Annotated in this window: 53 protein-coding genes (1 of these 53 cut by a window edge); 7 read left to right on the top strand and 46 right to left on the bottom strand. The window is 33.8% G+C overall.

Annotated elements, in window-relative coordinates; genetic code table 11:
• Positions 1-287 precede the first annotated feature (287 nt).
• The 17 genes from C8J95_RS15040 to C8J95_RS14960 all read right to left on the bottom strand — a co-directional run bounded on the left by C8J95_RS15040 (position 288) and on the right by C8J95_RS14960 (position 21,894).
• On the bottom strand, positions 288-530 hold the full coding sequence (locus C8J95_RS15040) for a hypothetical protein (RefSeq protein WP_107809567.1): 243 nt from the start codon (positions 528-530) through the stop codon (positions 288-290).
• A gap of 143 nt (positions 531-673) precedes the next feature.
• Positions 674-1,618, bottom strand: coding sequence for a diguanylate cyclase (locus tag C8J95_RS15035; protein ID WP_107809566.1), 945 nt, complete (start codon positions 1,616-1,618; stop codon positions 674-676).
• A gap of 648 nt (positions 1,619-2,266) precedes the next feature.
• Positions 2,267-3,778, bottom strand: a complete 1,512-nt coding sequence (locus C8J95_RS15030; protein WP_107809565.1) for a TSUP family transporter — start codon at positions 3,776-3,778, stop codon at positions 2,267-2,269.
• A gap of 2 nt (positions 3,779-3,780) precedes the next feature.
• Positions 3,781-6,669, bottom strand: a complete 2,889-nt coding sequence (locus C8J95_RS15025) for a TonB-dependent receptor domain-containing protein (protein ID WP_107809564.1) — start codon at positions 6,667-6,669, stop codon at positions 3,781-3,783.
• Between the two features lie 178 nt (positions 6,670-6,847).
• Positions 6,848-8,596: an NADPH-dependent assimilatory sulfite reductase hemoprotein subunit gene (locus C8J95_RS15020; protein WP_255412830.1), complete on the bottom strand. Its 1,749-nt coding sequence runs from the start codon at positions 8,594-8,596 to the stop codon at positions 6,848-6,850.
• Between the two features lie 189 nt (positions 8,597-8,785).
• Complete coding sequence (locus tag C8J95_RS15015; protein WP_107809562.1) at positions 8,786-10,492, bottom strand: sulfite reductase flavoprotein subunit alpha; 1,707 nt, start codon at positions 10,490-10,492, stop codon at positions 8,786-8,788.
• Positions 10,482-11,327 carry a uroporphyrinogen-III C-methyltransferase gene (cobA, locus tag C8J95_RS15010; protein ID WP_107809561.1) on the bottom strand — a complete coding sequence of 282 codons (846 nt, stop codon included), beginning with the start codon at positions 11,325-11,327 and terminating at the stop codon, positions 10,482-10,484. Before cobA ends, C8J95_RS15015 begins: the two co-directional genes overlap by 11 nt.
• 25 nt (positions 11,328-11,352) lie before the next feature.
• Positions 11,353-12,264: a cysteine synthase A gene (gene cysK / locus C8J95_RS15005; protein ID WP_107809560.1), complete on the bottom strand. Its 912-nt coding sequence runs from the start codon at positions 12,262-12,264 to the stop codon at positions 11,353-11,355.
• A gap of 48 nt (positions 12,265-12,312) precedes the next feature.
• Positions 12,313-13,146 carry a serine O-acetyltransferase EpsC gene (gene epsC / locus C8J95_RS15000; RefSeq protein WP_107809559.1) on the bottom strand — a complete coding sequence of 278 codons (834 nt, stop codon included), beginning with the start codon at positions 13,144-13,146 and terminating at the stop codon, positions 12,313-12,315.
• A gap of 2 nt (positions 13,147-13,148) precedes the next feature.
• Positions 13,149-14,387: a sulfate adenylyltransferase subunit 1 gene (locus C8J95_RS14995; protein WP_107809558.1), complete on the bottom strand. Its 1,239-nt coding sequence runs from the start codon at positions 14,385-14,387 to the stop codon at positions 13,149-13,151.
• Positions 14,388-14,452: 65 nt separating this feature from the next.
• Positions 14,453-15,364: a sulfate adenylyltransferase subunit CysD gene (gene cysD / locus C8J95_RS14990; protein ID WP_078722700.1), complete on the bottom strand. Its 912-nt coding sequence runs from the start codon at positions 15,362-15,364 to the stop codon at positions 14,453-14,455.
• Between the two features lie 12 nt (positions 15,365-15,376).
• Entirely contained in the window at positions 15,377-16,090 is a 714-nt protein-coding gene (locus C8J95_RS14985; RefSeq protein ID WP_107809557.1) for a phosphoadenylyl-sulfate reductase, read from the bottom strand.
• 81 nt (positions 16,091-16,171) lie between these two features.
• Positions 16,172-16,588: an Rrf2 family transcriptional regulator gene (locus C8J95_RS14980; protein WP_078779108.1), complete on the bottom strand. Its 417-nt coding sequence runs from the start codon at positions 16,586-16,588 to the stop codon at positions 16,172-16,174.
• 12 nt (positions 16,589-16,600) lie between these two features.
• Positions 16,601-17,650: an FAD-binding oxidoreductase gene (locus C8J95_RS14975; protein WP_107809556.1), complete on the bottom strand. Its 1,050-nt coding sequence runs from the start codon at positions 17,648-17,650 to the stop codon at positions 16,601-16,603.
• Positions 17,651-17,704: 54 nt separating this feature from the next.
• Positions 17,705-19,555 (bottom strand): glutamine--fructose-6-phosphate transaminase (isomerizing), encoded by a 1,851-nt coding sequence (glmS, locus tag C8J95_RS14970; RefSeq protein ID WP_059325309.1) that lies wholly within the window; start codon positions 19,553-19,555, stop codon positions 17,705-17,707.
• A gap of 19 nt (positions 19,556-19,574) precedes the next feature.
• The gene (locus C8J95_RS14965; RefSeq protein ID WP_107809555.1) at positions 19,575-21,095 is read right to left on the bottom strand and encodes a DUF4270 domain-containing protein; all 1,521 of its coding nucleotides are present in this window, start codon (positions 21,093-21,095) and stop codon (positions 19,575-19,577) included.
• Positions 21,096-21,123: 28 nt separating this feature from the next.
• Positions 21,124-21,894 carry a glycogen/starch synthase gene (locus C8J95_RS14960; RefSeq protein WP_107809554.1) on the bottom strand — a complete coding sequence of 257 codons (771 nt, stop codon included), beginning with the start codon at positions 21,892-21,894 and terminating at the stop codon, positions 21,124-21,126.
• 111 nt (positions 21,895-22,005) lie between these two features.
• Between C8J95_RS14960 and panC the strand changes: the two genes are divergently transcribed.
• Together panC and C8J95_RS14950 are read left to right on the top strand one after the other, a co-directional pair.
• On the top strand, positions 22,006-22,848 hold the full coding sequence (gene panC / locus C8J95_RS14955; RefSeq protein ID WP_107809553.1) for a pantoate--beta-alanine ligase: 843 nt from the start codon (positions 22,006-22,008) through the stop codon (positions 22,846-22,848).
• 2 nt (positions 22,849-22,850) lie between these two features.
• Positions 22,851-23,291, top strand: a complete 441-nt coding sequence (locus tag C8J95_RS14950; RefSeq protein ID WP_107809552.1) for a GNAT family N-acetyltransferase — start codon at positions 22,851-22,853, stop codon at positions 23,289-23,291.
• A gap of 262 nt (positions 23,292-23,553) precedes the next feature.
• Here C8J95_RS14950 and C8J95_RS14945 read toward each other — a convergent pair whose 3' ends face one another.
• The 4 genes from C8J95_RS14945 to speB form a co-directional block, all read right to left on the bottom strand.
• The gene (locus C8J95_RS14945; RefSeq protein ID WP_107809551.1) at positions 23,554-26,316 is read right to left on the bottom strand and encodes a TonB-dependent receptor; all 2,763 of its coding nucleotides are present in this window, start codon (positions 26,314-26,316) and stop codon (positions 23,554-23,556) included.
• A gap of 103 nt (positions 26,317-26,419) precedes the next feature.
• Positions 26,420-26,839 carry an SH3 domain-containing protein gene (locus C8J95_RS14940; RefSeq protein WP_034868550.1) on the bottom strand — a complete coding sequence of 140 codons (420 nt, stop codon included), beginning with the start codon at positions 26,837-26,839 and terminating at the stop codon, positions 26,420-26,422.
• A 6-nt stretch (positions 26,840-26,845) separates the two neighbouring features.
• The gene (locus C8J95_RS14935) at positions 26,846-27,325 is read right to left on the bottom strand and encodes a BON domain-containing protein (protein ID WP_107809550.1); all 480 of its coding nucleotides are present in this window, start codon (positions 27,323-27,325) and stop codon (positions 26,846-26,848) included.
• A 103-nt stretch (positions 27,326-27,428) separates the two neighbouring features.
• Entirely contained in the window at positions 27,429-28,283 is an 855-nt protein-coding gene (gene speB, locus C8J95_RS14930) for an agmatinase (protein ID WP_107809549.1), read from the bottom strand.
• A gap of 148 nt (positions 28,284-28,431) precedes the next feature.
• On the opposite strand from speB, the gene C8J95_RS14925 reads away from it, so the two are divergent.
• From C8J95_RS14925 to C8J95_RS14905, 5 genes are all read left to right on the top strand, one after another.
• Positions 28,432-28,707 carry a DUF2089 family protein gene (locus tag C8J95_RS14925; RefSeq protein ID WP_107809548.1) on the top strand — a complete coding sequence of 92 codons (276 nt, stop codon included), beginning with the start codon at positions 28,432-28,434 and terminating at the stop codon, positions 28,705-28,707.
• A 62-nt stretch (positions 28,708-28,769) separates the two neighbouring features.
• Positions 28,770-29,168 carry a PH domain-containing protein gene (locus tag C8J95_RS14920; protein ID WP_107809547.1) on the top strand — a complete coding sequence of 133 codons (399 nt, stop codon included), beginning with the start codon at positions 28,770-28,772 and terminating at the stop codon, positions 29,166-29,168.
• Positions 29,169-29,171: 3 nt separating this feature from the next.
• Positions 29,172-29,750, top strand: a complete 579-nt coding sequence (locus C8J95_RS18865; RefSeq protein WP_221407245.1) for a YIP1 family protein — start codon at positions 29,172-29,174, stop codon at positions 29,748-29,750.
• A 27-nt stretch (positions 29,751-29,777) separates the two neighbouring features.
• Complete coding sequence (locus C8J95_RS14910) at positions 29,778-31,154, top strand: alpha/beta fold hydrolase (protein WP_255412828.1); 1,377 nt, start codon at positions 29,778-29,780, stop codon at positions 31,152-31,154.
• Between the two features lie 95 nt (positions 31,155-31,249).
• Entirely contained in the window at positions 31,250-31,912 is a 663-nt protein-coding gene (locus C8J95_RS14905) for an HAD family phosphatase (protein ID WP_107809545.1), read from the top strand.
• A 30-nt stretch (positions 31,913-31,942) separates the two neighbouring features.
• On the opposite strand, the gene C8J95_RS14900 is transcribed toward C8J95_RS14905, so the two are convergent.
• The 25 genes from C8J95_RS14900 to C8J95_RS14780 form a co-directional block, all read right to left on the bottom strand.
• Entirely contained in the window at positions 31,943-33,334 is a 1,392-nt protein-coding gene (locus C8J95_RS14900; RefSeq protein ID WP_107809544.1) for an arginine decarboxylase, read from the bottom strand.
• Between the two features lie 185 nt (positions 33,335-33,519).
• Positions 33,520-34,131: a thiamine diphosphokinase gene (locus C8J95_RS14895; protein ID WP_107809543.1), complete on the bottom strand. Its 612-nt coding sequence runs from the start codon at positions 34,129-34,131 to the stop codon at positions 33,520-33,522.
• 61 nt (positions 34,132-34,192) lie between these two features.
• On the bottom strand, positions 34,193-34,768 hold the full coding sequence (locus tag C8J95_RS14890) for a cob(I)yrinic acid a,c-diamide adenosyltransferase (protein ID WP_107809542.1): 576 nt from the start codon (positions 34,766-34,768) through the stop codon (positions 34,193-34,195).
• Positions 34,769-34,783: 15 nt separating this feature from the next.
• Positions 34,784-35,215, bottom strand: coding sequence for a DUF1493 family protein (locus C8J95_RS14885; protein ID WP_107809541.1), 432 nt, complete (start codon positions 35,213-35,215; stop codon positions 34,784-34,786).
• Between the two features lie 54 nt (positions 35,216-35,269).
• Positions 35,270-36,994, bottom strand: coding sequence for an ABC transporter ATP-binding protein (locus tag C8J95_RS14880; RefSeq protein WP_107809540.1), 1,725 nt, complete (start codon positions 36,992-36,994; stop codon positions 35,270-35,272).
• Between the two features lie 111 nt (positions 36,995-37,105).
• Positions 37,106-37,834 (bottom strand): LPS export ABC transporter ATP-binding protein, encoded by a 729-nt coding sequence (gene lptB / locus C8J95_RS14875; protein WP_107809539.1) that lies wholly within the window; start codon positions 37,832-37,834, stop codon positions 37,106-37,108.
• Between the two features lie 145 nt (positions 37,835-37,979).
• The gene (rfbA, locus tag C8J95_RS14870) at positions 37,980-38,846 is read right to left on the bottom strand and encodes a glucose-1-phosphate thymidylyltransferase RfbA (RefSeq protein WP_107809538.1); all 867 of its coding nucleotides are present in this window, start codon (positions 38,844-38,846) and stop codon (positions 37,980-37,982) included.
• Positions 38,847-38,884: 38 nt separating this feature from the next.
• The gene (rfbB, locus tag C8J95_RS14865) at positions 38,885-39,964 is read right to left on the bottom strand and encodes a dTDP-glucose 4,6-dehydratase (protein ID WP_107809537.1); all 1,080 of its coding nucleotides are present in this window, start codon (positions 39,962-39,964) and stop codon (positions 38,885-38,887) included.
• Between the two features lie 7 nt (positions 39,965-39,971).
• Positions 39,972-40,517 (bottom strand): dTDP-4-dehydrorhamnose 3,5-epimerase, encoded by a 546-nt coding sequence (rfbC, locus tag C8J95_RS14860; protein ID WP_107809536.1) that lies wholly within the window; start codon positions 40,515-40,517, stop codon positions 39,972-39,974.
• A 2-nt stretch (positions 40,518-40,519) separates the two neighbouring features.
• Positions 40,520-40,963: an adenylyltransferase/cytidyltransferase family protein gene (locus C8J95_RS14855; RefSeq protein ID WP_107809535.1), complete on the bottom strand. Its 444-nt coding sequence runs from the start codon at positions 40,961-40,963 to the stop codon at positions 40,520-40,522.
• Positions 40,964-41,333: 370 nt separating this feature from the next.
• A complete protein-coding gene (locus C8J95_RS14850; protein WP_107809534.1) occupies positions 41,334-42,290 on the bottom strand; it encodes a glycosyltransferase family 4 protein in 957 nt (318 codons plus the stop codon).
• An 8-nt stretch (positions 42,291-42,298) separates the two neighbouring features.
• Positions 42,299-43,183, bottom strand: coding sequence for an NAD(P)-dependent oxidoreductase (locus C8J95_RS14845; protein ID WP_107809533.1), 885 nt, complete (start codon positions 43,181-43,183; stop codon positions 42,299-42,301).
• A complete protein-coding gene (locus C8J95_RS14840; RefSeq protein WP_107809532.1) occupies positions 43,183-44,385 on the bottom strand; it encodes a glycosyltransferase family 4 protein in 1,203 nt (400 codons plus the stop codon). Before C8J95_RS14840 ends, C8J95_RS14845 begins: the two co-directional genes overlap by 1 nt.
• The gene (gene wecB / locus C8J95_RS14835; RefSeq protein WP_107809531.1) at positions 44,385-45,524 is read right to left on the bottom strand and encodes a non-hydrolyzing UDP-N-acetylglucosamine 2-epimerase; all 1,140 of its coding nucleotides are present in this window, start codon (positions 45,522-45,524) and stop codon (positions 44,385-44,387) included. Before wecB ends, C8J95_RS14840 begins: the two co-directional genes overlap by 1 nt.
• Before the next feature lie 15 nt (positions 45,525-45,539).
• The gene (locus tag C8J95_RS14830; RefSeq protein ID WP_107809530.1) at positions 45,540-46,658 is read right to left on the bottom strand and encodes an NAD-dependent epimerase/dehydratase family protein; all 1,119 of its coding nucleotides are present in this window, start codon (positions 46,656-46,658) and stop codon (positions 45,540-45,542) included.
• A complete protein-coding gene (locus tag C8J95_RS14825; protein ID WP_107809529.1) occupies positions 46,655-47,068 on the bottom strand; it encodes a WxcM-like domain-containing protein in 414 nt (137 codons plus the stop codon). Before C8J95_RS14825 ends, C8J95_RS14830 begins: the two co-directional genes overlap by 4 nt.
• A 27-nt stretch (positions 47,069-47,095) precedes the next feature.
• Complete coding sequence (locus C8J95_RS14820) at positions 47,096-48,130, bottom strand: polysaccharide biosynthesis protein (RefSeq protein WP_107809528.1); 1,035 nt, start codon at positions 48,128-48,130, stop codon at positions 47,096-47,098.
• A 120-nt stretch (positions 48,131-48,250) separates the two neighbouring features.
• Positions 48,251-49,408, bottom strand: a complete 1,158-nt coding sequence (locus C8J95_RS14815) for a hypothetical protein (protein WP_107809527.1) — start codon at positions 49,406-49,408, stop codon at positions 48,251-48,253.
• Complete coding sequence (locus C8J95_RS14810) at positions 49,405-50,619, bottom strand: glycosyltransferase (RefSeq protein WP_107809526.1); 1,215 nt, start codon at positions 50,617-50,619, stop codon at positions 49,405-49,407. Before C8J95_RS14810 ends, C8J95_RS14815 begins: the two co-directional genes overlap by 4 nt.
• Complete coding sequence (locus C8J95_RS14805) at positions 50,616-52,046, bottom strand: right-handed parallel beta-helix repeat-containing protein (protein WP_107809525.1); 1,431 nt, start codon at positions 52,044-52,046, stop codon at positions 50,616-50,618. Before C8J95_RS14805 ends, C8J95_RS14810 begins: the two co-directional genes overlap by 4 nt.
• A 587-nt stretch (positions 52,047-52,633) precedes the next feature.
• Entirely contained in the window at positions 52,634-53,776 is a 1,143-nt protein-coding gene (locus tag C8J95_RS14800; RefSeq protein WP_107809524.1) for a glycosyltransferase family 4 protein, read from the bottom strand.
• Complete coding sequence (locus C8J95_RS14795) at positions 53,773-55,029, bottom strand: hypothetical protein (protein WP_107809523.1); 1,257 nt, start codon at positions 55,027-55,029, stop codon at positions 53,773-53,775. The genes C8J95_RS14800 and C8J95_RS14795 overlap by 4 nt, the downstream gene beginning before the upstream one ends.
• Positions 55,026-56,222 (bottom strand): oligosaccharide flippase family protein, encoded by a 1,197-nt coding sequence (locus C8J95_RS14790; protein WP_107809522.1) that lies wholly within the window; start codon positions 56,220-56,222, stop codon positions 55,026-55,028. The genes C8J95_RS14795 and C8J95_RS14790 overlap by 4 nt, the downstream gene beginning before the upstream one ends.
• Entirely contained in the window at positions 56,212-56,817 is a 606-nt protein-coding gene (locus C8J95_RS19130; protein WP_107809577.1) for a CatB-related O-acetyltransferase, read from the bottom strand. Before C8J95_RS19130 ends, C8J95_RS14790 begins: the two co-directional genes overlap by 11 nt.
• A 118-nt stretch (positions 56,818-56,935) precedes the next feature.
• On the bottom strand, positions 56,936-57,671 hold the 3' portion of the coding sequence (locus tag C8J95_RS14780) for a nucleotide sugar dehydrogenase (RefSeq protein WP_107809521.1). It continues 551 nt past the right edge of the window; 736 of the gene's 1,287 nt are visible here — the last part of the coding sequence; its start codon lies beyond the right edge, outside the window; it ends in the stop codon at positions 56,936-56,938.

Below are 57,671 nucleotides of genomic sequence, written 5' to 3'. Positions count from 1 at the left end.
ACTAACTGAATAGCAACATCAAAAACATCTTATTAGATTTAATAAAAAACGGGTAGTAAAAATTTTACTACCCGCTGAAACATTGCTAACAAACAAAATGATGGTACCCTGTATATCCGGTTACCCAGGAAAATAGCTAACAGATTTTACAAACAAATGATGATAATTCTATTTAATTAAGGATTCTTTACACAACGATAGGAACTCTATCATATGTGCACCAGTTTACAAGGATCCTGAATTGGAAGTGCTGTCTGGTTTAACATAAGCATTGTCCCAAGTTTCATTTATTGGTGCATTGTTTTTTCCGGGAGTGCAAAGCCTGAATTTGCCGCTAAGCAATTTTCCATCTCAACCCAAGTGACTTCTATGATTGGAGGAATATATTCCCACAGGAAACTTCTATCGGGCTGTATAATGTTATTTCCATTTGTAGGAGAAGTTGTATCAATATCCGGAATTATTTTTGATACTTTAATTGTATCCAGCTTACAGCCTCTATCTGTTTTGTTTTTATTGTATACCTTCATGATTTGATGATTGAAAAGTTTAATACAATAGTAAACAGATTAAAGAAAAATTGCTATTAAAGGGCTACTGTATGAATACATCAGGTATTACAGCACAGATACAACAGCTATTACAACATACCTACAGCATAAGGCAAAACCTGTTAAAAACTATCTATCCATGTATACAAATCCATTTCTGAAGAAATATTAAATGACTTTCGAAGTCTGTTCTTTTTTGTCTGAACGGTGCGAACAGTAAAATGACAATATTCAGCAATATCTTTAGTCTGGAATCCTAATTTAAGTAATGCACAAAATTTAAACTCATCATTCGTCATTTGGGGATTTTCAGATACAAGATTATTATAGAAATAAGGGAAAGCTTCCTTGAATAAAGGAATAAAAGTGACATCATTATTCATAGCCGACTTTACGACATCACCTATATCGACTTTCATACCCTCATTTAACTTTTTATTCAACTCCGATATTATAAATTCACTCCTTAGTACCTGCTGGTACAATCCGGTGAGCTGATTATGTTTTAGGACAATAAAATAACCTGCTACTGACAGAAGAATAAATGCCTGTACAAAAGTGATAATTCTAACATTATCTTCAAGGGATTTATGAACCAGTAATGTACTGTCGAAGAAGTAAAAGTCATAGATATAACCAATATAAAAGAAACTAAAAATAATGGTATAGAATACAATGATCAGTCTAACACCTATTTTTCCATTTAGTACTAGTAACACAATTGTGAGTAATGAAAAGTAGTAATAGGTAATCCCATTATCGAATCCGTCTTTGGATGCATAATAAAAAACCATAAGCCCTATTAGTAAAAAAATAGCGAATATATTATATGGATTGAAGCGAGCTTTACCAAAAAAGAAGGAAGAGAGCAGCAAACATCCCATTACAAATAAAACATAAGAGCTTGTGATAAGTCCGAATACCTGGTCTCTTATAGCATCTATAATAAAAAAAATTCCTTTAAGAAATATAATCTGGTTAATTATTCTGGCTTGTATAATTTCCAGCTTATTCATATCTCTCGTTATATCTTTATTTGCGATATAACTCCAATATTTCTTTAGCATGATATTCTTTTTAATTCATTCGCAATCTATTAAGTATATACCTGTCTATAAGGGAACAGTAATTTTTATTATAATACCGGGGATTTTTGTTTAACTATTTCTTTTCCGGTTATTATTTCAAGCATTTCAGAAAACGAATACACATATTGTAAAAACCATCCTACACACATGTATATCATCATTTGAATTTAAACTAAAATCATTATTTAAATTCATTATATAAAATGTAAAAATATAAATAAAACATTAAAAATCAACCAATTAACATACAAACAATAAATAAAATGAGGAAACTTCTATAGAAATCTCTCACCAAAAAACATATTATGAAAACAAAAAATGATAAAAAGGAAGTGTTTTCAATAAGTAGCAAAACTATCTTTTATAACTGCCCTTTCAAAAATCAATATTCTGTTTCCTTATTAATCTATAAAAAAGCGGTCATAAAAATTTCCGGAGTATAGAAATACGTAAAGGACCGGATATTTCTTCCGGTCCTTATTAAAAAAATTGAGCAAAACCAAAGCAATGTTTATTTTACATCACAATATATTTTAAGGCATTATATAATCAAATATATTCCTGATTATCCCTTTGTAATTTTATATTTTAGTGTAATTTTTCATTATGGTAATATAAATCCTGATATCAAAACAGGGATTTGATAATTGTTGTAAGGCTCATAATAATAACAACACTACCAACTACGATAAACATTTTTTTAGTGGGAAGTTTGGCAGTAAGCATTGCTGAGAATGGTGCCGTAAAAATACCGCCTAACAAAAGTCCCAATACAATATTCCAATGGTGAATACCAATGGTAAAAATAAAAGTAATGGCACTGGTTACGGTAAGCAGGAATTTAGCTACTGTAGAGCTCCCCACTACATAACGTGGTGTTCTTCCGTCTTTCATCAGTGTTCCGGTTACCAAAGGTCCCCAGCCCCCACCGGCAAAAGAATCTATAAAACCACCTACTAGTCCCAGTACTCTCAGATTCGTTTTTCTTTTGGTCTTTACTGCTGTCCCCTTTTTCTTAAAAGCATTTTTCAGAATATTTAGTCCTAGATATAGTGTATAGCAGGCAATTATAGGCTTTACGATATGTGCATAACGCTCTCCGAAATGAGATAAAGTGAATGCACCGATAATAGCCCCCACAACAGCTACAGGAACCAACACCCACACCATTTTTTTGTTTACATTTCCCAGTTTATAGTGGCTGAAACTACCAGCTGCGGTCGTAAATGATTCAGCTGAGTGAATACTGGCACTCACTACCGGTGGTGGCACATTTAATAAGAGTAAAACCGTTGTACAGATCACTCCGTAACCCATTCCCATGGATCCGGCAACAATTTCTGCCAGAAAGCCGACAAATAACATCCAGTAGAATATATGCCCATCCTGATTAAGAAAAACCTGAATATCTCCCCACAAGTTAAACTGATAAACAATAATTCCGAGTATTCCGATAAGAAGCATTACTCCAATAATCCCCAGATATATATTTGCTCTCCGCTGTACGACCTTAGTAATACGGGTCAGATTTTCTATTTCCAGTGTTTGCTTATCTTTTCCTTTATCTTTAGACAAATATTCAGTAGTAAGCCTGTTAAGCTCCTGAACCTTATAATCAAAATCACCTTTCAGTTGCTGTCTTATATTCTGCATATTATCCAGTACCTCGTCCACCTCATCCGGAATAGCCTCTGTAAGAATTTCACGAAGTCTTTTTGCAATAGTAGGTGATTTTCCGTTGGTAGAAATTGCGATTTTCAGCTCGCCTTTACGTACAATGGATCCCAGATAAAAATCACATAGCTCAGGTTTATCTGCGATATTAACAAGTACCCCTTTCACGTGAGCATCATTACGAATTTGTTCTGCTACAACAAGATCATTAACCGCTGCAATAACAAGGTCTGCAGTATCAAAATCTGCATATGTATAAGCTCTCTGCTCCAAAATAAGATTCTTATATTCCTGTTGTAATGCCCTGACCTCAGGAATAATTTCTTTAGCTACTAATTTCACAGGTGTTTTAGGAGCATTTGCTAATACGGAATGTAATTTTTCCAAGGCAATTTTTCCGCCACCAATAACAAGCAACGAAAGACTTTCCAGCTTTACAAATATGGGATATAAAGAGTTACTCATTTTTATTTAAATTTTAAATCATAGGTATAAGCAAGGTAATACAACCCACCGATTTCGGGACCTGCTGCATACTGAAAATAACGACGGTTTAGCAGATTAGTTGCACCAATTTTCAGGCTGGAATTAATCTCCGGCAATTTCCATGTCACCTGTGCATCGATTGTATAGAATGCAGGAATTTCTCCTGATGCTAGCGGACTTTCCCATAAAAATTTACTTTGCCATCTGGCCACCACTGTGAACCCCACATTTTTAATAATCTCACGATTACCAAAACTTACATTTGTGGACCATTTAGGTGTATTGAAAGCAGTAATGAACAGATCAGAGCTATTATTGGAAGAAGCCAGATCATTATAAGAAATATTAGCATTTATATTATAATTCTTCAGGAAGTTGTAACGAATTCCCAGCGATGTCCCATAACTTTTGTATGTTGTATTACTGTTGGTATACACCCTATATCTGTCTTGTTTACTACGGTTTAGCATGTCCAGAACAGCATTATTACTTCCTACATTTCCACTTTTAGGCACAGCAACTTCTACCTGCCCAAGGAAGCCATCGTAAACATTATAATAAAAATCCCAGTCTATAGCTAGTCTATTGTTAAATAACAATGATTTGTAACCAACCTCGAAAGAGTTAATTCTTTCTGGTTGCAATTTTTGCAAGCTGGCAACGACTAGAAGATTTTTATTATCTAATGCTGCCTGGTTTTGATTTTTCCCGGCATCTGTCTCAGCATTAACTGCTGATGTAAATCTGTCTATGGATGACAATGTATAAGAGTTATCTAAATAACCAAGACCTTCATTAACCATCGGCAATCCGCCTACCCTTCTTACATTTCCGTTATTGACAAAAGACAGCGCTTCAAACAAAGACGGGAAACGGAATCCATTCTGGAAAGAGACTCTGAAGTTGTGCTGATTTACAGGAGAGTAAACAACACTAACTCTTGGATTGAACTTGGTTTTAAATTCAGGGTTCCGATCAACACGCAAAGCTACATTTAGTTTTAGCTTCTCATCCCAGAAGAGTTTTGTAATCTGAGCAAACGCACCATATTTCTGGTAAGTAACGTCTTTACCAAATGTACCATCTGATAACGGAACATTTCGTTGATCTACAGGTCTGCTGAAATCCACAAAGTTATTACCATCCGGAGTTATACTATATAAACGGTAATCTACTCCAACAAGAAGATTAAATATTTTCACAAAACGGCTAAAGTCATAAGTGGCTTCGCCCTGATAGAATCTGGATTTTTGTTCCAGTTTAGCTCCTCCTGTCAATGGAGCACCTGCAACACCTCCATTAGCAGAATCCCAATTGTTGATTCCGATAATTGTACTTTTCAATTGCTCAAAAGCATTGGTACCCGGCACTACTCTGTTTTTATCAGCTTCTCTGCGGGCCAAAGCAAAAGCATCATTCAGATTTACGCCTGTATTCAGGCTATTTTGTAAAGCCGATTGAAAGGCATTTTTCCAGTTATTATTAGACAGATTGGTAAGATCCAGATTATCTGCAAGTGGTTTCAGGTTATAGGAATCTCCTGTATTTTCTATAGAAACATAAGCTCTTACTGTAAGCTCTTTTCCGGTAAGCTCTACTTTATGATTTTGTACAGTAGCATTCTGTAAGCGGATTTTATTTCCACGTTGAAAAGTTCCATCCAGCAAGCCGTAACGGTAGACATAAGAAGCTTTCCAATTGTCTCCGAAACGATAATATAATCCAGCATCAAATTTTATATTCTTTACTTCCGGACTTACCAGATCTTTTTCATAGTATCCGGTTCTGGATACATTAAAAGTCGTTGGTTTTCCATTGTAATCAACTTTTACAGCTACACGATTATTTCTCTCATCTCCATATTTATTCCATAGATCTTCCGCAGGATTATTGTTATTTAGTTCTGAAAACTTAGGATTTGCTGTAATCAATGAATTAGGATTCTGATCGGTACGGTTATCCGAAATCCAGTCGACACCGCTAAAGTAAGAGGCATTAACCTTTACCGCGAGATTTTTAGTAATCGTTTTGGCAAATCTGATGGCGCTTTCACCTAATGCTGATATTTTATGATTGACATTATCCACATGATTCAGTCCACCTCGAAAATAAAAACTTAGTCCCTGAGATGTAAATGGATCTTTGGTCTGAAGACTGGCAAGCCCATTAATTGCATTCATTCCGTACAACGCCGATGCTGCTCCCGGTGTAACCTCCATAGACTGAATATCTAGTTCAGTAGGACCAATTGCATTTCCTAAAGGAACACCTAAAGTTGCAGACTGAACATCTACACCATCTACCAGCTGCATAAACCGGAAGTTATTGGGTGAATTAAAACCCCTGGAATTAGGAACTTTGAGCGTAAGGCTGGATGTTAGTAACTGCAGACCTTTCACGTTTTCCAAAGTTTCGTAAAAAGATGCTGCCGGGCTTTCTCTTATTGTACGAATATCTATCTTTTCTATAGCAATAGGTGATTTCAGTACTTTTTCCGGAACACGGGATGCGGAGATAACAACCTCGTTGATAATAGTGTTCTGTGGGTTTAGCTCTACTGTTATTTTATTAGATAACGAAAGTATCTCAACAGTCTGGCTGGTAAACCCTTCTTTTTTAATAACAATTCTAAAAGGAATTTTCACTCGGGTACGAAGGCTAAAATTTCCTTCTTGATTTGTCAGGGCTATATCCTGAGTATTTTCAACCTGAATTTGTGCTCCTGAGACTCCTTTATGATTGTCTGTATCTTTAATAATTCCGCTCAGTTCTATTAATTGCTGCTGAGCCTGAAAAAGGTTAAAAAATAAAAATGTAAATAATATAAGATGTGTTCTTTGCAGAAAACTCCTCTGTATGGGTAGTTTCATTATAATCGTTTTTAGGTTACGTTGTATGTTTATGTTTGGTAATGGATGGAATAGTTCAATACGAACTATCCACATCCATACCTGTTGGTATTAGCAACACATACACATTCGTATACCCAAAAGATGATGGTAATGTTTCTGAGATTTTTTCTGTCGGTAAAGAAGATCTATCATATATTTATTTTGTGATTTGTAAGTAGCGGTATGAGAAATCTCCGAAAGTTTCTTCAGCTTCTCTTTTCTGTACATATATTCCGAGAAGTTCATCCAGTGTTTTCAGGATTTCATCTTCACCAATGTTGTCTTTGTATTTAGTATTTAGACGGGTACCTAATCTGTCTCCGCCAATATGCAGATTGTATTTTCCATAAGCGGTACCTACAAAACCTATTTCTGCATTTGGAGATCTGCCACATCCATTAGGACAGCCAGTCATTCTGATGGTGATGTCTTCTTCAAAAAGACCATACTTTTCCAATAGAGGTTCTATCCTTGTTACTAAAGTCGGTAAATAACGCTGGCCTTCTGCTAATGCAAGAGAGCAGGTATTGAAGGCAACACAGGCTACAGAGTTTTTACGTAATGCACTGGCCTTTTCTGTATAATCAGAAATTCCATATTCTTTAAGGATTTGTTCTATTTCTGCTTTGTCATTTTCATGAACATCGGAAACAATAAGATTCTGGTTACAAGTGAAACGGAAATTGGCTTTTCCGGTTTCGGCAATCTTTAATAATCCTGATTTTAGTGGATAGTAATTCTGGCTCACCTCATCTGTCTGGATAGCTGAATCTACACTATCGTTTTCAACAAGTATCTGCGAACCTACAGCTTCGTCCAATACTCTTCCATGCTCTACAAATATTGTATAAAACCATTTACCTTCATGGTTTTTCACCCAGCCATAGCGGTCTTTTCGCTGTTCAAAGTGGTATTCTCTGGCAGGTTCAAAGCTAAAGCCACATCTTTTTTCAACTTCCGCACGGTATTGCTCTATTCCCAGTTTGTCTATTGTATATTTCAGTCTCGATAGCTTACGATCGCTTCTGTTTCCAAAGTCACGCTGTACTGTAATAATTTCATATACAGCTTTCAGTACTTTTTCTTCCGTATCTACAAATCCCAGAACTGAAGCCAATCTTGCATAAGTAGCTTCGTTTCCATGCGTAGAGCCCAAACCACCACCTGCAGCAATATTATAGCCTACAATTTGGTCATTCTCGATAATAGCAATCAGTGCAATATCATTAATAAAAACATCTACATCATTATTGGGCGGAACGGCGATTCCTATTTTTAACTTACGGGGTAAGTATCTGTCCTGATATAATGGATCTTCCTCCGCTTTGCGGTCTACTACCAATTCATCATCAATCCAAATATCATAATATGCTTTTGTTTTAGGCAAGCACAATTCACTGATCTTACCCGCCAGCTCATAGGCTTCCTGATGCAATGGTGATTCGGAAGGATTAGAAGTACAGGTCACATTCCTGTTAACATCTCCACAAGCTGCAATAGAATCCAGATGCTGAAGATTGAATGACTGTATAGTTGGTTTGATATGCGACTTCAGAATACCATGTAACTGAATCGTCTGTCTGGTTGTTATTTTAATTGTTCCTGTAGAATAATTTCCTGCAATTTCATTTAATCCAATCCATTGCTCTGAAGTAAGAAATCCACCCGGAAGGCGCAAACGGATCATAAAGGAATACAGCCATTCTAATTTTTTAGACACTCGTTCTTCTCGGCGATCGCGGTCGTCCTGCTGATACATTCCATGAAATTTTATCAGATTCTGGTCATCTTCCCGAATTGCACCAGTGAAATTATCCAGAAGACTTTCTTTCAAAGTCCCCCTAAGTCCGTTACTACTGGTTTTTATCTTTTCTACTGGTGAAAGATTATCTTTAGCACTCATGATTGTTGTTTTATTTTTAGCTATAGGATTTCATCCTATCTTATATTAATATGTCTCTTCGGGACTTATCTCAAATTATTTAATATTTTATACCATTAAGAAATTTAGAATATTGAGATTTTCAACCCACTTTATTTTCTTAATTTCTGTAAGATCCAGAATACGGTTTAACGATTTTACAATCAAACTGTTTTAGTATACATCTTTAGCATATCTGCCACTAAGCTCCAGTTCTTCTAAATAGTTTTTAGCCTCATCTTCGTTTCGCTTTCCTTCATGCTGAATAATATGAAGAAGTGTTTCTTCCACATCTTTACTCATCGGCTCTTTAGCTCCACATACATATACCGATGCTCCACCTTCAAGCCACTGAAATACTTCCGAAGATTTTTGCTGCAATCTATGCTGTACGTATACTTTTTCTGCTGTATCTCTGGAAAATGCAAGATCCAGATTTGTTAGGGCGCCTGTTTTCATAAAATCCTGAAACTCGGACTGGTAAAGAAAATCTGACACAAAATTCCGGTCTCCGAAGAATAGCCAGTTTCGCCCTTCAGCGCCTGTAGCATCGCGCTCCCAAAGGAACGAACGGAATGGTGCTATTCCGGTTCCGGGACCAATCATAATTACATCTTTTGCCGTCTCCGGAAGTTTAAAATGTTTAGCCTCCTGGATATAAAACTCTACAGCTCCATCTTCTTCAAATTCACTGAGAAAGCCACTGCATAAACCATTTTGTTTTTTATCATTGATAAAGAACTCCGATCTGGCTACCGTAATATGAATTTCAGAATCTCCATGTGCTTCCGGCGAGGATGAAACTGAATATAAACGTGGAGCCTGAACAGTCAGTGCTTTTATAACTTCTTCGAATTCCCCTGCGTTTTTCACTGGATAAATTCTAAGTAAATCCAGAAGACTTAAACGGGTTTCCGGAATATCCTGCCTGGTAATTTGCGCATACTGTGCAACTGTAGTCTTTAGCAGGTAACTGATATTAAGATGCTGGTGAAGAAGCTCTTCCGCACTTGCAGTAATTCTGGCTGTCTGAATTTGTTTTTCAGGATCTATACCGGTTAAACCAATAATCTCTTCTACTACAGACCTTGGGTTAAAAGGAATAACGCCTAACGCATCTCCCGGACGATAAGTAATTGGCTCTTCTGTTTCAATCTCAATATGATACGTCTCTTTATCAGAAGTAATATCATTCAGGTTAATAATAGCGGATACTTTTCCCTGGTATTTTTTTCTGCCAGAGGATGCCTTGGGTGCCGCTGTTGCCTGTGAAGGACTTGCTGCTTTATTTTGTACAACTTCAAAAATATGATCGAGCCATCTGTGAGCATCTTCTTCATAATCGATATCACATCTCTTCAGCGGAATAATACGTTCTGCTCCGAGAACTTCGAAACGGGTATCCACATCTTCACCTGTTTTACAAAATTGTGGATAAGTGCTGTCTCCTAATGCTAAAACTCCAAACTTAATATTGGAAAGATTTAGTTCGTTCTCATGAATATAATCGTAGAATTTCTTCGCCAGAATTGGCGGTTCTCCTTCTCCCTGAGTACTTATTACTACAAATAAATATTCTTCCTTGGCCAGATCTTTAGGTTTGTACTGGGATAAATCGCCCAACTTTACCTGAATGCCTTTTTTCTTAGCAACTCCGGCAAGTTCTGTTGCAAGTTTCTTACTATTACCGGTTTCTGTACCGTATACCAGTGTTATTTTCTTTACAGCTGTTGTATGCGTGGCTTGCTGCGGCGGTAAGTCAACCACTGCGGCAGATGTTCCTGCAAGGCCTGCCAGGTAACCGCTTGCCCAAATGGCTTCATCTCTGGAAAAGCCACTGGATATTTCTTTCAGTACTTGTAGTTTAGTTTCAGACAGCATATTCAAAAAAGTTTTGAGTTTTTGGAAGCAGAGTTCCGTTGGTTATTGATTTGAAATACAATCCTTCTCCGCCTGTATCTTGTAACCAGGAGAATTCTTCATGCAGGTTTACTATTTTGCCGATAACCACCAGCGATGGTGATGCAAATAGTTTATGCCCCAACTTTTGAGCAAAATCTTCAAAAGAAGAAGTATATACTTTCTGAAAAGGTGTGGTTGCCTGTTCTATTACGGCAATTTTCTTTTCCGAAGAGACTCCATATTCTTTAAATTTATCTACCAGATTGGTAAGATTTCCTACAGACATATAAAACACCAGCGTATCATTGGTTTCTGCTATTTCTTCCCAGTAATCTTCAGTCAATATTTCGGACTTATAATAAGTAAGAAATCTTACCGATGTAGCATATCCTCTTGCTGTTAAAGGCATTCCTGCATAGGCTGCTGCTCCAAGAGCAGCTGTTACTCCCGGAATAATCTCATACCTGATCTTATTCTCTTTCAGTACCTGTAATTCATCCAAAATATTGGAAAATATAGATACATCCCCACCCTTTAGTCTTGCAACAGTTTTATTCTGAAGTGCATATTCTACCATTAGTTCATTAATAGAAGACTGTGGCGTGGATGCTTTTTTGCTGCATTCTTTACCTACATAAACGATCTCTGTCTCTTTGCTCACATAGTTATCCACAATCTCAGGACTAACCAGTCTGTCGCATAAGATTACATCTGCTTCTGTAATGGCACGAATAGCTTTTACTGTGATCAGATCAGGATCGCCAGGCCCCGCACCGATAAGATATACCTTTGGTGTTTTATTAGTTGTTTTCATTTAAAGTCTGGTGTATAGACCGGTTTTAGAACAATCCTTCTATAGAAAGATATCTTTCTCCCGTGTCGTAGTTAATCGTTAATATTTTAGAACCTGCCGGTATTTCGGAAAGTTTTTTTGCAACAGCAGCTAATGCCGCTCCGGTGGAAATCCCTACAAAAAGCCCTTCTTTTTTCGCGGCTTCGATGGCAAAAGCAAAAGCTTCATCTTTGCCAATCTGAGTAATACCATCCAAAACAGAGGTATCCAGAATAGACGGAACAAAACCTGCTCCTAAGCCCTGTAACGGATGTGGCCCCGGTGCACCACCGCTTAGTACTGGTGATAATTCCGGTTCTACAGCGATTACTTTTACATTAGGATATTTTTGTTTTACTACTTGTGCAATTCCTGTGATATGCCCGCCGGTTCCTACACCTGTAATAATATAATCTAGTCCGTCCGGAAAATCCTGCAGAATTTCCTGTGCTGTTGTTTCTGTATGAACTTTCACATTTGCAGGATTATCAAACTGTCTCGGAATCCACGAATTTGGCGTTACTTCTGCCAGTTCATTAGCTTTTTCTATAGCCCCCTTCATACCCTTTTCTCTTGGTGTCAGTACGAATTCTGCTCCATAAGCCTCCATAATCTTTCTCCGTTCCACACTCATGCTCTCGGGCATGACCAGAATAAGCTTATATCCTTTCACAGCAGCTACCAAAGAAAGTCCAATTCCGGTATTACCACTTGTAGGTTCTATAATTATACTATCTTTATTCAACAGACCTTTAGCTTCGGCATCTTCAATCATCGAAAGAGCAATTCTGTCTTTAATGCTTCCACCTGGGTTACTCTTCTCTAATTTTATCCAAACTTCACTATTTGAATTAAAAAGTTTATTAATTTTTACGACTGGTGTATTTCCTATAGTTTCTAATATATTCTGAAATTTCATAATGTTTTTCTTTAGCTGTTGTTTACTGTATATATGGTTATTAGTACTTTAAATGACAAAGGTTAATGACTCCGGAAGCGGATTATTGTCTTTTATTCTGATTTCGCTTTTGTTATAGACCAGGGAATTTGAAGGAACATCCTGGGTAATCCATACATTACCTCCTATAATACTGTCCCGGCCAATGGTTGTTTCTCCACCTAGAATAGTAGCACCAGAATAAATAATGACGTTGTCCTCTATATTAGGATGTCTTTTCTGATTGGCTTTATCCTTGGAAACGTTTAATGCGCCTAATGTTACCCCTTGATAGATCTTCACATTATTCCCAATCACCGAGGTTTCTCCAATCACGATACCTGTTCCGTGATCTATAAAAAAGTGTTCTCCTATAACCGCCCCGGGATGAATATCAATTCCGGTTTTGCTATGTCCGTATTCCGAAAGAATGCGGGGAAGAGTCCTTATTTTCTGTTTCCACAACTGGTGGGAAACTCTATAAACATAAGTGGCGAAAAATCCGGGATATGCCAGCAGAATTTCTTCCAGAGATTCTGTTGCAGGATCGAATTCTAAAATAGATTCGGCATCCAGTATCAGACGATCATATATTTCCGGCAATGCATCAAACAGCACTTCCACTTGTCGTTCTGCAAAAAGTTTGTCATCGGTCGTATTTTTAATTAATTCAAAAAGTTTATTCTGTAATTCGTCAAAATTATTTCTCAGTGTTTCCTCCATATTGATATGCTGAGGAAGAAAAAGCAACTGGTATAATTCCTCCATAAAAGCTTCCGCTTTATTCTTGTCGAAGAAACCATATGATGCGCTTTTTTTTCTCTGAAAAATCTGCTCAATAAAAGAATCGGACACTTTACTCATATTTACTGAATTATACAGGCTGCAACTGTCGAGTTAGAGGTTTCGTCTACCAGAATTGCAGAACCTGTTGCTTTATTTTTTCTGAAACTATCGAAAACCAGAGGCTGTGCTGTTTTTAGCGTTACTTTCACAATTTCATTCAGCTTTATATCACCATCTGCTTTTTCGTGTTCCAGTGTATTTACATTTACTTTATATTCCACATCTTTCACCAATGCTTTTATCTGCCTGCTGTGGTGTTGTAATATGTATTTATTACCAGACTGTAATGCTTTTTGATCTAACCAGCATAGCAATACTTCTACTTCTTTTTCTACTTGTGGCAATTGCTCTGCTGCTACAAAAAAGTCACCTCTGCTTACATCTATATCATCTTCAATATGCAATACTACCGACTGCCCTTCAAAAGCTTCTTCAACTTCAGATCCGTTAATTTCAATTCTGTCTATTTTTGTCGAAATCTCTGCAGGCAAAATATAGATGCGGTCTCCCTTGCGAAAATCTCCACTTAGGATTTTCCCGGCATAACCTCGATAATCATGTAACTCATCTACCTGAGGGCGGATTACATACTGTACCTGAAAGCGACTGTTGGTATCTGTGTCGATATTTACTTGTACTTCTTCCAGATATTCTAAAAGAGAAACACCACTATACCAATCTGTATCAGCAGATCTGGTTACAATATTATCTCCTCTTAGTGCTGATATCGGAAAATAAGTAACTTGAGTCAGTCCTAGACTCTCTGCAATTTTTGCATAATCAGCTTTTATATTTTCATAGACTTCCTGTGAATAATCTACCAAATCCATTTTGTTGATGGCTACAGCAATCTTTTTCAGATTAAGTAATGATGCTATGATGGAATGCCTTCTGGTTTGTTCTATAACCCCCTGGCGGGCATCGATAAGGATAACCATCAGATCTGAGTTGGATGCGCCGGTGATCATATTCCGGGTATACTGTACATGTCCGGGAGCATCGGCTATAATAAATTTTCTCTTGGCTGTTGAAAAATATCTGTAGGCTACGTCTATTGTAATTCCCTGCTCTCTTTCTGCACGCAGTCCGTCAGTAAGAAGTGCAAGATCTACTCCTTCATCATTTTTGTTTTTAGAATGCTTTTCCAGAACCTCCAGTTGATCCTGTAAAATGCTTTTGCTATCGTAAAGCAGTCTGCCGATAAGGGTACTTTTACCATCGTCTACACTTCCTGCTGTTATAAATCTTAATATGTCCATATCCTTTGTTTTTATGAGCAATAAATAATGAATAATTACTCATTGCTTATTACCAATTAATGATGTTAAAAGTATCCTCCTTTTTTACGGTCTTCCATTGCGGCCTCTGTTACCCGATCATCGATTCGTGTTTCGCCTCTTTCCGAAATCCTGGTAGCTATAATTTCATCTATCACTTCATCTATTGTTTCAGCATTAGATTCTACAGCAGCTGTACAGGTCATATCTCCCACAGTACGATAACGCACTCTTTTTGTAGCTATCAGGTCATCGGCATCCAGAGATGCATGTTCGGAATTGGCAATCCATTGTCCGTTCAGGTCCACTACTTCTCTATCATGAGAGAAATAAATAGATGGTAATCCTATTTTCTCTTTTCGGATATAGTTCCACACATCCAACTCAGTCCAGTTACTAATCGGGAAAACTCTTACATTTTCTCCTTTATGAATCTTGCCATTGAAAATATTCCACAATTCCGGACGCTGGAGTTTTGGATCCCACTGTCCAAATTCATCGCGTACAGAAAAGATTCTCTCTTTTGCCCGTGCTTTTTCCTCATCCCTTCTTGCTCCACCGATACAGGCATCGAATTCAAATTCTTCAATCGTATCCAGCAGCGTGAAAGTCTGCAGCCAGTTTCTGCTCGGGAATTTCCCTTTTGGTTCTGTAAGATTTTTTTTCTTTATTGTATCTTCCACTTTGCGTACCACAAGATCTACTCCTAACTCTTTTACCAGAGCATCTCTGAAGTCTAATGCTTCCGGGAAATTGTGTCCTGTATCTACATGAACGAAGGTGAACGGAATTTTACCGGGTCTAAAAGCTTTAAAAGCCAGATGCGCCAGTGTAATACTATCTTTCCCTCCGCTAAAAAGCAACGCAGGACGTTCAAACTGTCCGGCTACTTCACGCAGAATATAAATAGATTCGGATTCTAACTGTTCTAAATAATTGGCTTGTTCTATTGTTGACATTTGTTTTCTTTTTTATTGGTGAATATGCAGACCACACTCTTTTTTATTAGCATCTTCCCACCACCAGCGGCCGGCTCTAAAATCTTCTCCTTCCTGAATAGCTCTGGTACACGGTGCACATCCGATGCTTACAAAACCTTTTTCATGAAGATAATTATAAGGTAGTCTGCTTTCTTTTACATAGTCCTTTACTTCCTGAGTTGTCCAGTTTAGCAATGGATGGTATTTTATAATCTGATTATCTGCGTCCCACTCCAATGGGGACATACTGTGTCTGTTCGCAGAATGTTCCGCTCTTAACCCGGTAACCCAAACTTTATAACCCTGCAATGCCTTTTTCAAAGGCTGAACTTTGCGGATATTACAACAGGTTTTTCTGTTTTCCACAGAACGATAGAATGAATCTGGTCCGTTTTCAGTTACAAATTTTCCTAATACTTCTGCGTCCGGATAAAAAGCTTTGATGTCTTTTTTGAAAAAAGCTTTTGTTGCTGACCACGTTTCATAAGTCTGCTCAAAAAGCCTTCCTGTATCCAATGTAAAAATATCCACATCCAGGTCTTTTACCAGATGTGTTACAACCTGATCCTCGTAACTAAAACTGGTAGAAAAGATTACCTCTTTCGGAAATCTGTCTACCAGTAACTGCAAAACTTCTGTATTGGTAAGGGTTTCCGATATCCCTTCCAGTAATTCGTTCAGTTGTATTTTCAGACTATTTTCCATTTCAGTTTCAAAATTGATTTTGCAAAGATATATTAATTCTATTAAATCTACCAAATTAGTAGTATTTAGATTTAAAAAAAATTACTTCTTATTCATAAAGGCTGTTAGTGTAGCCTCCATCATACTTTTACGAGTCTTCTCACGAACGTTGATTAATTCATGTCTAAGATAGCAAGCTTCCTCGTCAACACAATCGTCGCAAGCCTCGTAATAATTAAGGGAAATACAGGGCGTTAAAGAAATTGGCCCTTCGAAAATACGATATAAATCTGCTAAAGAAACTTCATCCGGAGATTTTATCAGATAATAACCTCCACCTATTCCCTGCTTGCTGTTTACAAGCTTGGCTCTTTTTAGTTCCAGTAGAATTTGTTCCAAAAATTTTTTGGGAATGTTCTCGTCTTGTGCAATAATGGCTGTCGACAAGAATCCATTTTTATAGTTTCTCGCCAGCCTCACCATCGCTTTCAAAGCGTATTTACACCGTTTGGACATCATAATCTGTGCAATTTAAGATAATTTCCCGATTTGAGAAAATCTTTTTACATCTACCTCTTCATGAAATTCAATCCCATGTTCTATAAAATCGAATAATTGCTTAGAAAAGTAGCTACCATTTAATACACCTCTTGCTCCTAATCCATTAAAAATATAAAGATTTTCATATATATCATGACATCCGATTATGGGTCTTCTATCTGCTACAGTTGCTCGGAAAGCAGTTGATACCTCATCTATTCGGTAAGAACTTTTGTATACTTCTTCAAGTCCTTTTTTCAATTCTTCTACAGCTTTATCTTCGATTTCATTCGTCTGAGAATCTCTGTCATATGTCCCACCATAGTAATATTCATCTCCGGAAAATCTGAATAGAAAATGTTTCTTCTTGATTACAAAAGCTTCTGTATCTTTTTCCAGACGAAGGCTAAAACGATGCCCTTTGTTGGGTTTCACAGGTATCTCACAGAAATAAGGATTATCCTTTATCCCAGTTCCTTCGGCAAAGATAATTTTATCGAATGTATAGTCATTGTAAGAATTCTGATCGGTACTTAATTTATCATAATTAAACCTTTCTTTTATCAGTGCACTTTTATCTTCTAAAAAGTTAAAAAAATCTGTGAAAAAATTGCGAACATCCAGGCGACAGGAATTTTTGACTCTTCCCACACCAAAAGGATTTTCAACACTGGACAATTGCTGTATATCTGAATCCAGATAGCCTTCGAATTTTTCCTGTGAAGCTTTCTTAAGCCATAGCTTATGCTCACCCTCATCGTGGAATACACGAACTACATTTTCCTGAATTAAATAGTTTTTATGCAGGTATTCTTCGATCTCATCAAAAATAATTGGTAGGTAGTCCATTTGTGCCTCATCATTCCATATTTTGTTATACCTCTTCAATACAACAGGGTTGCATACTCCAGCCGAAATATGTGATGCAGCTCTATTTCCCTCGGAAAATAATTTAAAAGTCTTACCACTTTTCAACAGCTGGTGTGCAAAAAAAATGGCGGCATATCCGTCCCCTACAATGATGTAATCTAACTTTTCCATACAAAAAAACCTGAGCAAAGATACTCAGGTTTTCGATTATACTCAATATGATATTTATTCTACTGTAACAGATTTTGCCAAGTTTCTTGGCTGATCCACGTTTGCACCTCTGTAAACTGCAATGTAGTAAGATAATAACTGTAATGGAATAGCAGAAACTATTGGAGAGAAACACTCGGAAGTTTCTGGGAATTCAATTACATAATCTGCCATGTTAGCAACCTGAGTATCGCCTTTATTTACAATAGCGATAACTTTTCCTTTTCTTGCTTTAATCTCCTGAACGTTACTTACAATTTTATCGTAGTGTCCCTGTTTAGGAGCAATAATAGCTACAGGCATGTTTTCATCGATTAGTGCAATCGGACCGTGCTTCATTTCAGCTGCAGGGTAACCTTCAGCGTGGATATAAGAAATTTCTTTCAATTTCAAAGCACCTTCAAGAGCACCAGGGAAGTTATAACCTCTTCCTAAATACAAGAAGTTGGTAGATTCAACAAAATCTTTTGCCATTTTCTTCACAGTATCGTGTGAAGATTCCAATACTTCTTCTACTTTCTTAGGAAGCGCATCTAATTCATACAGATATTTCATGAATTCTGTATTGTTAAGATTACCATTGTGCTTACCTAATTTCAAAGCAATAAGAGAAAGGATTGTTAACTGTGCAGTAAAAGCTTTTGTAGAAGCTACTCCAATTTCCGGACCTGCGTGTGTATAGGAACCTGCATCTGTAATACGAGCAATTGAAGAGTCGATTACATTACAAATACCATATACAAATGCTCCTTTTTCTTTTGCCAGTTTAATAGCAGCCATTGTATCTGCTGTCTCACCAGACTGAGAAATTGCAATAACAACATCTTTAGGTCCTATGATTGGATTTCTGTAACGGAATTCGGAAGCATATTCTACTTCAACAGGTATTCTTGCAAACTCCTCGATAAGATATTCACCGATAAGACCTGCATGCCAAGAAGTACCACAAGCAATAATAACAATTCTTTTTGCTTTTTTAATTCTGTCCAGATTGTCCCAGATACCTGCCATCTTGATAATACCTTCATCTAAAAGTATTCTTCCTCGCATTGTATCATGAATAGATTTAGGCTGTTCGAAAATTTCTTTTAACATGAAATGATCGTACCCTCCTTTTTCAATCTGCTCAAGGCTTAATTTCAGTTCCTGAATCTGAGCATCTACTTTTGTATTATCATTGATTACACGGATATCTACTCCTCCCTCTAAAGAGATAAGAGCCATATGTCCGTCTTCCAGATAAATCGCTTCTTTTGTAAACTCAACGAATGGAGAAGCATCAGAAGCAATAAAATATTCGTTATCTCCCAAACCAATTGCTAAAGGAGAACTTAATCTTCCTACAACAAATTGTCCCGGGTGATCTTCATGTAAAACAGCTACCGCATAAGCTCCGTAAACTTCGCTTAGTGCAGTTCTTACTGCTTCAGGGAAGTCTTTACCGGATTCATCCATAAAATACTGAATGAAGTTAGCCAGTACTTCTGTATCGGTTTCAGAATGAAACACGAATCCTTTCTGAGTAAGCATTTTTTTGATGGTATCATAGTTTTCAATAATACCATTGTGGATTAATGCTATTTTACCATTATTGGAAAGATGCGGGTGCGAGTTTCTGTCACTAGGTACACCGTGAGTTGCCCAACGAGTATGTCCCATTCCGATATGTGCAGTGTTTTTTAATCCTTCTGCAATTTCTTCAAGATCAGAAACCTTACCTTTTGTTTTCTTTAATTCAAGTTTATTTTGTGGACTTTCTAAAACGATCCCTGCACTATCATAACCACGGTACTCTAATCTCTTAAGACCGTTAACTACAATATCATAGGCATCTCTAAAGCCTGTATATCCTACTATTCCGCACATTTGTTTGTGTTTTTATATTTTATTTTTTAGTGTAAATGACTTGCAGCTGAGCCATATTAATATTTGACGGATCGGTACCAACTAATACTACTCTGTTTGGTGTATAAGCTCTTGAGGTGTAGTTCCAGCCTAAAAGTGCTCCTGTTTGTGAATTTGTTGTAAAGTCACCAACATTAATCACAATAGGTTTGTTTTCAGCACCTTTTTCTACGATATTTTTTACCGTCTGGGTAATCGTAATATCATAGTAAGCAGGATTCTTGTCCAGATTAGTTGCTTTTACTCGGATATAGCCAGCTCCAGCCAAAGCAGTTTGGTCATCCATAAATTGCTTCATATCCTTCTGAAGTACTGTAAAAGTGGAAGGTTTTGCAAATGCACTTTTCCATGTATTCTCATCGGAGTACAATCTTATTTTCGCGGTCAAAATTCCAGCTTTTTCTTGTGTATATTTATTTCTTAACCCCTCAATAGTCGATGTCGGAATTACAAACTCAGCACCATTACCTCCGGCACCCTGAAGGTACAATTTGGCATCACCTTTTGTTTTGTTAATATTCCCCATTGCTGTTGTATAAGCTGATGGTCTATTAAATGTAAACTGACTGAAATGAACGTTGGATGTTCCTAAATCGAATGTATAAGTATTCTGTTGTCTTGTTGTTGCATTATCCTTTGTAACATCATTGGAGTAATACATTGTAACTGACATTGTATTAGGGTTAAGGTTGAATAAGAATCCGTCATTCTCATCAACAGAAAGTCTTAATCCACGGAAATGTCTTATGAAAGAAGCTGCATCGCTTAATTCATTTTTTCCTTGGTAAGCAATAATTTTGTTCTGGAAGAAAGTTTTATCCAAAGAAACTCTGATTCCCGGATCTCTACTTAGTAGTTCCGAGTTGTCTCCTACTTTGGTAATTTTAACACCGCTTACAAAAGCATTAATATTTTTAGAACCTAAAACATTTGTTGCAGTAACTGTCTGATTAGAAAAATAGGTTTTAGTATTATCATAAAGGAAGTCACTAACTTCAGCTACACTTAGCTTAAATTTTACAGGATTACCTCCAATCTTAGATCTACCGTATTTTACTAACGGATAAGTATTAACTGTTTTTGTAGAATCCTGATCTGTTGAAACTTTGTTAATTGTAGTAGTTGTTGTTGTAACAGAATCCGTCACATAGCTTGGAAGGATTTGTAATACTACAGAGTCTACTTTTGGATTAGTTCCGAAGTCCGTTCCATAAGCAGAAGGACGCAATTGTGTAACATAAGCAGCCTTGTGCATTCCGAATACAGGCTCATCAAATGCTCCTAAAATAGCATTAGTCAGATTTTTGGCATCACTACGTATAGAATCTTTATTATCTATATTATATGCAATAACAGGAGAGCTTGATTCCTGTCCGTTTGCGGCATTACCATCTAAGAACTGGCTTCCCAGATTATCAGCATCAGCTTCACAAGAAGTCAGCGTAAACAGACCTATAGTCGCAACAAAACAAACGTTAGCGATTATCTTTATTTTCTTCATTATTTATATCAAAAATTGGCTACTTGGTTTAGTACACTTGGTTAATAGCGTCGGCACTTACAAAATCCTTTTTGTCGGATGTAGCACCAGTATACATAGATTCCAGATCATCTTCCAAAGATTCATCTCCTTTCAGTACGATATCTACTAACTGAAGACTCTCTCCAACAAATTTTCTGAAGCTTGGTTTATCTAACGCAGTAAGTCCTTCGATATTGTCGAATTTTAATTTTTCTTCAATATTATTTTCAAAGGCAGCATCTTTCTCATTATAAATGGAAACAACAAGCTTAGTATCTTTAAAATAGTCATCGTTCTTATAGAACGTTTTAAGGTATAACGGAATGAATGAAGCCATCCAGCCATTCAGGTGGATAACATCCGGTACCCAGTTTAGTTTTTTAATTGTTTCGATAACTCCTCTTGCGAAGAAAATTGCGCGCTCGTCATTATCTGAAAAAGCGGTTCCCTCATCATCGAAATACAGTTGTTTTCTCTTGAAATATTCCTCGTTATCGATAAAGTATACCTGCATTCTTTCGTTTGGTAAAGAAGCAACTTTAATTAACAAAGGCTGGTCAAGGTCGTTGATGATGATGTTCATCCCTGATAGACGAATCACTTCGTGAAGCTGAAATTTACGCTCGCTGATCATTCCAAATCTTGGCATGAAAACGCGAACATCGTTTCCGTCATTATACATTCTCAAGGCCATCTTATTCACCATCGTAGCCATGTTACTGTCTTCTTGGTACGGAAATAGCTCGGAAGTGACGTATAGAATTTTCTGGTTCGGCATAATAATCTTTCTCTAGTAGTAATTAAGATGGTTAATTTTACAAAAATACAACTTTTTCCAGTAATACATTTTAATTAACATTTTTTAATAATTTTGCTCAAATTTCAGAATATGGAAATTCTCCGCAATCGCCAGAGTCTCAGCGATTATATTGCAGCAGTAAAAAAAGAAGGTAAAAAGATTGGTTTTGCCCCAACAATGGGAGCTTTACACGATGGACACATGTCCTTATACAAAGAAGCACGAAAGGATAATGACATCGTAATTTCGTCTGTGTTTGTAAACCCTACACAGTTTAATAATCCCGATGATCTGAAGAAGTATCCCCGTACTGAAGAAAATGACATTGCAATGCTTGAAAAAGCAGGTGTAGATGCTGTTTATATTCCGAGTACTGAAGATATATATCCTGAAAAAGCAGAAAGCAAGCATTATGATTTTGGTGGTATTGAAAATGAAATGGAAGGAAAATTCCGTCCGGGACATTTTGATGGTGTAGGAACTGTAGTTTCGGAATTATTCCGCCAGGTACAACCTGATAATGCTTATTTTGGAGAAAAAGATTATCAGCAACTGGCTATTATTAAAAAGCTTGTTGAGATAGAAAAATTCCCGATTAATATCCATGGGGTTCCTATTTACAGAGCAGAAAATGGACTGGCTTTAAGCTCCAGAAATGCTCGTTTATCTGAAGACGAAAGAAACGGAGCTGCGCTTATTTATAAAACTTTAGTAAAGGTTAATGAATGGTTTCGGGTGATAAGCATTCCGGAAATAAAAAAACGGGTTGAAGAAATTTTTGAACAATCGGACTACGAATTAGAATATTTTCTAATCGCAGATGAAGAAACGCTCAAGGAAACTGACTTTTTCTACAAGGATAAGAGCTACAGAGCATTTATTGTTGTATTTGTAGGTGGGGTTAGATTAATTGATAATATGCATCTGGATTAACCATGGAAATAAGACTTGCAACACTTTATGATTTGGAATCTCTAATCCTTATTTTTGAAAAATACAGAGATTTTTACAAAAAAATGGCAGATTATGAAACTGCGAAATCTTTTCTTGAAGAAAGAATTTCTCGTAACGAATCAGTAATTTACATTGCTGAAGCCAATCAAAAGATTGTAGGTTTCACCCAATTGTACCCATTATTTTCTTCTACAAGAATGAAAAAACTATGGTTACTGAATGACCTTTATGTAGAAGAGGAATATAGACAAAAAGGTATATCTGTGGCTCTTATTGACAGGGCAAAAGAGTTATGCAGAGAAACCGGAGCTTGTCAGCTCTCTCTGGAAACTTCTAAAACAAACATGGTTGGAAACAATTTATACCCTAAAACAGATTTTCAGTTAGATACAGAAACCAATTTTTATTATTGGGTACCCTAAATCTTACTATAGATTTCTTGTCTCTTTCAAGACTTAGAGCCTGTTTAAATTTTGATTCAAAAAAATATTAGACTTCGATAGTTCATCAGGCTCACTATAAACTCAGCTCAGTCTGACACTCCTAAAAGAAAGGTATTTTGAACAAGAAATTTCACTCTGAGTCTGTCGAAGAGTATTAGTAATAAAGTTTAAACAATCGCTTATAAAAAAATAAAAAATGGTCAGATTTCTTCTGACCATTTTTTATTTTTTTGCTTTAGTTCTAAGCTTTCTTGCTACCAAATTTGTTAAACTTATAACTAAGTGTAAACATTACATATCTTTTCAGAATAAGGTCTTCACGATCCTCAATATAAGTATCGGTGATCACTCTTTTCACACTCTGGTTCTGATTCAGTACATCATAAACCATTACTTTAGCAGTCATTTGCTTTTTAAGGAAAGTATAACCTAAACTGGCATTCCAGAAATAGAAATCTTTTTTGAAGCCCGGAGCAATATTAGTATTGGTTGTATAAGTAAAATTATTCTCTATTGTAAAATCCTGATTTTTTCCGAAATAATTGATAGACTGTAGACTGAAAACATTACTTGTGGTATGCGATTGATCTAACACATAGTTTTTGTAATCTGTCTGGTTATAACTTAGGGAATAAGATGGTTTTATCGTCATCTTGTCCTTAATTTCATATGTCAGATTAATTCCCGGAGTTACAGAATAAGCTGCACTTGTATATCTGTCTCCGTCAACAAAACCATTAGTAAATCGATGATTAAAAGTTACTCTTGGGCCAATTGTTAATTTACTATCTTTCCATTTATACGTTTTGGTATATCCCGATCCAAAATAAATGCTTTTATTACCACTTACATTAATATAGGAAATCTCCTGCCCCCCTGTTTCTTTATTAAAATGACGGTTATTGGTAACATCATTGTCCTGATAATTGAAACTAAAGTTGAAATATAGGTTTGTATTTTTTAGTTGATTGTATTTGCTATAATACATATTTCCATAAAACCTCCAAGTGTTTTTCAGATCCGGATTTCCTTTATAAGAAATCAATGGATTAGACCTGTCTTCATATGGCGTTAACTGCATTGCTGAAGGAATATCATAACTACTTCTTACATATACTGACATGTTTTTTCCGTTCTTATTCCCCCAAAGATTAAAATTAAACTCTGGAAGAACAAAGTTTTTATTCAATTGATAATCCTGTCCATTATAGCGGGCATTAACATCCATTTGCGTGGCATTAAGGTTAGCGGAAGCCCATAGATTAATGTTTTTCTTATTCATTTCATAGCCAATCCCGGGAACAAAAGAATTATTTTGTTGACGCATCATATTAGATAAATCAACATTAAATTTAGAATAATCTCCTGTTGCAGAATTAAAATCATTTACATCTCTGCTATTACGATTATAAGATGTACTATACCCCATGCTTAAAGATACTTTTGCAGAATCCGATACAGGTTCTGCATAATCAGCAGAAATATCATAACGATTGTTAATATTTTTACTATATAATCTTTGATTCCTTATATCATTTTTATCAGGATCCTGATTAAAGAGCGTTTCGGATTTAATCAGATTATCATTCACAGATTCTCCGGCATTGCCTGCCATACTAAAGCTAACTCTTCTTCCCTTCTCATTTAATTTTTTGGAAAAATAAATTCGTGATTGTCCGGAATTGTTTCTTGAGTCGTTTTTATTATAAGAATTATTCTCATTTAGCAGTGTACCATCCCTAAAGGTAGAAGATGCACCTGTACTGATATTAGTTCCATTATTAGTAAGGAATGAATTGGATAAATAAAAATTGGTATTCTTATCCAGTTTTATTCTGAAACTGTTTTCCAGACTGTATTGGCTATTATCATTCTCACCAGAATTCTGAGATTTAGTTCTCAGTGCATAGTCGGATAACAGAGTTGTTCTATCTGATACTGAGCGGGTTTCTCTACTGTTTTTGGAATATAACAGACTTAAACTATTAAGGCTTGCATCTTTACCCAATTCATCAGAATAGTTGACCCCAACCATTGTAGAGCGCAAAACACCACCACCATTATCTCCTGAAGAAACCATAATCCGATTCCCTTCCTGAACATAGGAATTTCCTTGAATCAAATTAGCATTTCTTCCATACCCCATACTTTCGTAGACCTCATCACTTTTAAAACCGGAAACATTAATATTATTGGAGGATGCTAAAAGACTAATTTTAGTATTATTCTTAAAATAGCTGAGTATAGCACTTCCTTCATAGCGTTTGTCGGATCCATAACCAGCATAAGCTCTTGCCATAAAACCCTTGTTTTTCTTCTCATCTATAGTAAGGTTTACGCTCATATTATTAGACTTTCCTTTCTCACCTTTTACTCTCTCTTCGTCTGTCTTACTAGTCGTTACCTGAATTTTCTTGATTAAATCTGCAGGCAAGTTCTTAAGTGCAATTTTACCATCTTTATCAAAGAACGGTTTTCCGTTTACCAGTATCTGATCTACTTCTTTACCATTAGCCGTAATTTTCCCATCATTGCTAATTTCGAATCCGGGTAAAGATTTAATAAGTTCTTCCACTTTTCCGTCGGGTTTTACTTTGAAGGAAGCTGCATTAAATTCCAGTGTGTCTTTTTTAACTTTTACCGGCGGAGCACCTTTAATTTCTACTCCGGCAATATTTTTGGAAACCTCCGTAATCAATTTTATCACATCGAGTTTCTGAGAACTTTCAAGTTTATCATAGATTTTACTATACTCTTTTTGTTGCTCGGCATTTACCTTAAACAATACAGGTTCCAGTATTTTATCAAACTTCAGATTGAAGTTTCCTTCTTTCCCGGAATTGGTATAATTGATAATCGATGAATCTTTCTGTTTTAGTAAATAAACGGTAGCATCTTCAATTGGCTTGCCGCTTTGGTCTACTATTTTACCTGTAAGATTTAGTGATTGTCCATAGTGTAAAATCCCTATAAGCAGGATAAAGAGTAGAAATAATTTTCTCATATTCAGGTGTTAATTAGTTTGCGAGGCGAAAATAGAATAAAAAAAAACTAACTCCCAAGCACGGGAGTTAGTTTTAATACTTTTTAACTATTTTTATAGTGATTTACGCTTGTAAATATCTTGAATAAGCATAACCTTGTTCACCATCTTTAGTTCTTACCAACCACCATTCGCCATTGGTTTGCTCTACTAGAGTTACTAATTCTCCTTTAGCTGCTTTACCTACGATGTTACCTTCAGTACTTGGAGTCTCACGGATATTAAGGTTAGTAGATTCAGTATTTACTGTAAGGTTTGTACCTGCAGGAAGTCCTGACACCTGTACATCTACATTAATATCTGAAGCTGTAAAGTTAGGATCTATTACACCCAGAGCATTCCATACTGCATCTTTAGCTGCAGAATTAGAAGCGCTACCGGATACATAAAGAATCCCATCTTGCTCTTGTACCTGTAAATTACCAATACCTGCACCTTGTGCAGCTGTAATTACACTTGCGTATTTATCTTGTAGTTCGCTCATCTTTTGTTATTTTACGATATAGTTATAGTTTACTTTACCCACTTTCAATGCATCGATAGACTGCTTGATTTTCTTAGCGTCTTCTTTGGTAACATCACCACTAACAGTAAGTTCACCGTTTACAACTTCAGCTTTTACTTTTGGGAAGTCTTTTAAGGCATCTTTTACTTTCAGAAGATTTTCAGGAGCAGAAGCTACTTTTGTTTCTACTTGTACTGGAGCCTCCACTGTAGACATGTCCATTACGTCTTTTATACCTTCGATAGCCTTAAGAGATGCAAGCATTTGATCTTTAGCTGCAACATCTTTAAAGGTTCCGGACAGGTGAGCTACACCGTCTTTTACTTCTACTTTAGCTTGTGGATCAGCTGCAATTACAGCTGTAGCTTTAGTCTGCAAATCAGCATCGTTATTTTTCTTTTTACAAGATACTGCTACAGTAGACACTAAAATAGCCAATGCAGCGGTGGTGAAAATTTTTTTCATGTGTTGGATTAATTTAATAGTTTATAATAAAAAACCTTGTGAACGTAAATTTATTAAATAATATTATGCTCACAAGGTTTTATTCTGTTAAAAAAAATTAAAATTACTTTTTAGCCATAAAATAATAGGCTAACATTTTGTAATATAATTTTGCAGATAAGAAAGCTGTTGGTTTTGCCATTGGGCTATCCATAAGCTCTACAATATCGAAAGCAACCACGTTGCACTTTTCGAAAACTTTTTTCAATAACTCTAATGTAGGATACCATGCCAAGCCCCCTGGTTCCGGTGTTCCGGTAGAAGGTGCAATAGACGGATCAAAAGCATCCAGATCTATTGTGATATATACATTACCTGATACTTTTGCTAAAACATCATCTATCCAGTTTGGATTTGTTGCAATTTCATGAGCCCAGAAACATTGGCCTTTTGGTACATACTCCATTTCTTCAACATCCATAGAACGAATACCTACCTGTACAAGATTGTGTTTTTGGCTTGCTTCGAAAACCGCACAAGCATGGTTAGAAGTAGATCCATGAAAATCCGGTCTTAAATCAGTGTGAGCATCTAACTGAAGAACCGTTAGATTATCATACTTCTCTCCTACTGCACGGATAGAACCGATAGATACAGAATGTTCTCCTCCGAAAAGCGTAAACAATTTATCTTCGTTACCCAACAATTCCTTGGTTTTCTGATAAACAGCTTCAGTCATTGCTTCTGGTGTTGAGTTTTCAGAAATTTCTCCTGCCATGTAAACACCATTCAGGTAAGGCTCGGTTCCTGTTTCAATATCATAAAGCTCCATATTTTCTGAAGCATTAAGAAAAAGCTCAGGACCTTTATCAGCTCCTTTCCCCCATGTTGAAGTTCCATCGTAAGGAACAGTTACCAACATTACTTTTGAATTTTCCAGTGTTGCATTCTCTTCAGGAATTCCTGCGTATGTTCTCATATTTTTATTAAAAATTGAAATATTATTCCGCAAAGATAATTAGAAATAGAACTGGAAAAAAAAATTGACAATTACATTTTGGTAATTTAAAATAATTTTTAATTTTGTTAAAAACATATTTAATTTTATTAAAATAAAAAGAGATAAAATGAAACTTCCTGTTGTATGTCCCAGTTGTGAATCGACCCTGATTGTAAGTCAAATGAAGTGTAATAATTGTGACACTACTGTAAATGGCAATTACGAGCTTCCTCTGTATCTTCAGCTTGGTCGTGAGGAGCAACAGTTTATCCTGGATTTTTTTCTATCCAGCGGAAGTATAAAAGAGATGAGCAAACAGGCTAATCTTTCTTATCCAACAATGCGTAATAAAATGGATGATCTTATTGAAAAGATCAGTAAGCTAAAGAAAACACTACCCTAGGTTTGTAATAGCCTTAATCAAATCATCTGACCTAACAGTCTCGGAAAACAAAATGTTAACCTATGAAAAATATCCCTGTAAAAATTGGTTGGGAAACCATTATACTTATAGCTGTCCCCTTGCTTTTTCCACTTTATTTCGTTTTTACTGACAAAGATTATATTCCTCTTACGATTCTCATCCCTGCAATAATATTTGTATCCATCCTGATTATAGGAATTAGCTATCGGATTATCGGAAACGAACTTATCATTCGTAATAGCATTTTCGGAAGTACCCGAATACCAATTTCAGATATTAAAAGTGTCAAAAAGACTAAAAACCCTATTTCCTCTCCTGCACCTTCAATATTCGGAAGAATTGAAATCATTTATAAAAATGGCAGCATCATTATTTCACCAAAAGATTTTGATCTGTTAAAAAATGAATTACTAAAAATAAACCCCAATATCACTTTTTAGACTATGAACTGGAAAACACTATTTAATCCATTCGAAAAATATTCTGATTATAAACTTTTACTGTTTGGAATCCTTTTTTCCCTTCTAACACCATTTGTTTCTTACTATACTCAAAATAGAATGACGAGTTTCATGCGCTTCGACAGACCTGAAGAAGCCCTAACACTAAAAAGTTCATTCTTATATTGTTCAGTAAGTATTGCAAGTATTATTTTAATACTTTATTTAATTGCAATAGTTTTCAATAGGAGATCTCGTTTTATGGATATTACCAATACAATTTTGGTTTCTAATGCTATAAATATTCCCATTCTTCTACTAACCCATCTTATAGATGTGAATAAAGCTTTCTCTTCTGAAGGTATAAATGAGAATTTCTATCAATACATCATAAATCTATTATTTATAATTATAACTACAGCTATTGTTATTTCCCTGGTAATTTATTCTATTGTCTTATTTTTCAATGGTTTCAAAACAGCAACCAACATAAAAAAATTACCACAGATTATACTTTTTGTCTTTATCTTTTTTGTTTCCTTAATGATTTGCCAAATATTTATACCAAAACTCAAATTTTAAAATGATATGAAAATTAAATTATCTATTATGTTACTATTACTTTGCCAAATAGTCTTTTCTCAGAATTTAGAAAAAACTGCAAGTGATTTTGTGAACAACCTTTTTACTAAAAAATACACTGAGAGTGTAAAACTTGAAGATGATGAAGTAAAAGATAAAATGACAGAATCTGTTCTGGAAATGGTCAACGGCCAACTAAGCGGCATGTTCGGAGATTACAAAAAAGTAATTTCTACACAGAAAACTGTAGAAGATGGTATCCCAATGATATTAGTATATACAGAATTCTCTAAACAGAATGTAAATTTCAAAGTTCCTTTTTCAAAGAATAATAAAGTTCTGGGCATATTTAAAGGACCGGATAAAGAAGAGTCATCAAAAATTAATCGTCCACAAACACCAATACCTCCGTATAGTTATAATACAGAAGATGTAAAATTCAAAAATGAGATAGAGGGAAATATTTTGGCCGGAACAATTTCAATTCCATCTGATAAAAAAAATATTCCAATTGCAGTGATGATTACCGGAAGCGGGGCACAAACAAGAGATGAAGAACTTCTAGGTCATAAGTCATTTGCTGTAATTGCAGATTACCTGGCGAAAAATGGAATCGGAACTTTACGCATTGATGACAGAGGAATGGGAGAATCCGAGAAAGGAAAAGCTGGGGCTACTTCTGCAGATTTCGCTACTGATATTAATTCTGCTGTGAACTATTTAGCAAAAAAAGGTTACACCAATATTGGATTAATTGGCCACAGTGAAGGAGGTTTAATAGCACCAATGGTAGCCAACGAAAATAAAAATGTAAAATTTCAGGTATTGCTTGCCGGACCCGGAGTTACAGGCAAACAAATTTTGCTGCAACAAACCTATGACATTTCAAAAGCAAATGGAGCTGATGAAGCTAGTTTGAAATCTAACAAGGAAATGTCTGAAAAAATCTTCGATTATGCAGCTCAATATAAAGGAAGCAATCTATATGAAGATTTAAAGAAATATATTATTACAAGTTTAGGTTCCAACCCTTCATTCAAAGACAACCCTAAAGCGCTGGAAGCACTTGCAGAAAGTAATGCAAAAGGTTTTACAAATCCATGGTTAGCATATTTTATAAAGCATGATCCAGCAAAGGTCTTAGAAAAAACAAAAATACCTACACTAGCTCTTAATGGAAGTTTGGATCTCCAAGTATCTCCAGTCCAAAATCTTTCAGCTATAAAAAATGCGTTGACAAAAGCTGGAAATAAAGATTTTGAAGTTTTAGAAATTCCCGGACTTAATCACCTTTTTCAAACAGCTAAAACCGGAAGCCCTAAAGAATATGAAGAAATAGAAGAAACATTCTCTCCGAAAGCTTTAGAGATTATAAAAAACTGGATACAGAAGCATCAAAAATAAGTGTATAATTTAGGCTGATTCATTATTTTAATGATCTCTTAAATAATATATAGAACCTCATTTACAGAAAGTCTTAACTTTGCAAAAAAACTTTTATGCCTTTAAAAGCGGTACTTTTTGATATGGATGGTGTTATTGTAGATACTGAACCATTACATAGAAAAGCTTATTTCAAAATGTTTGATGAATTTGGGATTAATGTAAGTGAGGAGCTTTTTACTTCCTTTACCGGAAAAACAACACTAAGCGTTTGTCAGGAACTTATAACTCTTTTCAATCTAAATTACACACCACAAGAGTTAACGGATCAAAAGAGAATAAACTTTAAATATCTTTTTGATAATGATCCTGATTTCGATCTTATTCCCGGAGTTAGAAATCTTATTGAAAATTATCATCAAAATGATATAAAAATGATATTGGCTTCTTCAGCCAGTATGAATACCATCAACTGGGTATTCGAAAGATTTGATCTGGAAAAATATTTTGCGGGAAAAATCAGTGGTGCCGATCTAAAACAATCTAAACCTCATCCGGAAATTTTCGAATTGGCAGCCGAAATGTCGGGTGAAGACAAAAACAGCTGTATTGTTATTGAAGATTCCACTAACGGAATACAAGCAGCCTATTCCGCAGCTATTTTCTGTGTAGCTTATAAAAGTATCCATTCAGAAAATCAAAAGTATGACAAAGCTCAAAAGATTATTTCGGACTACAGCGAAATTCACTACGAAACGTCCACAGAATGGTTTAAATAAAAAAAGCTGCCAATTGGCAGCTTTTTTTATTTAGTATCCTAATAATCGTAAAACATCATCAGGTGTTTGTTCTTCGCGAAAAACTGAATATGTATAATTTCCGTTCTCGTCTTTATCAATCAGCACATGTTTAGGCTGTGGCATCAGACAGTGGTGAACTCCACCGTACCCACTAATCGTTTCCTGATATGCTCCTGTATTAAAGAAACCGATATAGAGAGGTTTTGTATCTGTAAACACAGGTAGATAAATAGCATTGGTATGCTGTTCTGAATTATAATAATCGTCGGAATCACAGGTAAGTCCTCCCAGGAAAACTCTCTCATAAGTATCGTCCCAACGGTTAAGTGGTAACATAATAAAGTGTCTGGAAATCGCCCATGTATCTGGCAATGTAGTCATAAACGAACTATCGATCATATTCCATTTCTCTCTGTCGTTCTGACGCTTCTGGCTAATGATCTGGTAAAGATTACCACCACTTTCACCAACAGTAAATGACCCAAATTCTGTATAGATATTTGGTTCTTCTACTCCTTCTTCTTCACAGAATTTTTTGATCTGTAATACGATTTCGTTTACCATGTATTCGTAATCGTAATCGAAATTTAAAGAAGTCTTAATTGGGAAACCACCTCCGATATTTAACGAATCTACTTCAGGAGCAATTTTTTTCAGACGAGCATATACACGAAGACACTTGAACAATTCATTCCAGTAATAGGAGGTATCTTTAATACCTGTATTAATGAAGAAGTGCAACATCTTCAGTCTTGCATTTGGGTGTTCCGCAATTTTCTGGCTGTAATATGGGATAATATCTTTATACCCGATGCCTAAACGCGAAGTATAGAATTCGAATTTTGGTTCTTCCTCGGAAGCAATACGAATTCCAATATTGAAAGTAGTATCTATACTTTCAGTTAGTTTATCCAATTCACGGTAGTTATCCAGAATCGGAGTAATATTTTCAAATCCTGAGTTAATCAGATCTGCAATTTTCACCAGATAATCATCTGTCTTAAATCCATTACAGATTACCTCTACATTTTCCTTTACTTTTCCTTTTTCATAAAGTCTTTTAACGATGTCTATATCGTAAGCTGAAGAAGTTTCAATGCTGATATCATTTTTTAGTGCTTCTTCTAATACGAAGGCAAAATGACTGGATTTCGTACAATAACAGTAACGGTACTTGTTTTTATATTCGTGGGTTTCTATGGCTTCTACAAACCATTTTTTTGCCCGCTGAATATTTTCAGAGATTTTAGGAAGATAATTAAACTTCAAAGGTGTCCCGAATTTTTCCACCAATTCCATTAAAGGAATTCCGTGAAATTTAAGCTGGTGATTGTCCACCTGAAACTCTTCTTGCGGGAAATACAAGGTCTGATCTATAAGTTCAGAATACTTTATTTTCATTCTTTACAATGGGGGTTTAAATAACATAAAATAAAATCGATTTTTCGAGCGACAAAATTGCTAAAAATTAATGGATTTTGAAAGCAGTTTTTTTAATTAGAATGTAGAAGCTGGAAAGCAAGAAAAAAATAAAAAAGAGAAGATCAAAATTCTTCTCTTTTAATCAGTATTTATTTTGTAATGCATTATTTACCAATAAATAACAATATTGCCCCATTACTATAAGAACAGGTAAAAGTATCTTCCACAGCAAAATTACGCGTTCCTATTCTCCCTGTCATACTTAGCTCTTCTCCAAACAAGGGCCAGTTAAGTCCTCTTGTTACTACATTTTCTGCAACAGGATATGGCACCAGAGAAACGATTTTCCCTAATACATTCTGAGCTTCGAATTCATTCGGAATAAAGAAATATTTTGAATATTCGTCGTAAAAAGTAATCTCCATTTTATTCCTGAATAAGTATGCTACTGTAAGATTTCCCAAGTAATGATCTTGCTCGCCACCACTTCCGCCATAAACATCCACTTCATAAAAGCCTTTTTCTATGATTATTTCTAAAGCTTTGTGGAAATCCGTTTTATTCTGATCTGGTGTATGGATTAGTTTTTCAGAAACTATTTTTTCGCTCTCTTCATAGGAATCGAAATCACCTGAAATAAAATCTAATAGATCTAAAGAAAAATTCTTTTCTCTTAAATAATGAAACGCACCATCGGTACATGCAATAAGATCATAGTCTTTAATTTCAGGAATATTTTTAGGAGGTTCTCCATTTATGAAGAGTAATGCTTTCATTTATAAACAAAAAATTAGCTTAGCTTTAATTATGCTTTTAGAGTAGGAATTTCGAAATTTGCTATCTAGCATTAGGATTCCAGTATTCTTCCTGCTCATTATCCAACATGGAGGCATAGCGTGCCATGACAAATAAATAATCGGATAATCGGTTAAGATATTTAATAAGTTCTGGGCGTATTTCTTCAGTTTCATTCAGAAATACCATTCCACGTTCTGCCCGTCTGCAGATTGTTCTGGCAGCATGAAGAAATGTAGCCGCTTTTCCGCCACCAGGCAAAATAAAAAACTGTAATGGTTCCAAACTTTCATCCATCTTATCCATCCATACTTCAAGCTTGCTGATATCTTCCTCTTTTATTGTTACAGGTAGACGGGACTTTCCGTTCGCCAGATATACTTTATCTATCGGTGTTGCAGCCTCAGACCCTAATGTAAAAAGATCATATTGTATTTCTGCGAGTTGTTTCAGGCAGTCACTATCATCGATATGACTTTTGGCTATTCCAATAAAGGCATTCAATTCGTCAATGGTACCATAAGCGTCTACCCTTGCACTAGCCTTAGAAACGCGAGTCCCTCCATATAAAGCAGTTTCTCCTTTATCTCCTGTTTTGGTATATATTTTAAAAGTCATATTGGTGTTTATTTTTTAGCTGGTTAAAATTAATTTATAATCTGCTCTACTTGCAAATCTTTTATTCAGTACAGAAAGCACCAAATCTCCAACCTCGAGGCGCTTACATTTAATACTGAAAATATTTCTATACATTCTCTTCATACTCATAGAGAACAGAGAAAATATTTTCATAAGGATTCGTAATGGTAATTTTAATATTTCATGCAATGGATTAAGCTTTGGAAAGTAATCTTCGTAAGTAAGTCCTTCCAATGTTGAATTGAATCTTTTTTCATATTCTTCCAGAAAAAAATCCCAATCCAATTCGTAGATACCATAATCCAAATAATATGCATCTGAAAGCTTTGTTTTGCCTTTTCTTCTATACCCTAAGTCTTCACTCAACTGTTTTACAGCGAGAATAGCACTTTTAACATCCGAATATTTTGCACAAATAGTTTCCATTGCCTTTATCTTAGGATAACAATAATAACAAATTTACAAATTCACTTTAATAATTTACTCTTTATAAGTTTTTACTAATCTATCGAGATTAAGACTTCTTGCAGAAGCATCGAAAATTTCTTTGTAAACACCTTCTTGTTCATAGAGCTGCTCGTGAGTACCACTTTCAACAACGCGGCCTTTTTTCATTACATAAATTTTATCTGAATCCAGAATTTGTGATAAGGAATGCGAAATAATAATCACTGTTCTGTTTTCTTTAATCGCATCCAAGCTATTTTTAATCTGTTCCGTTGCAATCGCATCTAAACTTGCAGTTGGTTCATCCAGAAAAATAATAGGAGGATCTTTCAGGAATAATCTTGCTATGGCAATTCTTTGTTGCTGCCCTCCGCTTAGCTGTGTCGCATCATGTTGATATCCTTCGGGTAAATCCAAAATCTGATTATGGAGGTAGGCTTTCTTCGCAGCCTCTTCTATTTGTTCAAAAGAAGCATTCATATTACCATATCGGATATTGTCTTCTATTGTACCCTTAAAAATATGATTCTTTTGTAAAACCAATCCGATATGACTTCTTAGAAACTCATTTTCGTAGTCATTTAGATTCTTTCCGTCTAAAAGTATTTCGCCTTTGTTCGGTAAATAAAATTTACACAAAAGATTGATTACAGTACTCTTCCCAGCTCCACTCAGCCCTACTAAAGCAGTTGTTTTTCCGGCTTTAATGCGCATGTTAATGTCATATAAAGCATGCGTTCCGTTTGGATAAGCAAAGTCTACATTCTGCAAATCAAATGTACCCTTTATCTTTATATCTTCTATACTACCATTAGGTTCAGTTTCATCATCAGCATTCAAGATTTCAAAATAACCTTCAGCATAAATAAGAGCATCATTCATTTCGTCATAAATACGGTGAAGCTGGCGAATAGGTGCTGATACATTGTTAAAAAGCATAATATGCAGCATAATGGCACCTATTGTCATTTTCTGATCTAGAACGAGGTAAACTGTCAAAAGAATAATAAGTACAACCCCTATCTGCTCCAAAAAGGTCTTAAGGCCATCATAAAAGAAATTGGTACGACGTGTATACATTTGACTATCCATAAGCTGCATCTGAAGATCAAACTGTTTCTTGCCTTCGAATTTCTCCCGAACAAAGCTTTTAATAACCATAATGGAATTAATCAGATTGAGCAATCCATTAGTCTTTTGTTCGCGCTGAGTACGCAATTGTCTCCTGACACCTTGCAATTTTTTGGCCTGTAAAACACTTACATAGAAGTAAATGGGTATAATAACAGTAGATACTAAACCTACATACACATTTTGCATGTACATGATGATTAATGCTATAATAGCATTGGAAAATAGGGGTAAAATATCGATAAAGAAATTCTGAACTAAACGCGTTAAACTCTCAATCCCGCGGTCAATACGAATTTGCAGCTTTCCACTTTCATGATTTTCATCGTTATAATAAGCTATTCTGTAAGTTAAAATCTTATCGATAGCAGCCTGAGCCAGATCACTACTAACATTTATTCTGATTTTCTCTCCATAAAATTTTTGCCCAAACTGAATAAAGATATTGGCCAGTTCTTTTCCTAAAAGGATTACGCTAATGACAACCAAAACATGAACTCCTTCCTGCATTGGATGTACAAGGTGCGTTAATTTGGAAACCTCATCTACAGTATACTTAAGTACAATTGGATTCACCTGAGCAGCAAGAGCGCCCAGAAAGGTAAGAATTAACGTCCCATAAATCATCAGCCTATAAGGCTTGATAAAAGGACGTAATTGTTGATAAATATGGATAAGATTGAGTGTCCTTGTGAATTTTTTTGCCATAAAATCTTCTAAGCCACTCGAAGATACGGATTAAAACTTTTCGAATCTAAAGTTTTCTCCAAGATATGCCTGACGTACTTCAGGGTCATTTGCAAGGTCTTCCGGAATACCTTCTTTCAGAATTCTTCCCTCAAACATAATATAAGTTTTATGTGTAATAGCAAGAGTTTGCTGTACATTGTGGTCAGTAATCAGAATACCTATATTTTTATCCACTAATGAGCGCACAATTTTCTGGATATCTTCTACTGCAATTGGGTCTACCCCTGCAAAAGGTTCATCTAGTAAAATGAAACTTGGATTTGTAGCTAAACACCGCGCAATTTCAGTTCTACGTCTTTCTCCTCCGGACAACAAATCTCCTCGGTTTTTACGAACATGCTCCAGAGAAAATTCTTCAATTAATTCATTGCATTTCTTTTTTTGTTCTTGCTTGGAAAGTTTTGTAAGCTGCAATACTCCCATAATATTGTCTTCAACAGATAATTTCCTAAAAATTGAAGCTTCTTGTGCCAAATAACCAATACCTTTCTGAGCTCTGCGGTACATTGCATCTGAGGTAATTTCATGGTCGTCCAGCCATATTTTTCCGGAAGTTGGCTTTACCAAGCCTACAATCATATAGAAAGATGTTGTTTTACCAGCGCCATTAGGACCCAATAAGCCGACAATTTCCCCTTGTCGAACTTCCACAGACACTCCCTTTACTACTTTTTTAGGACCATATTCTTTAATCAGATTTTCTCCGCGTAGAATCATTTGCAATAATTAATTGGACAAAGATAGAGAAAATTGTGACGTTGTCTATTTGTGAATTTCAGTAATCCTGATTTTATGTTTACTATAAATGATTTTTATAAAAATGTGGATAAAAAAAGCAGACTAAAAAGTCTGCTTTATACCTCTATTTATTTTTTATTAGGTTTTTCAGATAAGCTCCATAGCCGCTCTTTCCATACTTCTGTGCAGTCTCCAGAAGTTTTCCTTCATCAATAAATCCATTATGAAAAGCAATTTCTTCTATGCATCCTATTTTAAAGCCCTGCCGTTTTTCAATAACGCTTACAAACTCTGAAGCTTCATGTAAAGAATCGAATGTACCGGTATCTAGCCAAGCTGTTCCTCTATCCAATACACCAACTTCAAGCTTACCTTGTTGCAAATAAATATTGTTAACATCTGTAATTTCAAGTTCTCCACGCGGTGATGGCTGTATATTTTTCGCTATTTCTACAACATTATTATCATAGAAATATAAGCCTGGTACGGCATAATTAGATTTAGGTTTCAAGGGCTTTTCTTCTATTGATAAAGCCTTAAAATTATCATCAAACTCAACAACACCATAACGTTCCGGATCTGCCACATGATATGCAAATACAACACCTCCATCTGGATTAGTTTTATGTTTTAGCATTCTCCCCATACCATTTCCATAGAAAATATTATCTCCCAGCACTAAAGCTGCAGCATCGTTACCAATGAATTGCTCTCCTAAAATAAATGCTTGTGCTAAACCATCGGGACTTGGTTGTACTACATATTCTATATTACACCCGATTTGTGATCCATCTCCTAAGAGCTTTACAAACCCTGCCTGGTCATGTGGAGTTGTGATGATCAATATATCTTTAATACCAGCTAAAAGTAAAGTGGATAAAGGGTAATAAATCATTGGTTTATCATAAACCGGCATTAACTGTTTACTTACAGCTATCGTTAATGGATATAATCTTGTCCCGGATCCTCCGGCGAGAATGATTCCTTTCATTCAATATCAAATTTTGAATTTATTTATCTTTTCTAAAATTATGAATATTGATTTTCATAATATTTTTGATAATCTCCGGAAGTTACATTTTCTAACCAGTCTTTATTACTCAAATACCAGTCAATTGTCTTAGCTAATCCTTCTTCAAAAGTAACTGAAGGTTTCCAGCCTAAATCCTTATTAAGTTTCGTTGCATCAATTGCATAACGCTTATCGTGCCCTGGACGGTCCTTAACAAATGTAATTAGTTGCTCGGAATAGCCTTTTGGTTTATCCAACTTAGCATCCAATTGTTTTATTAGTTCTTTTACCAGATCAATATTCTGCCATTCGTTAAAACCTCCGATATTGTATGTTTCTCCGGTTTTAGCTTCATTAAAGATCTGATGAATTGCTCTGGCATGATCTATTACATATAACCAATCTCTGGTATACTTTCCGTCACCATAAATTGGCAATGGTTTTTCATTTAGAATATTAGAAATACACAATGGAATTAACTTTTCAGGAAAATGGTTTGGTCCATAATTATTAGAACAGTTAGAAATTATGAATGGCATTCCATAAGTATTACCATAAGCTCTTACTAAATGATCTGATGCCGCTTTAGAAGCGGAATAAGGTGACTGAGGATCATAAGCAGTTGTTTCTAAAAAGAAACCTGTTTCACCTAAACTTCCATATACTTCATCTGTAGAAACATGATAGAAAAGGTTTGTTCTTGATTCATTAGGAAATCTGCCATGTGTATGTTCTGGATTAAGTGCCCAAAATTCGCGACACAAATTCAGTAAATTTGCTGTTCCGATCACATTTGTATTAATAAACGCATTTGGATCTGCAATGCTTCTGTCTACATGACTCTCTGCTGCTAAATGTACTACAGCATCTGGATTGTATTTTTCAAAAACCTTTCTAAGCTCTTCGGGCTTCGTAATATCTGCCTTTTCGAAAATATAATTAGATGAGCTTTCAATATCTTTCAGATTTTCCAAATTCCCTGCATAAGTTAATGCATCCAGATTGATAATTGTAATCTCAGGTTTTTTTATAACAAATTCTCTTACAACATGGGATCCAATAAAACCTGCTCCTCCTGTAATGATTATATTCTTCATAATAAGTTTAGTAGTTTTTATCTTTAAAAGCCGGAGCTTTCTGATCTTTCTCTGATAAAATCATATCTGCTTCTGCAATTTTCCAATCGATATTAAGATCTGAATCATTGAACTTAACACTCCCCTCAGATTTTTTGTTATAAAAGTTATCACATTTATAAGAAAAAATTGCAGTTTCACTTAGTACTACAAAACCATGAGCAAAGCCTCTGGGTACGTAAAACTGAATTTTATTTTCAGCCGTAAGCTCTACTCCATACCATTGTCCAAATGTTGGAGAATCATCTCTTAAATCTACAGCAATATCCCATACCTTTCCTTCCAGACAGGATACAAGTTTAGCCTGAGCATGCTCTCCTTTTTGTAAATGCAATCCTCTTAAAACACCATATGAAGATTTTGAAATATTATCCTGAACGAAATGACCATTTAAGCCACTCAGTTCTTCAAATTTATTCTCATTATATTTTTCAAAAAAATACCCTCTTTCATCTTCAAAAATAGTAGGCTCTATAATATAACAATCCTTCAGAGGAGTTTCTATTAATATCATAACTACTTATTAGCTTCTTGCTTTTTAAGTTCTTGTTCATACACAGCTTTTTTCAAAGCAGTGCTTGAAAAACGGTGATCCCTTTTATTATAATATATTTCTATTCCTTTTTGTTCACAGTAATCTTTTCCCGTAAAGTTTGTCTCACGATAATCATCTCCAATAATACGTACATCTATGACAAAGGACTTTAAGATATCTAATAAGTCTTCCTCTGTATTATATGGAATAATTTCATCTACCGAACGACAAGCTTTTAACTGAATATAACGTTCAACAATGCTTTGTGTAGGTCTATTTTTATTAGGTCTATCAATAGTGGGGTCTAGTTGCAAACCAACAATAAGATAGTCACATACAGTTTTAGCCTCTTCCAACATTTTGATATGCCCAGCATGCAATAAATCAAAAGCAGAAAAAGTAATTCCTATTTTTTGTGTTTTCATATTTATCTTTTATTTTGTAATACGCAATGAGCAAAAGTACATATTAAATTATGAAAAGCAAATTAGATTTTATTCGATAGCATTTCTAAAGTTGTTCTCATTATTTTAAACAATTACGGTTTCCCGTAATTACAATTCAAATAAAATATATAATTTTGAAATAACATCAAATCATAAATTATAAAGCTTCTCTTTGAATGAAATATCAAGAGAAGCTTTTATTTTTAAGATAGTGTCCCGAATATCTATTAAAAGACAGATTTCTTCTTACTCAGGTTCCACTACTTTATTTTCTGTAATACAATATCTTCTATTACTATGGGCACTGGTATATATCTATCCTAAACACTCATTAACCATAATAATTTCTCTAAAGTCCGTGTTTATTTATTATTTTCTTCTTTAATACAAGATATATTATACTTCCTGAGCTTATAATTCCACCAGATAATATAATTTGATATTCTAAGGGCAATGATGTAGCCCATATTACAACTATACCAATAAGTAGCTGAATTATTCCATAAGCTGCAGAAACAATAAGTTTATTTACTTTATTCTCGTTTGCTAAATATTGATATAAATGACTTCGATGTGCTTTGAAAATATTTTCTTTTTTTGTCAGTCTTCTAACTATAGTCCATATTGCATCTAGTCCATATACGGTTAAAAATAAAAGATATATTATATTACCCGTCTTTACAATTAGCTGACTTAGAAGAAAGACAATAATAAATGCGATACTAACACTCCCTACATCTCCTGCAAAACATTTTGCCCTCTGTCTGAAATTAAAAAAACCAAAAACTAATGACGCTATAATGCTATAATATATTAGATTTTCATCTACAAAATTTATACTTAAATTAACTATCGCTAAAAGGGAAAGAACAACCAAACTATAGAATGCAGTAATTCCATTAATCCCATCCATAAAATTATAAGCATTAATAATTCCTATAGTTAGTACCAATGCTATTATGGGAATAAACCAAGCATAAGAAAAAAGACCTATTTGCACAAACATTAGTATTACACTTATTAGGTGTATTAATAAGCGAATTTTATTAGATAATGTAAATATATCATCTAAAAAACTCACTAAAGCCATTAAGCTAAGCCCTAATATAAAATATGGATATTGAAAATCCGAAATTAAAAAGAATAATAAAGCGCCAAAATAAAAAATAACTCCCCCCCCTCTTAAAGTAATCTGAGTATGAGAACTTCTCTCGTTAGGTTTATCTATAATATTGAATTTATCTGCAATTTTAAAATAGATAAGCTCAAGAATAAAAAGTAAAATAATTATAGCTAAATAATTCATTATTTTTTTTATAATTTTTTGATTGTATCAGAAGGTTTAAAACCAAATTCTTTTATTAATTTTGTATTATCAAAAGTAAGTGATTTCACAATTTTATTAAGTTTCAGTAAATTAATGGGCGCTTTATTCCCCAATCCTTCACCGACTAAAGCCATTAGCTTAGCAATAAAATAAGGGATATTTATAATTTTCCTATGCATTTTTAACGAAATTTTATTCGAAATCATTCTAAAAGAAGGATGAATACTATCACATACATTATATATTCCTCCCTTTTTCAGAATAGAATTTTCAATTAAATCAGCAAAATCATCAACCCAAATAACACTTTTTCTTGCCTTCCCTCCAGCAATATTGAAATATCTTCTTTTATCTATTGCATTTATCATATCACCTAAATTACCTGGAGGATTAGGTCCTGCAATTAGCGATGGTCTTAGAATAAAGAGTTTGACATTATTTTTAATACTCCAATTCTGTAAGAACTGTTCAGCTAAAATTTTACTTTTAGCATAAGGAGTGTTTCCTAAAAGGGATTCGTTTTCATTTATATTTTCCCCCGAATCCCTCCCATATACAGCAACTGTACTGACAAAAATAAAAACCTCAGGCAGATTATTCTCTAAGGCTAAACAAACATTTTTGGTTCCTTCAAAATTAACATCAAAGAATTCTTTTTCGTCTTCTTTTGACCGAGGAATTGAATGCGCCTTTCCTGCAGCGTGAAATACAATATCAAATTTCTCAGAAAATGCAGGAAGTTGCTTCCTAATATCAAATGTATAATCAGCATTTCTGGTACTTAATGTCTTTATAATGTGTTTTCTGCTTGAAAGAATTGGAATTATATTCTTTCCCAGAAAACCATTAGATCCTGTACATAATATTTTCATCAGATTATATCATAGAATTTGTTTAATATTATTTCTTCTGAAAACTTATTAACTGCTGTTTTTCTTGCTTTATCCTTTTTCCGTTGTAAGTCTTCAATAATATCATTATTAAAATTATTAAAAAAAACAATTAATGCAGTTTTATCTTTTGGTTCGAATGTATAACCAATATCTTCTTCATTAATAAGCATACTAATTTCACTTCTTTTATCTCCTATATATAAAATAGGCTTTCCTGCTGCGAGTATATTATATGCTTTTGACGGAACACCTAAACCCAACATTCCTTCTGCGAGGCTAACGAAAGCAACATCGCACTTATTAAGTATAGTTTTTTGTTCACTTCTCGAGTATGCCCCCGAAAAAAAGACATTATTCAATTTATTGATTCGGACAAAGTTTTGCATCTCTTCTTTTACAGCCCCTTCTCCAATGAAATAGAACGCTAATCGTTCATTCTCAATCTGCTTAATTATATCTAATAATTCAAGCAACCCTTGAACACGCCCTATATTACCAGCATATTGAAACACTATTTTATTCCTGAGTGGAGATTTATAATCTATAACATTATCTTTTGGGACAGGAAAAATATCATCTATATCAGCCCAATTTTCTATAATAATAATTTTCGCCTTAGTATTCTTAATTTTTCTTTGAACAATCTCTTTCATATCTCGGCCTAATACAATAAGTGTATCAGCTTTGGAATATGCTTTATCAAATATTTTTTTTATTACTCTATATATAATCCCTTTTTCAGATTTAATAATTCCAGATGGAATCGTATTTTCGGGAAAAACATCATGTACAAGAATAATAACTTCTGTTTTTTTTATCTTTTTTAAAATGGTAACTAAAAGAATTAGAGGTGCAGGATTAGTAACAATAAAAATTTTCTCTCCTCTCTTTACGTTTTTTAATAAATAAAAAAACATAGAAAAACTAAGATAAAAAAATCTAAGTACTCTGCTTAATAAACTATTTTTATTTCCTTCAAACCCTTCGATTCTTTTAATATTTACTCGTTTATCAATTGTAAAAGAAGTCTCATCTTCTGATCTTTTATCATAAACAGGCGCACCACATACAACATTGACTTTATATTTTGAAGAAAGTTTATTCGAAATTTTCGTCAGAATATATGATGTAGAAGTCTCCTCTGGATAAAAAAGTTCTGTTGCAATCCAAATATTTTCCATTATATTTCTTCTGACCAAACGGTTCTCTTGATATAGTCTGTATAAGAAATAATAATTCTTACTACTTTCTCAGAAACATTAGGCATCGAATAATCAGAAACTGGTCTAAAGTTTCTTTCAGTTCCTATTTTTTGCTGTAAAACTTGTGTTAACCCTTGTAAAATACGTTCAGGAGATAAACCTACCATCATTACGCTTGCTTCTTCCATTGCCTCAGGCCTTTCATGAGCCTGACGTATATTCAATGCTCTAAAGTTTAATATTGATGATTCTTCCGAAATCGTTCCCGAATCTGAAAGACAAGCATATGCATGCATTTGTAATGCATTATAATCATGGAAACCTAGTGGTTTTAGAAATTGAATTTCAGGACGCATCTCTATTTGCATTTTATCAATCATGTTCTTTGTCCGAGGATGTGTTGAAACAATAATTGGATATTGATATTTCTCAGCAATAGAATTTAACGAGGTCATTAATCCGCGGAAATTCTTTTCAGAATTTATATTTTCTTCACGATGAGAAGAAACCACAAAAAATTTTCCTTTCTCTAGGTTTAAATTTTCTAAAACTTTCGAAGTATTAATTTCTGGTAAATAATGGTTTAATACTTCAAACATTGGGGAGCCAGTTTTGATAATTCTATCCGCAGGAAGACCTTCTCTTAAAAGATATTCTCTGGCTATATCCGAATAAGTTAAGTTGATATCAGCTGTATGATCAACAATTTTACGATTGGTTTCTTCAGGAACACGTTGATCAAAGCATCTATTTCCAGCTTCCATATGGAATATAGGAATATGTCTTTTCTTTGCAGGAATAGCACATAAACAGGAATTGGTATCTCCTAATACCAAAAATGCATCCGGTCTCAATTCTTCTAGCAAAGGATCTATTTTAATTAGTATATTTCCAACAGTTTCTGTTGCTGTTTTACCCGCAGCTTCAAGAAAATAGTCTGGTTTACGAAGCCCAAGATCTTCAAAGAAGATTTGGTTCAATTCATAATCATAATTTTGTCCTGTATGAACAATTATATGTTCAATAGCTTCAGAAGCATCTAAAGCTGATAATACTCTTGATAGTCTTATAATTTCCGGTCTTGTACCAACGACCGTCATTACTTTTAGTTTCTTCATTGTTATGTTTTACTGTTATACTGTCTCAAAATATGTATCTGAATCATCCGGATTAAAAGGTTCATCAATCCAGAAAATAGTATATAACTCCTCTTCTCCTATATTTTTTATATTATGTGTATACCAGATAGGCATATCAACATATGCAGGTTCATTTCCATCCAAATAGAAATCTAGAACTTCATCTGAATCGATTTTTCTAAGCTGAATCAAAGCCTTTCCTTTAATTACAGCAAAACGTTCTATCTTTCGGGTATGATAATGATTTCCTCTTGTAACTCCGGGTATCGTAGTAGAAAAAGAACACTGTCCTCCAATACCCAGCCGAATAACTTCTACAAAAGCTCCTCTTGGATCTTTATGTTGCAAAAATTTTATTGGATAATGCTCTTTATAATTAATGTATGATCTATAAGTATTAAATAAATTGTGCTCAAATGAACTATTAATTGCAGGAATTTCTCCACCATCAAAATATTTTACTTTATAGTCATTCAATAATGCTAATACTTCGGAAACTTTTTTTATTGCAGTTGGCTCAACGAAAAATTCAGGTTCATTACTTGCTCCCCTTATTTTATTAATGATAATATTTACAAGTTCCTGAACATAAATTAATTTTACTTCTCCATCATTTGCAATCGTTGGAATCTCTCCAGTTGTCAGTTGATGACAAAAAGTAGCGATAAAAGAGTTATAAAAAGGCTTTCCAAAAGCTCCGAATACGTTTGGAATAATTAAACCTGTAATTCCGCCCTCATTTTCCCTTGCCCAGTTTACAAGAGCTTCACGCCCCTCTCTCTTTGATTTCCCATAAAGATTCTCTCTCTCTTCTTGTGTAGAGGAGGAAACTATTACATGTGCCTTAGAGTGGGTCCTTTGAAGAGAATCAACTAATTTATGTACCAAACCAATATTGGTTTCATAAATAAACTGTTCAGATTCATGACGATTCATTGCAGCTAAATGTACAATAACATCGCATTTTTCAACAAATTCATCTAATTGAATCTCATTATCAAAATATTCTTTTTGAAAGTCAATGCGCTCAAATTCTTCCGGGAATAATCCCAATGTATTATATAAATGTCGTCCAACAAAGCCATTTTGCCCTGTAACTCCTATTTTTTTCATAGTTTAATTTTAAAATAATCTAAAGGAAAACGATATTCATCTTTGATTTCATTTAAAGCATAATCAGCCATTATAAGAAGTTTACTATCTTCTGTAGAAGCTTTTATTGCAGTAACACACCCAGCTTCAACAGCTAAAATATTTAGTCCTTCTGCATTAAGTTCATACATATTAGGTTCTAAATTTTCTGATGGATTTTCAAAATCATCAATTTTTATAACAGCAATAATAAAACTTCCCTTAATACAACTGAACCATCGTTTCTCTATTGCATGCCCTTGCCATCCACGTATAAAATCTATACTTGCATTTTCAATAGTGTAAATTCTTTTAATGGCTGAAGCATCAAAATTATTATTAAAATTAACGATTCCTCTTTCATCAACATGCTTGTTTCCTTTAATTAGCATTTCTGTTTCATTTTTATTTTCTAAATGCTAATAAGGATATTGCATTACATCCTCTCCAAATACTTCTTTTCTAATTAAAGGTAAACCTGAAACTAGTTTTTTAAGGCCCTCAACTCCTTGTTGTTCTGTATTATGAGAATGGTAATCATTAATTTTTGAAACATCCTCCTCCCCTTCAGAAAAATATTTAGCATAATTCAAGTCCCTGTTATCTGCAGGAATACGATAAAAATCTCCCATATCTTCTGCTTTTATCATTTCCTCTCGAGTACAAAGTGTCTCATACAATTTTTCACCATGACGTGTTCCTATAACTTTGATTGGGACATCTTTACCTGTAAGTTCCATTAAAGCTTTAGCCAAGTCACCTATGCTACCTGCCGGTGCTTTATTCACAAATAAATCTCCAGGAGTTCCATTTTCAAAAGCAAATAGCACCAAATCGACAGCATCTTCCAATGACATAAAAAAACGGGACATATTTGGATCAGTAATAGTAATTGGTTGCCCTCTCTGAATTTGATTTAAAAATAAAGGAATTACCGAGCCACGGGAAGCCATCACATTTCCATATCGGGTAAGACAAACTACTGTATCTGTAAGATTTCTTGATTCTGCTACGGCAACTTTTTCCATCATCGCCTTGGAAATACCCATCGCATTGATTGGATAAGCAGCTTTGTCTGTTGAAAGACAAATAACTTTTTCTACATTATTAGCTGCTGCTGCACGAATAACATTTTGTGTTCCTTCCACATTCGTTTTCACTGCCTGCATTGGAAAAAATTCGCATGAAGGAACTTGTTTTAATGCGGCTGCATGAAAAATATAGTCTACTCCTCTTGTAGCAGGTTCCACACTTGAAAAATCTCTTACATCACCGATATAATATTTTATTTTATCATTCTTGTATAGATTTCTCATATCATCCTGTTTTTTCTCATCTCGAGAAAAAATTCGAATTTCTTTAAAGTGGTCAGTTTGTAAAAACCTATTGAGAACAGCTGTTCCAAAAGAACCAGTTCCTCCTGTAATTAGAAGTACTCTATCTTTAATCTGCATATTTAGTATTTAAGTACAAAAATAGTAAACTACAATCAATTTTTAGTATTAAAAATGCTTTTTACTATTCTGCAACCTATCAATTCAATAAGTGTAGGTTTCCACGAAAATATATAAAAATTATTTTCGCAATACTAATTCATATAAGTTTATAGAGCCATTACTTTTTTTACTTTGATAGAGCCTAAATACAATTTTATTTTCTTCTATTTGAATTGGGACTATTGATGATTTATAAGTATCCATAGAGAATAATGGCGTAGGAAAAACCGTAAAATTAACACCATCACTCGACAAAGCTAAATAAAGACTCTCACCATTAGACTTTGCTACAAGGCCAGTAGTCAAAAGCATAAAATAAATACCATTAACCTTTCGAACCTCTAAATGCCACGGGTCATTAGCAGGCCCCCATGGTCTATTAGAAAATTGACAGATATCTGTCTTTTTTTTATTAAACCCGGAAGTACTTGATATTGACTGGCGTCGCTCTACAAAACCAGATGTTTGATTTCCTTGGGACTCTATTGGATGTTTTTTCGAAGAGTACACCACGTCATAGCAGGTCCATAAATTCCCATCTTGCAAAACACTTGGGCTTGCAAGCATGGATTCGTTATCTGCACCTATATTATTTAGTGTAGAAAATAATTCAGCTCTCTTTGACCAATTTTGTCCATCAGCACTACTTCTGTAAACTACACTCCTTAATCCTCCATCACTGATGATCTTATTTGTCATATTATTACCCCTGTAATATAATTGTAGAGATCCATTTAAGGGCAACAAAGATGGATCACTCCAATATCCATTAGAAATATAACTCGGAGCAGGAGTATCAATAGGATTAACATTAGGCATTGGCTCTTTCCAATTAATACCATCATTAGAACAAAAAATATAAGGATTTTCAAAAGAAACAGGGTCTTCCAGTTTCATAATCATACCAAAGCAAGGACTAAGCGAAATCCAATATTTGTAATTTTTAAACCCTTCAGGGTAATATAATACGCTAGGATGTGTATATCCATTATTAGTAAGAGGAATACGGGGAGCGTTGTCTCCAATTATTGATGTTCTACGCCCAACACCGACAGAAGCAAAGGTCAATTGGGATTGTATTTGTTTCATACTTGATATGGAATATCCCAACACAACTTCATTTGTTCCTTTATTTATATTAGTTTCTTTATCTATATTGGTGTCTTTACCTATATTGTCTCTAGAACAAGCTACCATAAAAAAAGATATTATTATCAAAACGTAGTTTTTCCTCATTCTTTATTAATTAATTTTTGATATAAATCTATATACTTTTTAAAATTATCTTCTTCGTTATATTTTTTTTCTGCGCGTAGCCTGCAATTATTACTATAATAATCAGTTGTCTTTTTGTTGATTTTATTTATCGCTTCAATAACTAAATCAATATTCCCTTTTGGAACAACAACTCCCGTACTTTCGTCCAATATCTCCGGACTACCACCAACATCATATGTAACTACTGGGGTTCCACATGCTAAAGCCTCTATATTCGTTGTCGGAAAGGTATCTTCATAAGTGGGATTAAAAAATACATCGGCAACTGAATAATATTCTGCCAATTCCTCTATACTTTCAGTCTTTGTTATTCCAATAATATCTGGAGGTAACTTATTTATCTGCTCTTCGGTTAAACCAACCATTATTATTCTGTAACGATCATCCAATTTTTTGGCTAGTCTAAGAAAATCATCAATCCCCTTTCTCTTGTCCCATGTAGAAGCAACTCCTAAAATGATAATTTCTTTCGCAAAATTAAATTTTAATTTTAAAAAATTGCTTAAAATTGGCTTAAATTTTTCTAAATTAATGCCATTATTAATTAAAACCGTTCGAACTCCTTTAAAAAAAGACTTATTTACTTCTGACAAAATCCAAGACGAAGGAGAAACAATTGTTAAATTCTTAACTGAATTAAATAAATCTCTTTTTTTCAAGAAATTACTATAAGAATTATCTGTATAACTTTTGGGATATGCAGATATTAACTCACATCTATTACAGTGGGTTTGCCATTTTTGACAATCGATACTGACAAAATGTGAACAATGTCCCGTGAATGCCCAACAGTCATGAAAAGTCCAGACAATAGGGATATTTAAATTGGATAAATAATGAAAGAGAATTTCAATATTCAAATAATAACCGTGAATGACATGTAGTTGAATTAGATCAGGTTTTATTACATCAATCTCTTGTATTAATCTTTTTGTGGCTGTTTTTGATGCAAATCCATGTCTATCAAAGAAACGGGTCTTCAACACATGCATATATATATCAAATTTATCCCCTATTCTATATGTTTTAGAAAAACTACTAGGGTTACCATACCGTCCATAAGCAATATGACTTTCTCCATTCCCTATAACTATATACTTACCAATACTTTCAGCAATTCGTCCAGTTGATCCAGAATTGCTGACTACATTTAGTTGAAGAATTTTCACTTATTAATTTTATTATCTTTTACAACATTAGAATTATCTTTCTGAAATTGAAATTGTATTGAATTACTCACTGTATTTTGTGGGTTATTAATTATATTATTTTTAAATACATTACCATAAATATCATTACCCATAAAATTATTTACAGTCTTTTGCCCCGTAAAATTCAATATTGCTAAAGGTGCGTTCAATGTATTACCTGATATAATTATTCCATGTCCTGTATTTTGATCACGATACTGCATTAAAGGTTTGTTCTGCGAATAAATTGCATTCTTAGTATTTCCAAAAAAACCTTTGAAAACAACTTCTTGTATATTAGTAAAAATATTTTTTTGAATTATAACATTATTCAAATTAATTAAATAAATACCTGATTTCCTAACATTGCTAATTTTATTATTAAAGATTTTGGATCCATCTGCATAAGCAGCTACAATACCATACATCTCTGAGCCAGAAATACTATTATTTGTCGCCTGAACATTGGCAGATGCACCTAAAGAAATAGCGCCTTGCCCTAAAGTTTCTGACCGATCTGAATTACGCAAAACATTGGTTATAATATTTGAATCAACAAGTGAGCTATGAGATTTTTGTAAATAAATCCCCATGCCTTTAAATGTTTTGTTATTACCAATTTCACCAATATTACTGATCTTATTCCCGGTTATTTTAGTCCCGTTTAATGCATTATCAACATACTTAGATTCATATGCTATAATTCCATATGCTAACAAATTAGATATTGTATTATTTTCTATTGTATTATTTCTACCGTGTCCAATGATTCCAATACCAACCTTCAATATATTATTTCCATCAATTATATTTTTTCTAATGATATTATTCTCATGAAAATAACCGTCTCCAGAATATCCTAACAAGATTGCTGATTCATCACCATTCTTAGAAATATTGAATGCAGGATCTGAGATTATGTTATTTTCTATTATTGAATTTCTACAGCCTGTTTTTCCTTTCATATATAAGAAAATGGCATTTCCACTAATTTTACTAAATTTACTATTCCTAATTTTAGTATTATTACTTCCCATGACCAATATCCCATATCCTTCATAAAAAGAATTTGACGAAGTACCATTACCTATAAGTGTTAAATTTTTTACAGTAATATTATCATTTTGAATGAGTAAAAAACCATGTACATTATCTTTCAAATATATTACAGAACCTTTTTTAAACTCAAAAAGGATATTATCACTATTGGTGGACAATACATTATCAAAATAATATTTCCCAGATTCAAAAATAATCTTCTGTGGTCTATTAATTTTATTTTTCAAAATATTATTAATACTCGTAACATTTTGAGGCGTAATCTGAGAAACCAATGTATCTCCAACAACTTGTTGACTAAATAAAAAATCAGTCATAATAAGCATAAATCCAAGTAAATATTTCATGTTATTTCTTTTAACTTTTTTTATTAATATGTGATAATCTAAAAATTCATTTGTTCCTTTTCAGCTTCAATCTTCATATTCACACTCCTAATACTCTTCAAGGCAACTAAAAGTAGAGCTTTTTGCTAATAATGTATCAATGTTATTATAAAATTTGTTGGACTTGAACAAAATCCCGTAGATTTCTGCTTATTACTTTCCACATTAAAAAATGTCTTAGTCTAAAGTACTGTAAGCTTTGTAAGAATTCCCTATCTAATTTAGAGTAATTATTTGCCTGTTTTAATGCATGTAATCAAGTAACTATTCAAAAACTTAATCTAAAAAAATTATACTAAGGCTCAATATTAAAAAATAGCAGCAAATCTTAGGGTACCCATGTTCGATTTTTTTTAAAAAAATCTACTTGAAATGAGTTTTGAGGAGAAAGTTTCTGATGTTCTCATAATAATTCTCTCAAATATTCTTATTTTTAAGTCAATTCTTATTGATAATTTACAATTAAAACTTTTCCAGCTTCTCAGCATAATTCAGCTTATTGAATCACAAATCCAATTTAAATTAATTTGCATAAATAATTATCATGATTATTTCATTAATAAAGCTTTTTTGGAAATCTCACTATATGAAAAGTACTTTGCCGCTTCCATAGAGTTTTTCTTTAAGGTCTTATAAAATTCCTTATCATCCATAAGGGTGTTAATCCATTCAGACACGTGTTTATATTCACTGGGGTTATCAATAAGGATGCTATTTTCACAAACATTGATATGTTCCATTCCATTTATTCGCTTAAAAATAGTTGGAATTCCACAGGCTACAGCCTGCTCCCATAAAACAGAATGACTTCCAATAAATATATTTAAATCTGCAATTAAGAACAACTCATATATACCTTCAGGCTCTAACCATCCTATTGTAACAAATTTATTTGAGAACTTCAAATTTTCAATTTCTTCAAGAACATCGGGATAAATTGTACCAAATACTAAAAGCTTAATCCGCTCTTGATTTTCTATGAGATTAATAGCTTTTAATAATTCAATAAAGTTTTTGTTTTTGTCAATTTTCCCTCCTGTAACAATTACAAACTCACCATTAATACCGTACTTTTCTTTTACATTTTGAACATTAAGCTTCTTTTTAACATCCTCTATTTGAAAATCATCAGCTCCCAAAGGCAGTAATTGAATTCTATTTAAAGGGATGCCATAGACTTTATGTAAAAATTCACATCTAACCGGTGATACCCCAAAAATTAACTGGCTATAATTTACTAGGTATTTCGTTGTATATTTCCATAGTACTTTATGTAATATATTTAAAGAAAACCAAGATTGTCCACTATTGTAATAATCAGCATGATTATCAGCTATCATTCTTATATTACTATTTTTACAAAAATCAACTAGTTTTTTAACATCAACGAATTGCGTCCCGTGTACAAAAACAAATTCTGGATCAACTAATTTCAGCTGATTTTCAAAATCATGATATCGTCTTAGCTTTTTTATTCCTTTATGCTTTAATCGATAAATTGGGTATCCAAACTTTGAAATATATTTCCCAGGTTGAAGCTCGACTTCCACCCCCGTATCATTCAATGCCATTACTGTTGTAATGACAGATACTTCATGACCAAGTAGTCTATGATATTTAATCAGAGAATTCTCTTGGTATGCTAAATCCTCATTAAATTGGCTACATAAACAAACGTGTAAAACTCTCATTTTATTCTTTTAAAATAATAAAAACCAATAATAAAAATAAATCCTCCAGAGAATAAGGCTGTAAAAAGGCTCACATTTAACAAGATAAATGAGAAAGGCACCATCATCATGGTCATATAAACAATATTATCTTTGTTAATAAGTGATTTCCACAATCTAAGAATAAATCCAAAAAATACTGAAATCAACAATACTCCTAAAGTTCCAAAACCTGCATATCCATCTGTAGCCCAGAAATTTGCATTTGAGTTTGATTCTGTTTTAGGATCAAAAAACTTGCTTACTACTTTACCTAATGGTATATCACCATATGGATAAGAGTTAGCAAAAAAATTAACAAAATTGATATGCGTATAATAGGTTAAAGGATTAACCTGAAAAAACTTATCATATTGATCAGTTAACAAGCCTGTAATACCAAACGTTCTCATTAGAACTGTGGCTTTTAAATAAATCCAACTTTCTGGCAGAAGCATACAACCATAGATTAGAACAATAAAGCTAAGAGCAAGAGAATTATAAATAGACAATTTACTTTTTGTAATATAGTATGAAAATACGACCATTAGTGGAATAAAAATAGCAATTTTACTAGCATTTATTCCATAAAAAATCAAAATTGAAATAATACCTATAATTACATAGACTCTTTTTTTATTATATAAACCAATAATAATGATTAATGGTCCAATTAAATATGTATTCCAAAGCATTAAATAACCAATAATTGGTGAATCATATTTAACAGAAGCCCTGTGATCATAAACTTGATCAAATGAAACGAAAGAAATACTATCCCTAAAATAGATTGTGAGAATTAATAATACGACAATACCAATAATCAGAATACCTGTCGTATTTGCATTCTTATCAGGCTTATAATTAAATCCTTTCTTTATTGAAAATGAGCTTTTACATAAGTCAGGTATCCTGAATATTAACATGAAAGATATGAAATATACTGATCCTTTATATAAAAAATCAAGTATATCACTATAATGAAAGAAACAGGTAATTGTTATTGGAATATACAATAATAAGTAACAGAAAGTAAATAGCAACTCTAATAAATCATCCTTTTTATACAAAACTATCACCGGTAACAGAACGATTAAAAATAAAAGCAAATAAGATATAGCAGAGTGTTCATATGCCTTATATCCCATATAAGCAAATAGCTTATACAGAAATTCAAGATGAATATATATATATGCTATAGAATATATAATTGTAAGAAAAATTCTTTTTTTCATTTGACTTTTAAATTATAATATACATATACAACTACAATCGAAAACAACAAATTAAATCCAGAATATAGCATTAAGAAAGTCTTAAAATCTAAACCTGTTGAAATAAGATAAATAGTTGTGATACCTAGAAATAAAATTATATTACTATATAAAAGCACCTTTTTTTTTTCCAATATCACTGGAATACTTTGAAATGGGATTAAAATAAATTGTGATATCGCATAAAAAGTTAATATAATAACATAATTATTTATTACTGTCCACTTTCCTATGTGAATAAACTTATCAATATTTAACAATATAACAGCTAAAATTGGAAACATAATCAAAGCTCCTACGATTAAAAATAAAAGCATTGATTTTTTTTCTTTATTAAATTCATTAAATTCCAATGCGTGAAAGTGCTTAGCTAATTTAGCCTTGAATAGACCACTTGAAACAGAACTTATTAAAATAACAGGTAGGGTTAGAATCCTCACTGTAAATGAAAAAATACCAACTTCATTTTCTGAATATAAGTACATCAATACAATTGAATTCCCATACAATAGCAGAACTCCAATCGCAGACATTGGCAAAACAGTCGTAGGGAAAAATTTATTAAACTTAAAATCTTTAAAATAATCTGAAACTTTAAAAAGATCATATTTAAAAAATGATTTCCAAGTATATATTAAAACCAAAATACTTGAAAAAAAATAAGCTGAAATATATGAATACTCTAAACCATACGGATATTTGTACAATATAAAAAGCAAAGCTATGTTAACTGAGGCAACCAAAATTACCAATAAAGCATTAATTTTATGTTGATTTGTAAATAAAAAAATCTGCTGAAGCGATGCAAATAATGCAATTGAAATGGATAGAAAAAAAATGAAAACTAACTCAATAAATTCCAATTTAAAGAAGAAAAATAAAAAAGGTGAAGCAGCAATTGTAATGAAAAACGAAGTTTGAATCGACAATCTAAATCTATTTAAACAATCTCCCAAATCTTTTGCAATTGAAATAGATTGTTCAAACTTTAAAGTAGAAAGAGAACCGATGATTGATCCAAATGAAATAATATAATTAAATCTCCCATATAATTCAGGAGAAATATATTTTAAGACAATTAAACTTGTCAAGAGTGTAAGGCACTGTGAAATAAATGTCCCAAAATAAACAAATATATTACTCTTATTTATCATTAGAATTTCTGTTTATTTTAAAAAATTCAGCATTATTCTTGATTTTTTCGTCATCCCATTCCCACCATTTACTATCTTCCAGTAACCTTATAGTCTCTTTATCAAACCTTGGTTTGATGACTTTGCAAGGATTTCCAGCTGCAATACTATAAGAAGGAATATCTTTAGTTACTACTGAACCTGCACCAATAACAGCACCTCTACCAATTTTTACACCTGATAATATACTAACATTTGAACCAATCCAAACATCATCTTCTATAATAATATTCCCCTTGGAAACAACCTGAAGTTTTGAATCTTTATCCTTAATTAAATTAGATAAAATATTATAGGTTGTTGTTAAGTTAACATTATGATAGAATTCTTGAATAATAACATTTGAAGCAATTGAACAAAAATTCCCAATTTTCACTTCATTAATATTACTACAAATTCGAGTACTTGGGCCACTAATTGAGGTACACCTCCCTATTACCACATTTCCAAATATTAATGGGTTTTCAAAGAATGAAACCCTATCATGTAAAGTAACATTCTGACCACCAATATAGACCTTATCAAATGAGATTTTACCTATTCTATTTCTAACCATATACAATAAAGTTTTAGGGTATAAATTTGCCCTAAAACTTATTTTATTAGTTGTAAATAGCTTTACATATAAAATAATAAAAAAGTTAATTAATGTTTTTAGTATTGAATACATTCTATTACAATCTAGCATCAACATTAGATCTATCTAAACAAGCTTTTAAATCAAAAACAACAGACTCCTGTTTTTTCAAATTGTTTAAATCTAATTCCAGAAATTCATTATGTGATACGGCTACAATAATTGCATCATATTTTTTGTCACCCACCAATAAAGACAATATATCTACACCATACTCATGTTTCACTTCTTCCTTATCTGCCCAAGGATCATAAATATCTACATCAACCCCATATTCTTTTAATTCATGATAGACATCTACTACTTTTGTATTTCGTACATCCGGACAATTTTCTTTAAAAGTAACACCCAAAATTAATGCATTTGCTCCTTTAATAGAAATATTTTTGCCAATCATTAACTTTACCACCTTAGAGGCAATAAATTCAGCCACAGAATCATTAACACGTCTTCCTGAAAGAATCACATTTGGATGATAACCTAACTGTACTGCTTTATGAGCTAAATAATAAGGGTCAACAGAGATACAATGGCCTCCAACAAGACCAGGCTTATATTTTAAAAAATTAAATTTTGTTCCAGCAGCTTCCAATACATCATTAGTATCAATTCCAATCCTATCAAAAATCAAAGCTAATTCATTTACAAAAGAAATATTAACATCACGCTGCGCATTTTCAATTGCTTTGGATGCTTCAGCAACTTTTATATTGGCAGCCTTATGAGTACCTGCTTTAATAATACTTTTATACAACTGGTCTATTTCCTCTGCT

It is taken from the genome of Elizabethkingia sp. YR214, assembly GCF_003058195.1.
GTDB lineage: Bacteria > Bacteroidota > Bacteroidia > Flavobacteriales > Weeksellaceae > Elizabethkingia.
The sequence above is the reverse complement of the archived record's forward strand: the minus strand, read 5'-3'. Positions and strand labels throughout refer to the sequence as shown.

What these genes read in the sequence shown, in the direction of transcription:
- C8J95_RS15040 (WP_107809567.1), bottom strand. Translation starts at nt 530, where the DNA reads ATGAAGGTATACAATAAAAACAAAACAGATAGAGGCTGTAAGCTGGAT.
- C8J95_RS15035 (WP_107809566.1), bottom strand. Translation starts at nt 1,618, where the DNA reads ATGCTAAAGAAATATTGGAGTTATATCGCAAATAAAGATATAACGAGA.
- C8J95_RS15030 (WP_107809565.1), bottom strand. Translation starts at nt 3,778, where the DNA reads ATGAGTAACTCTTTATATCCCATATTTGTAAAGCTGGAAAGTCTTTCG.
- C8J95_RS15025 (WP_107809564.1), bottom strand. Translation starts at nt 6,669, where the DNA reads ATGAAACTACCCATACAGAGGAGTTTTCTGCAAAGAACACATCTTATA.
- C8J95_RS15015 (WP_107809562.1), bottom strand. Translation starts at nt 10,492, where the DNA reads ATGCTGTCTGAAACTAAACTACAAGTACTGAAAGAAATATCCAGTGGC.
- cobA (WP_107809561.1), bottom strand. Translation starts at nt 11,327, where the DNA reads ATGAAAACAACTAATAAAACACCAAAGGTATATCTTATCGGTGCGGGG.
- cysK (WP_107809560.1), bottom strand. Translation starts at nt 12,264, where the DNA reads ATGAAATTTCAGAATATATTAGAAACTATAGGAAATACACCAGTCGTA.
- epsC (WP_107809559.1), bottom strand. Translation starts at nt 13,146, where the DNA reads ATGAGTAAAGTGTCCGATTCTTTTATTGAGCAGATTTTTCAGAGAAAA.
- C8J95_RS14995 (WP_107809558.1), bottom strand. Translation starts at nt 14,387, where the DNA reads ATGGACATATTAAGATTTATAACAGCAGGAAGTGTAGACGATGGTAAA.
- cysD (WP_078722700.1), bottom strand. Translation starts at nt 15,364, where the DNA reads ATGTCAACAATAGAACAAGCCAATTATTTAGAACAGTTAGAATCCGAA.
- C8J95_RS14985 (WP_107809557.1), bottom strand. Translation starts at nt 16,090, where the DNA reads ATGGAAAATAGTCTGAAAATACAACTGAACGAATTACTGGAAGGGATA.
- C8J95_RS14980 (WP_078779108.1), bottom strand. Translation starts at nt 16,588, where the DNA reads ATGATGTCCAAACGGTGTAAATACGCTTTGAAAGCGATGGTGAGGCTG.
- C8J95_RS14975 (WP_107809556.1), bottom strand. Translation starts at nt 17,650, where the DNA reads ATGGAAAAGTTAGATTACATCATTGTAGGGGACGGATATGCCGCCATT.
- glmS (WP_059325309.1), bottom strand. Translation starts at nt 19,555, where the DNA reads ATGTGCGGAATAGTAGGATATACAGGCTTTAGAGATGCCTATGATATT.
- C8J95_RS14965 (WP_107809555.1), bottom strand. Translation starts at nt 21,095, where the DNA reads ATGAAGAAAATAAAGATAATCGCTAACGTTTGTTTTGTTGCGACTATA.
- C8J95_RS14960 (WP_107809554.1), bottom strand. Translation starts at nt 21,894, where the DNA reads ATGCCGAACCAGAAAATTCTATACGTCACTTCCGAGCTATTTCCGTAC.
- panC (WP_107809553.1), top strand. Translation starts at nt 22,006, where the DNA reads ATGGAAATTCTCCGCAATCGCCAGAGTCTCAGCGATTATATTGCAGCA.
- C8J95_RS14950 (WP_107809552.1), top strand. Translation starts at nt 22,851, where the DNA reads ATGGAAATAAGACTTGCAACACTTTATGATTTGGAATCTCTAATCCTT.
- C8J95_RS14945 (WP_107809551.1), bottom strand. Translation starts at nt 26,316, where the DNA reads ATGAGAAAATTATTTCTACTCTTTATCCTGCTTATAGGGATTTTACAC.
- C8J95_RS14940 (WP_034868550.1), bottom strand. Translation starts at nt 26,839, where the DNA reads ATGAGCGAACTACAAGATAAATACGCAAGTGTAATTACAGCTGCACAA.
- C8J95_RS14935 (WP_107809550.1), bottom strand. Translation starts at nt 27,325, where the DNA reads ATGAAAAAAATTTTCACCACCGCTGCATTGGCTATTTTAGTGTCTACT.
- speB (WP_107809549.1), bottom strand. Translation starts at nt 28,283, where the DNA reads ATGAGAACATACGCAGGAATTCCTGAAGAGAATGCAACACTGGAAAAT.
- C8J95_RS14925 (WP_107809548.1), top strand. Translation starts at nt 28,432, where the DNA reads ATGAAACTTCCTGTTGTATGTCCCAGTTGTGAATCGACCCTGATTGTA.
- C8J95_RS14920 (WP_107809547.1), top strand. Translation starts at nt 28,770, where the DNA reads ATGAAAAATATCCCTGTAAAAATTGGTTGGGAAACCATTATACTTATA.
- C8J95_RS18865 (WP_221407245.1), top strand. Translation starts at nt 29,172, where the DNA reads ATGAACTGGAAAACACTATTTAATCCATTCGAAAAATATTCTGATTAT.
- C8J95_RS14910 (WP_255412828.1), top strand. Translation starts at nt 29,778, where the DNA reads ATGTTACTATTACTTTGCCAAATAGTCTTTTCTCAGAATTTAGAAAAA.
- C8J95_RS14905 (WP_107809545.1), top strand. Translation starts at nt 31,250, where the DNA reads ATGCCTTTAAAAGCGGTACTTTTTGATATGGATGGTGTTATTGTAGAT.
- C8J95_RS14900 (WP_107809544.1), bottom strand. Translation starts at nt 33,334, where the DNA reads ATGAAAATAAAGTATTCTGAACTTATAGATCAGACCTTGTATTTCCCG.
- C8J95_RS14895 (WP_107809543.1), bottom strand. Translation starts at nt 34,131, where the DNA reads ATGAAAGCATTACTCTTCATAAATGGAGAACCTCCTAAAAATATTCCT.
- C8J95_RS14890 (WP_107809542.1), bottom strand. Translation starts at nt 34,768, where the DNA reads ATGACTTTTAAAATATATACCAAAACAGGAGATAAAGGAGAAACTGCT.
- C8J95_RS14885 (WP_107809541.1), bottom strand. Translation starts at nt 35,215, where the DNA reads ATGGAAACTATTTGTGCAAAATATTCGGATGTTAAAAGTGCTATTCTC.
- C8J95_RS14880 (WP_107809540.1), bottom strand. Translation starts at nt 36,994, where the DNA reads ATGATTTATGGGACGTTAATTCTTACCTTTCTGGGCGCTCTTGCTGCT.
- lptB (WP_107809539.1), bottom strand. Translation starts at nt 37,834, where the DNA reads ATGATTCTACGCGGAGAAAATCTGATTAAAGAATATGGTCCTAAAAAA.
- rfbA (WP_107809538.1), bottom strand. Translation starts at nt 38,846, where the DNA reads ATGAAAGGAATCATTCTCGCCGGAGGATCCGGGACAAGATTATATCCA.
- rfbB (WP_107809537.1), bottom strand. Translation starts at nt 39,964, where the DNA reads ATGAAGAATATAATCATTACAGGAGGAGCAGGTTTTATTGGATCCCAT.
- rfbC (WP_107809536.1), bottom strand. Translation starts at nt 40,517, where the DNA reads ATGATATTAATAGAAACTCCTCTGAAGGATTGTTATATTATAGAGCCT.
- C8J95_RS14855 (WP_107809535.1), bottom strand. Translation starts at nt 40,963, where the DNA reads ATGAAAACACAAAAAATAGGAATTACTTTTTCTGCTTTTGATTTATTG.
- C8J95_RS14850 (WP_107809534.1), bottom strand. Translation starts at nt 42,290, where the DNA reads ATGAATTATTTAGCTATAATTATTTTACTTTTTATTCTTGAGCTTATC.
- C8J95_RS14845 (WP_107809533.1), bottom strand. Translation starts at nt 43,183, where the DNA reads ATGAAAATATTATGTACAGGATCTAATGGTTTTCTGGGAAAGAATATA.
- C8J95_RS14840 (WP_107809532.1), bottom strand. Translation starts at nt 44,385, where the DNA reads ATGGAAAATATTTGGATTGCAACAGAACTTTTTTATCCAGAGGAGACT.
- wecB (WP_107809531.1), bottom strand. Translation starts at nt 45,524, where the DNA reads ATGAAGAAACTAAAAGTAATGACGGTCGTTGGTACAAGACCGGAAATT.
- C8J95_RS14830 (WP_107809530.1), bottom strand. Translation starts at nt 46,658, where the DNA reads ATGAAAAAAATAGGAGTTACAGGGCAAAATGGCTTTGTTGGACGACAT.
- C8J95_RS14825 (WP_107809529.1), bottom strand. Translation starts at nt 47,068, where the DNA reads ATGCTAATTAAAGGAAACAAGCATGTTGATGAAAGAGGAATCGTTAAT.
- C8J95_RS14820 (WP_107809528.1), bottom strand. Translation starts at nt 48,130, where the DNA reads ATGCAGATTAAAGATAGAGTACTTCTAATTACAGGAGGAACTGGTTCT.
- C8J95_RS14815 (WP_107809527.1), bottom strand. Translation starts at nt 49,408, where the DNA reads ATGAGGAAAAACTACGTTTTGATAATAATATCTTTTTTTATGGTAGCT.
- C8J95_RS14805 (WP_107809525.1), bottom strand. Translation starts at nt 52,046, where the DNA reads ATGAAATATTTACTTGGATTTATGCTTATTATGACTGATTTTTTATTT.
- C8J95_RS14800 (WP_107809524.1), bottom strand. Translation starts at nt 53,776, where the DNA reads ATGAGAGTTTTACACGTTTGTTTATGTAGCCAATTTAATGAGGATTTA.
- C8J95_RS14795 (WP_107809523.1), bottom strand. Translation starts at nt 55,029, where the DNA reads ATGAAAAAAAGAATTTTTCTTACAATTATATATTCTATAGCATATATA.
- C8J95_RS14790 (WP_107809522.1), bottom strand. Translation starts at nt 56,222, where the DNA reads ATGATAAATAAGAGTAATATATTTGTTTATTTTGGGACATTTATTTCA.
- C8J95_RS19130 (WP_107809577.1), bottom strand. Translation starts at nt 56,817, where the DNA reads ATGGTTAGAAATAGAATAGGTAAAATCTCATTTGATAAGGTCTATATT.